The sequence below is a fragment of the Streptomyces sp. HB132 genome (genome assembly GCF_016909575.1).
In the GTDB taxonomy this organism is placed as follows: Bacteria; Actinomycetota; Actinomycetes; order Streptomycetales; family Streptomycetaceae; genus Streptomyces.
In genome coordinates, this window is sequence record NZ_JAFBGA010000002.1 from 455,893 (window position 1) to 513,563 (window position 57,671).

The 57,671-nt window shown below is 67.5% G+C and carries 49 protein-coding genes and 1 tRNA gene (1 of these 50 running past the window's edge); 23 read left to right on the forward strand and 27 right to left on the reverse strand.

Annotated features, from left to right (window positions below):
- The first annotated feature begins 59 nt into the window (after positions 1–59).
- Positions 60–608 (forward strand): helix-turn-helix domain-containing protein, encoded by a 549-nt coding sequence (locus JOC24_RS06350; protein WP_205019114.1) that lies wholly within the window; start codon positions 60–62, stop codon positions 606–608.
- Positions 609–711: 103 nt separating this feature from the next.
- A complete protein-coding gene (locus tag JOC24_RS06355) occupies positions 712–2,088 on the forward strand; it encodes a serine/threonine protein kinase (protein WP_205019115.1) in 1,377 nt (458 codons plus the stop codon).
- 8 nt (positions 2,089–2,096) lie between these two features.
- Here the strand turns inward: JOC24_RS06355 and JOC24_RS06360 are convergent, their stop codons facing one another.
- The 3 genes from JOC24_RS06360 to JOC24_RS33080 all read right to left on the reverse strand — a co-directional run bounded on the left by JOC24_RS06360 (position 2,097) and on the right by JOC24_RS33080 (position 5,682).
- Complete coding sequence (locus JOC24_RS06360; protein ID WP_205019116.1) at positions 2,097–3,434, reverse strand: hypothetical protein; 1,338 nt, start codon at positions 3,432–3,434, stop codon at positions 2,097–2,099.
- Positions 3,431–5,308: a vWA domain-containing protein gene (locus JOC24_RS06365; protein WP_205019339.1), complete on the reverse strand. Its 1,878-nt coding sequence runs from the start codon at positions 5,306–5,308 to the stop codon at positions 3,431–3,433. Before JOC24_RS06365 ends, JOC24_RS06360 begins: the two co-directional genes overlap by 4 nt.
- Positions 5,309–5,547: 239 nt before the next feature.
- Positions 5,548–5,682, reverse strand: coding sequence for a DLW-39 family protein (locus tag JOC24_RS33080; RefSeq protein WP_003958712.1), 135 nt, complete (start codon positions 5,680–5,682; stop codon positions 5,548–5,550).
- Between the two features lie 281 nt (positions 5,683–5,963).
- On the opposite strand from JOC24_RS33080, the gene JOC24_RS06375 reads away from it, so the two are divergent.
- The gene (locus tag JOC24_RS06375; protein WP_205019117.1) at positions 5,964–6,323 is read left to right on the forward strand and encodes a DUF6344 domain-containing protein; all 360 of its coding nucleotides are present in this window, start codon (positions 5,964–5,966) and stop codon (positions 6,321–6,323) included.
- Between the two features lie 517 nt (positions 6,324–6,840).
- Here the strand turns inward: JOC24_RS06375 and JOC24_RS06380 are convergent.
- The 9 genes from JOC24_RS06380 to dnaA all read right to left on the reverse strand — a co-directional run bounded on the left by JOC24_RS06380 (position 6,841) and on the right by dnaA (position 19,505).
- Positions 6,841–6,917, reverse strand: a tRNA-Ile gene (locus JOC24_RS06380).
- Between the two features lie 71 nt (positions 6,918–6,988).
- Positions 6,989–7,585, reverse strand: a complete 597-nt coding sequence (locus JOC24_RS06385; RefSeq protein WP_205019118.1) for a DUF3566 domain-containing protein — start codon at positions 7,583–7,585, stop codon at positions 6,989–6,991.
- Positions 7,586–7,678: 93 nt separating this feature from the next.
- A complete protein-coding gene (gene gyrA, locus JOC24_RS06390; protein ID WP_205019119.1) occupies positions 7,679–10,306 on the reverse strand; it encodes a DNA gyrase subunit A in 2,628 nt (875 codons plus the stop codon).
- A gap of 46 nt (positions 10,307–10,352) precedes the next feature.
- A complete protein-coding gene (gyrB, locus tag JOC24_RS06395) occupies positions 10,353–12,422 on the reverse strand; it encodes a DNA topoisomerase (ATP-hydrolyzing) subunit B (protein ID WP_307792644.1) in 2,070 nt (689 codons plus the stop codon).
- Positions 12,423–12,823: 401 nt separating this feature from the next.
- Positions 12,824–13,384, reverse strand: a complete 561-nt coding sequence (locus JOC24_RS06400; protein ID WP_307792645.1) for a DciA family protein — start codon at positions 13,382–13,384, stop codon at positions 12,824–12,826.
- The gene (gene recF, locus JOC24_RS06405) at positions 13,381–14,511 is read right to left on the reverse strand and encodes a DNA replication/repair protein RecF (RefSeq protein WP_205019121.1); all 1,131 of its coding nucleotides are present in this window, start codon (positions 14,509–14,511) and stop codon (positions 13,381–13,383) included. The genes JOC24_RS06400 and recF overlap by 4 nt, the downstream gene beginning before the upstream one ends.
- Before the next feature lie 58 nt (positions 14,512–14,569).
- A complete protein-coding gene (gene gnd / locus JOC24_RS06410; protein ID WP_031090401.1) occupies positions 14,570–15,448 on the reverse strand; it encodes a phosphogluconate dehydrogenase (NAD(+)-dependent, decarboxylating) in 879 nt (292 codons plus the stop codon).
- A 144-nt stretch (positions 15,449–15,592) separates the two neighbouring features.
- Complete coding sequence (gene dnaN, locus JOC24_RS06415; protein WP_031090399.1) at positions 15,593–16,723, reverse strand: DNA polymerase III subunit beta; 1,131 nt, start codon at positions 16,721–16,723, stop codon at positions 15,593–15,595.
- A 1,006-nt stretch (positions 16,724–17,729) separates the two neighbouring features.
- Positions 17,730–19,505 carry a chromosomal replication initiator protein DnaA gene (gene dnaA, locus JOC24_RS06420; RefSeq protein WP_205019122.1) on the reverse strand — a complete coding sequence of 592 codons (1,776 nt, stop codon included), beginning with the start codon at positions 19,503–19,505 and terminating at the stop codon, positions 17,730–17,732.
- 381 nt (positions 19,506–19,886) lie between these two features.
- On the opposite strand from dnaA, the gene rpmH reads away from it, so the two are divergent.
- From rpmH to JOC24_RS06465, 9 genes are all read left to right on the forward strand, one after another.
- Positions 19,887–20,024: a 50S ribosomal protein L34 gene (rpmH, locus tag JOC24_RS06425; protein ID WP_014047156.1), complete on the forward strand. Its 138-nt coding sequence runs from the start codon at positions 19,887–19,889 to the stop codon at positions 20,022–20,024.
- An 18-nt stretch (positions 20,025–20,042) separates the two neighbouring features.
- Positions 20,043–20,414: a ribonuclease P protein component gene (gene rnpA, locus JOC24_RS06430; protein ID WP_205019123.1), complete on the forward strand. Its 372-nt coding sequence runs from the start codon at positions 20,043–20,045 to the stop codon at positions 20,412–20,414.
- Positions 20,411–20,770, forward strand: coding sequence for a membrane protein insertion efficiency factor YidD (yidD, locus tag JOC24_RS06435; RefSeq protein ID WP_099173275.1), 360 nt, complete (start codon positions 20,411–20,413; stop codon positions 20,768–20,770). Before rnpA ends, yidD begins: the two co-directional genes overlap by 4 nt.
- A gap of 3 nt (positions 20,771–20,773) precedes the next feature.
- Positions 20,774–22,030, forward strand: a complete 1,257-nt coding sequence (yidC, locus tag JOC24_RS06440) for a membrane protein insertase YidC (protein ID WP_205019124.1) — start codon at positions 20,774–20,776, stop codon at positions 22,028–22,030.
- A gap of 14 nt (positions 22,031–22,044) precedes the next feature.
- Positions 22,045–22,554: a Jag family protein gene (locus JOC24_RS06445; protein WP_205019125.1), complete on the forward strand. Its 510-nt coding sequence runs from the start codon at positions 22,045–22,047 to the stop codon at positions 22,552–22,554.
- Positions 22,555–22,653: 99 nt separating this feature from the next.
- Positions 22,654–23,370 (forward strand): 16S rRNA (guanine(527)-N(7))-methyltransferase RsmG, encoded by a 717-nt coding sequence (rsmG, locus tag JOC24_RS06450; protein WP_205019126.1) that lies wholly within the window; start codon positions 22,654–22,656, stop codon positions 23,368–23,370.
- Between the two features lie 303 nt (positions 23,371–23,673).
- The gene (locus JOC24_RS06455; protein ID WP_205019341.1) at positions 23,674–24,768 is read left to right on the forward strand and encodes a ParA family protein; all 1,095 of its coding nucleotides are present in this window, start codon (positions 23,674–23,676) and stop codon (positions 24,766–24,768) included.
- Entirely contained in the window at positions 24,765–25,865 is a 1,101-nt protein-coding gene (locus tag JOC24_RS06460; protein WP_205019127.1) for a ParB/RepB/Spo0J family partition protein, read from the forward strand. Before JOC24_RS06455 ends, JOC24_RS06460 begins: the two co-directional genes overlap by 4 nt.
- A gap of 306 nt (positions 25,866–26,171) precedes the next feature.
- Positions 26,172–26,789, forward strand: coding sequence for a GNAT family N-acetyltransferase (locus JOC24_RS06465; protein ID WP_205019128.1), 618 nt, complete (start codon positions 26,172–26,174; stop codon positions 26,787–26,789).
- Between the two features lie 94 nt (positions 26,790–26,883).
- On the opposite strand, the gene trxA is transcribed toward JOC24_RS06465, so the two are convergent.
- From trxA to JOC24_RS06500, 7 genes are all read right to left on the reverse strand, one after another.
- A complete protein-coding gene (gene trxA, locus JOC24_RS06470) occupies positions 26,884–27,219 on the reverse strand; it encodes a thioredoxin (protein ID WP_031090385.1) in 336 nt (111 codons plus the stop codon).
- A gap of 43 nt (positions 27,220–27,262) precedes the next feature.
- Entirely contained in the window at positions 27,263–28,234 is a 972-nt protein-coding gene (trxB, locus tag JOC24_RS06475) for a thioredoxin-disulfide reductase (protein ID WP_205019129.1), read from the reverse strand.
- A 126-nt stretch (positions 28,235–28,360) separates the two neighbouring features.
- Complete coding sequence (locus tag JOC24_RS06480; protein ID WP_205019130.1) at positions 28,361–29,287, reverse strand: anti-sigma factor family protein; 927 nt, start codon at positions 29,285–29,287, stop codon at positions 28,361–28,363.
- Positions 29,284–29,988 carry an RNA polymerase sigma factor SigM gene (sigM, locus tag JOC24_RS06485; RefSeq protein WP_239579800.1) on the reverse strand — a complete coding sequence of 235 codons (705 nt, stop codon included), beginning with the start codon at positions 29,986–29,988 and terminating at the stop codon, positions 29,284–29,286. The genes JOC24_RS06480 and sigM overlap by 4 nt, the downstream gene beginning before the upstream one ends.
- A 25-nt stretch (positions 29,989–30,013) precedes the next feature.
- Positions 30,014–31,711 carry a protein kinase family protein gene (locus JOC24_RS06490; RefSeq protein WP_205019132.1) on the reverse strand — a complete coding sequence of 566 codons (1,698 nt, stop codon included), beginning with the start codon at positions 31,709–31,711 and terminating at the stop codon, positions 30,014–30,016.
- A 130-nt stretch (positions 31,712–31,841) separates the two neighbouring features.
- Positions 31,842–34,001 (reverse strand): murein biosynthesis integral membrane protein MurJ, encoded by a 2,160-nt coding sequence (gene murJ, locus JOC24_RS06495; protein ID WP_205019133.1) that lies wholly within the window; start codon positions 33,999–34,001, stop codon positions 31,842–31,844.
- 49 nt (positions 34,002–34,050) lie between these two features.
- Positions 34,051–36,351, reverse strand: a complete 2,301-nt coding sequence (locus JOC24_RS06500; protein ID WP_205019342.1) for a DUF6049 family protein — start codon at positions 36,349–36,351, stop codon at positions 34,051–34,053.
- Between the two features lie 181 nt (positions 36,352–36,532).
- Between JOC24_RS06500 and JOC24_RS06505 the strand changes: the two genes are divergently transcribed.
- Entirely contained in the window at positions 36,533–38,038 is a 1,506-nt protein-coding gene (locus JOC24_RS06505; RefSeq protein ID WP_307792646.1) for a CCA tRNA nucleotidyltransferase, read from the forward strand.
- A 68-nt stretch (positions 38,039–38,106) separates the two neighbouring features.
- Here JOC24_RS06505 and JOC24_RS06510 read toward each other — a convergent pair whose 3' ends face one another.
- From JOC24_RS06510 to JOC24_RS06520, 3 genes are all read right to left on the reverse strand, one after another.
- The gene (locus JOC24_RS06510) at positions 38,107–39,396 is read right to left on the reverse strand and encodes an MFS transporter (protein WP_205019134.1); all 1,290 of its coding nucleotides are present in this window, start codon (positions 39,394–39,396) and stop codon (positions 38,107–38,109) included.
- 93 nt (positions 39,397–39,489) lie between these two features.
- Complete coding sequence (locus JOC24_RS06515; RefSeq protein ID WP_205019135.1) at positions 39,490–40,572, reverse strand: inositol-3-phosphate synthase; 1,083 nt, start codon at positions 40,570–40,572, stop codon at positions 39,490–39,492.
- 62 nt (positions 40,573–40,634) lie between these two features.
- Positions 40,635–41,342 carry a PadR family transcriptional regulator gene (locus tag JOC24_RS06520; protein ID WP_205019136.1) on the reverse strand — a complete coding sequence of 236 codons (708 nt, stop codon included), beginning with the start codon at positions 41,340–41,342 and terminating at the stop codon, positions 40,635–40,637.
- A gap of 389 nt (positions 41,343–41,731) precedes the next feature.
- Between JOC24_RS06520 and JOC24_RS06525 the strand changes: the two genes are divergently transcribed.
- Entirely contained in the window at positions 41,732–44,404 is a 2,673-nt protein-coding gene (locus JOC24_RS06525) for a transglycosylase domain-containing protein (protein WP_205019137.1), read from the forward strand.
- Positions 44,405–44,573: 169 nt separating this feature from the next.
- Positions 44,574–46,082: a glycosyltransferase family 87 protein gene (locus JOC24_RS06530; protein WP_205019138.1), complete on the forward strand. Its 1,509-nt coding sequence runs from the start codon at positions 44,574–44,576 to the stop codon at positions 46,080–46,082.
- Between the two features lie 13 nt (positions 46,083–46,095).
- Here the strand turns inward: JOC24_RS06530 and JOC24_RS06535 are convergent, their stop codons facing one another.
- The 3 genes from JOC24_RS06535 to JOC24_RS06545 all read right to left on the reverse strand — a co-directional run bounded on the left by JOC24_RS06535 (position 46,096) and on the right by JOC24_RS06545 (position 48,864).
- On the reverse strand, positions 46,096–47,127 hold the full coding sequence (locus JOC24_RS06535; RefSeq protein WP_205019139.1) for an alanine racemase: 1,032 nt from the start codon (positions 47,125–47,127) through the stop codon (positions 46,096–46,098).
- Positions 47,128–47,205: 78 nt separating this feature from the next.
- Entirely contained in the window at positions 47,206–48,324 is a 1,119-nt protein-coding gene (locus JOC24_RS06540; RefSeq protein ID WP_205019140.1) for a lipid II:glycine glycyltransferase FemX, read from the reverse strand.
- A 183-nt stretch (positions 48,325–48,507) separates the two neighbouring features.
- On the reverse strand, positions 48,508–48,864 hold the full coding sequence (locus JOC24_RS06545) for a hypothetical protein (protein WP_205019141.1): 357 nt from the start codon (positions 48,862–48,864) through the stop codon (positions 48,508–48,510).
- A gap of 291 nt (positions 48,865–49,155) precedes the next feature.
- Here JOC24_RS06545 and rpsF point away from each other — a divergent pair, with 291 nt between their 5' ends.
- From rpsF to rplI, 4 genes are all read left to right on the forward strand, one after another.
- A complete protein-coding gene (gene rpsF, locus JOC24_RS06550; protein WP_031090355.1) occupies positions 49,156–49,446 on the forward strand; it encodes a 30S ribosomal protein S6 in 291 nt (96 codons plus the stop codon).
- Between the two features lie 71 nt (positions 49,447–49,517).
- The gene (locus JOC24_RS06555; RefSeq protein ID WP_205019142.1) at positions 49,518–50,144 is read left to right on the forward strand and encodes a single-stranded DNA-binding protein; all 627 of its coding nucleotides are present in this window, start codon (positions 49,518–49,520) and stop codon (positions 50,142–50,144) included.
- Between the two features lie 42 nt (positions 50,145–50,186).
- On the forward strand, positions 50,187–50,423 hold the full coding sequence (gene rpsR / locus JOC24_RS06560; protein WP_003967857.1) for a 30S ribosomal protein S18: 237 nt from the start codon (positions 50,187–50,189) through the stop codon (positions 50,421–50,423).
- An 18-nt stretch (positions 50,424–50,441) separates the two neighbouring features.
- Positions 50,442–50,888 carry a 50S ribosomal protein L9 gene (gene rplI, locus JOC24_RS06565; RefSeq protein ID WP_205019143.1) on the forward strand — a complete coding sequence of 149 codons (447 nt, stop codon included), beginning with the start codon at positions 50,442–50,444 and terminating at the stop codon, positions 50,886–50,888.
- Between the two features lie 138 nt (positions 50,889–51,026).
- Here rplI and JOC24_RS06570 read toward each other — a convergent pair whose 3' ends face one another.
- Positions 51,027–52,364 carry an MATE family efflux transporter gene (locus tag JOC24_RS06570; protein WP_205019144.1) on the reverse strand — a complete coding sequence of 446 codons (1,338 nt, stop codon included), beginning with the start codon at positions 52,362–52,364 and terminating at the stop codon, positions 51,027–51,029.
- A 476-nt stretch (positions 52,365–52,840) separates the two neighbouring features.
- Between JOC24_RS06570 and dnaB the strand changes: the two genes are divergently transcribed.
- The gene (gene dnaB / locus JOC24_RS06575) at positions 52,841–54,298 is read left to right on the forward strand and encodes a replicative DNA helicase (protein ID WP_205019343.1); all 1,458 of its coding nucleotides are present in this window, start codon (positions 52,841–52,843) and stop codon (positions 54,296–54,298) included.
- 101 nt (positions 54,299–54,399) lie between these two features.
- Here the strand turns inward: dnaB and def are convergent, their stop codons facing one another.
- The gene (gene def / locus JOC24_RS06580) at positions 54,400–55,071 is read right to left on the reverse strand and encodes a peptide deformylase (protein ID WP_205019145.1); all 672 of its coding nucleotides are present in this window, start codon (positions 55,069–55,071) and stop codon (positions 54,400–54,402) included.
- A gap of 109 nt (positions 55,072–55,180) precedes the next feature.
- On the opposite strand from def, the gene JOC24_RS06585 reads away from it, so the two are divergent.
- The 3 genes from JOC24_RS06585 to JOC24_RS06595 all read left to right on the forward strand — a co-directional run.
- Positions 55,181–55,756 carry a winged helix-turn-helix domain-containing protein gene (locus JOC24_RS06585; protein ID WP_205019146.1) on the forward strand — a complete coding sequence of 192 codons (576 nt, stop codon included), beginning with the start codon at positions 55,181–55,183 and terminating at the stop codon, positions 55,754–55,756.
- Between the two features lie 545 nt (positions 55,757–56,301).
- Complete coding sequence (locus JOC24_RS06590) at positions 56,302–56,532, forward strand: hypothetical protein (RefSeq protein ID WP_205019147.1); 231 nt, start codon at positions 56,302–56,304, stop codon at positions 56,530–56,532.
- A 169-nt stretch (positions 56,533–56,701) separates the two neighbouring features.
- Positions 56,702–57,671: the 5' portion of a serine hydrolase domain-containing protein gene (locus tag JOC24_RS06595; RefSeq protein ID WP_205019148.1), read on the forward strand. Its footprint extends 410 nt past the window's final position; only the first 970 of its 1,380 coding nucleotides appear in the window; the start codon lies at positions 56,702–56,704; its stop codon lies beyond the right edge, outside the window.

Here is a 57,671-nt window from a genome sequence, read left to right on the forward strand (position 1 = left end):
CTCCGTAAGATGCACGACAAGGTTCGCAGCAGCGAAGCCGCAGCGAAGGGGAGACGCAAATGGACGCAGCGCAGCAAGAGGCGACGGCTAGAGCCCGGGAGCTCCAGCGCAGCTGGTACGGAGAGCCGCTGGGGGCGCTCTTCCGCAGGCTGATAGATGACCTCGGCCTCAATCAGGCACGTCTCGCGGCGGTGCTCGGGCTGTCCGCCCCCATGCTCTCCCAGCTGATGAGCGGCCAGCGGGCCAAGATCGGTAATCCGGCGGTCGTCCAGCGGGTCCAGGCACTCCAGGAGCTCGCCGGCCAGGTGGCGGACGGCAGTGCCAGCGCGGGAGAGGCCACGGACCGGATGGAGGAGATCAAGAAGTCGCAGGGCGGCTCGGTGCTGACGAACAGCGGTCAGACCTCCACCACCGGTGGCGCCCCCACCGTGCGGCGTGTGGTCCGCGAGATCCAGTCGCTGTTGCGGTCGGTCTCGGCGGCCGGCGAGATCATTGAAGCGGCTGACTCCCTCGCCCCCGCCCACCCCGAGCTGGCAGAGTTCCTCCGGGTGTACGGAGCGGGACGCACCGCGGACGCGGTCGCGCACTACGAAGGTCACCAGAGCTAGGGCGAAACCCAGGCCCCGGGGCCGCCCCGGGGCGGCGGAGCCGTGGCAGTAGCCGGGCGGCCGGGGGCACGAACCGAAACGGGAACGGGAGCGGCGCAGCGCAATGGGTGAGGTCTTCGCTGGTCGGTACGAGCTGGTCGATCCGATCGGACGCGGTGGGGTCGGGGCCGTCTGGCGCGCGTGGGACCACCGGCGCCGCCGGTATGTGGCGGCGAAGGTCCTGCAGCAGAGCGATGCGCACACGCTGCTGCGCTTCGTCCGCGAACAGGCATTGCGGATCGAGCATCCGCACGTGCTCGCCCCGGCCAGCTGGGCCGCCGACGACGACAAGGTCCTGTTCACCATGGACCTGGTCAGCGGCGGTTCGCTGGCGCACGTCATCGGCGACTACGGCCCGCTGCCCCCGCGGTTCGTCTGCCTCCTGCTCGATCAGCTGCTGTCCGGACTTTCCACGGTGCACGCCGAGGGGGTCGTTCACCGTGACATCAAACCGGCCAACATCCTGATGGAGGCCACCGGCGCGGGCCGGCCGCACCTGCGGCTCTCCGACTTCGGCATCTCGATGCGTAAGGGCGAGCCACGGCTCACGGAGACCAACTACGTGGTGGGCACGCCCGGTTACTTCGCGCCCGAGCAGATGATGGGAGCCGAACCCGACTTCCCGGCGGACCTGTTCGCCGTCGGTCTCGTCGCGCTCTATCTGCTCCAGGGGCGGAAGCCGGACTCCAAGGCCTTGATCGAGCACTTCGCCGCGCACGGGATCCCGGGCGCCCCCCAGGGCGTTCCGGAGCCCTTGTGGCAGGTCCTCGCTGGCCTGTTGCAGCCGGATCCGCACGCACGTTTCCGTACGGCCACGGGTGCGCGCAAGGCGCTGACGGCGGCAGTCGAGATGCTGCCGGAAGCCGGCCCGGACGACGAGCCGGTGGAGGTGTTCGACCAGATCGGCCCTCTGCCCACGGGATACGGCCCCGAGGGCCCCGAGGGCTCCCGCCCCGCGACACCCGGCAACGGGCCTCAGACACCCGCACAGCCCGTCGGCGGCGCACCGCCCACTCCGCAGCCACCGCAGCAGCCGTACGGACCGCAGGGCGCGGCCCAGCAGCCGTACCTGCAGCAGCGGAGCGCGCCGGTACAACAGCCTCACGCGGCACCTCCGTCGATGTCGGAAACGGGCAGCTTCCACCTTGCTCCGCCCCCACAGCGCCCGGCGCCCGTGCCGAACCCCGCGCAGGCGCAGCCGGTTCCGTCCCCCTACACCGCCGACGCCGCCCGGGCCGCCACGGGCCCCGTGTCGTACGGGGCGGCACCCACACGCCCGTACACCGCCCCGAACGGGCAGGCTCCCCAGGACATCGCGCCACCCGCCCGGCAGGCGTCCACCGTGAAGAGGCCGGGACCGCCCCCGAAGGTGGCGGTCCCGGTACTGGTCTTGGCGCTGATCTGCTTCGCGGTGGGGATCTGGGCACTCACCCGGTCCTGAGGAGCGTCCTACCAGGCCTGCGGCGGGCCACCGGGGGGCGGCTGTCCGCCCGCGCCCGACGACACGGTGACGGGGGCGGCCCGACGCCTGGCCAGCAGGGTCCACGCCCCCAGCCCCAGAACCAGGACGGACCCCGCACCGATGCCCGCCGCGGCCACCGTCCTCATCGTGTCGCTCGCACCGGCATCAGGAGCGCTCAGTCCGCTCCTGGCCATGTCCCTGTCGTCGTCCGTGACTCCGAAGACCCCGGCGTCCCCCCGGTAGGGCGAGGCCTTGCTGTCGTTGGTGACCTTGATCTTGAGGGTCAGCCCGAGTGCCTTGTCGCCGTAATGCTCGGCGACCTCCGGCGAAAGCGTCACCGACAGGTAGTACCAGCCCGCGAAGCGCATGGCGCTGATGTCCGCCGCCGAGTCGTAGCGGTTCTCGTACGCCACCGGGGGCAGTGGGTCCAGGGCCACCGAGCTGGGTGCCCCGGAGTACGACAGCGTCGCGTCGTCCACATGACCGTGTGCCGGGTTGTCCAGTGCCAGCGCCAGGGCGTTGCCGAGGTACTCCGTCGACTTGCCGCTGTTGCTCAGCGCGGCCGTGGCGAAGATCTGCTGGCCCCAGTCCACGGGCACCCGGTAGAAGCGGGTCTGTCCCGGCGCGATGGCGTCCACCCACTCACCGGACTCCAGGCCGGTGGCGTCGTGGAAACCGCTGCCACCGGACCGCTCCTGCTTCCCGGTGGGCGGCGCGGGGGAGGCGGAGGGCCAGTTCTCCGGTGCCTCGGTCGGCAGCGTCTCCTTGTCCTCGAGCACCGGCTCGGTCTCGTAGCGCAGCTCCAGGTCCCAGGCGTCGGGGGACGAAGTCGCCTTGCTCTCACGCTCGATCAGGACGTTGTAGGTGTCGCCCGCCGAACACGTGGTGCTGCCCTTCTCCACGATCCGCTGGGCGTACGCGGCGATCGGGCGCGGGAACTCGGCCGACCCGAAGTCCGCGTCCCCAAAGCCGCACCGGGTGTCGTCGAGATCCCTGATGCTGATCGTGATGCCGTCCCCGTAGGCGACCTTTCCACCCTTCTTCGGCACGGCAACGGCCGAGACGTACGCATCGGTCGTGTCGTCGAGCTCCAGACGGTAATAGAGCTTCTGTCCGTTCCTGATGGAACTCCTGTAGACCGAACCTGCCTTCAGCTCCTCGGCGTCGGCGTTCGTCTCCGCGCCCTGGACCGATGTCGCGGCAGGGTCGAAGGTGTACGCCGCGGAGCCGTCGGCCGCGTGCGCCTGGCCCGGCAGCGTCGCCACCGCGCACCCCGCCGCGATCGCCGCCAGCGCCACGCGGACCCTGTTGCGCTGCCTGTTCACGCGCTTCCCCTCGTCGTCTGCGTACCCGTCCTGCGCCGACTGCGTACGAGCAGGACGCCGACGGTCGGAACGGCAACGGCGCCCACTCCTGCGGCGGCCGCGATGCCGGTCCATCCTGCCCCGCCCGGACCACCGCTGTCTGCGGCCCCCTCCGTATCGCCGTCCTCGCCCACCTCGGTACCGCCGGGCTTCTCCGCCAGTACGGAGGCCCCGTGCTCGGGGCCCGCCAGTTCCTCACCCAGGACCGCCACCCTCAGCACCACGCCGATGCGCGGGTTCTCGGCGATCTCGGCCGCCTTGGCCCCCAGGGTCACCGCGATGTAGAAGTCGCCGCCCGCATGCACGGGCCGGACAGCGGGACGGGACTCGTAGCGGTTGGTCCACGCGACCGGGACGGAGCCCATCCGCAGCGCCGCGGGCCGCCCGCCGTACATCGTGGTCGAGCGGAACTCGCTCCCGCTGCCGACCGGGCAGCGCGCCGGAGTGAACAACTGCGTCCCGCCGTACGAGTAGGCGGCGAAGCCGTCCACCGTGGGCTCGTTGGCGAACTCGACGTCGTACCGCACCTGCTGGCCCCACCCGGCCGGCACCTTGTACCAGAGGGTCTGCGACGGCAGGATCCTGTCCCGCCACACGCCCCCGGCGAGTTCCGTGGCGTCGTTGAAGCCGGTGCCGCCCCTCACATCACGTGGATCCCCGGTCGGCAGCGCTGCGTCCTTTCCGCCCTTCCCGTACTCGGGCCGGGACTGCGCGGGGGTGACTCCGTCGGACAGCGGCGTCTCCACGCCGTACAGCAGCTCCAGGGGCCAGCGGGCGCTGTCGGAGCCCGCCTTGCTCTGCCGCTCGACCACCAGCCGGTAGCGGCCCGCCTCGTCGCAGCTGCGGTTCCCGTCCTCCGAACGGATACGGGACACGGCCGAGGTCAGCGGAGTCGCACCCTCCTGCTGGAGGAAACGCGCGGTGGCCGACTCGCAGGTGGTCCCGCCGTCGCCGTACGCCAGACCGGTACTCAGGGCGTCGAGGCTGTCCACTGCCGCACCGGGCTGCGGGACCGCCGTGGCCGCGAAGTCCGCCGTGGAGGCCGCGTCGAGATCCACGGCGTAGTACCGCTTCTCGCCGGGCCCGATGGTGTCCAGGTACTGCCCGGGAGCCATGGTGGGAGCCTTGGCCGCAGTGGCAGCTCCCTCGATCCTTTCGCCCTGCAACCGGTATCCGTCGACGGAGAGTTGCGCGGACCTCTGCAGCTGGCGGGCGAGCGCGTCCGCGTCCGGTGCGTCGTAGTAACGCCCGTTGCCCGCCGCCGCGACGCACTCGAGCTGCTTCCGGGCCGCACCCTCGACCTGGAAGCCCACGGTGTCGATCCGCAGCCCGGCACCCTGCCCGCCGAGCCGCTCCGCGACCTCACAGGGGCTCGGCGTACCGCAGTTGTCCTCACCGTCGGAGATCAGAAGGATCGTCCGCGTCCCGACGGCGCCGTCCGAGGGCGCGGGAAGGTCCTCGGCGGCCTTCCGCAGGGACAGTCCGATCGGGGTGTCGCCCCGCGGCTGCACGCCCGCGACCGCCTTCTTCACGGCAGCCCGGTCCAGCAAGCCCACCGGACGCACGAGACGGGTGTCCGTGCAGCCCCGCGCCCGGTCGGCCCCGTACACCCGCAGACCCGTCGGATGCCCTTCGGGCAGCGCGTCGACCACGGTCCCCACGGCCGTACGTGCGGTCTCCATCCGGGTTCTGCCCGTGCCGTCGTCGTCGCTCATGGAACCCGAGGAGTCGAGCACCATGACGAGGCTGCCTCCGCCCGGGGCGTCCGTACCGGCGCCGGACGCCGCCGGTACGGACGCCGCCGCGGGCAACACCCCCGCCAGCAGCGCCACCAGCGCTCCACCGGCAACGATCCCAGCCCTCGCCCTACTGCTGCTGCGTGTCCCCGCCCTCGACCCTGCGCTCACGAATCCCCCTCGGCCACCCGCAGATCACGAATACTTTGCTCTTGCAAGCTAGTGATTTGCTTGAGTGAACTCAAGAGGGCGTCCGTCACGGTCCGGCAACAGCGGACCCCGGACAGCAGAAAGCCCCGACCGCTCGGCGGCCGGGGCTTCTAGCAGACTGTTCCGTCTCACACACCTGAACCTGCGGGCACGGAGTCGGTCGCCTCCGTCCACAGATCCTGCTCGGCGCGATCCGCCTGGATCTGGCGGTACACGAGGAGCCCGCCGATGGCGGCCAGTGCGACCAGGAGAAGCTTCTTCACCGCGCGACCTCGTCTTTCCTTGACGTAAGGGGACTTCTGGCGCCCGACTATACACACCGGCCGATACCGATCGGTGACCTGCCCGGAACCCTGCCGCCACCCGTTCCGCACCCCGCCGGGACCTCGCACAACCCCCGGAGCAGCTCCTGCGAGCCGGTTGAACCATAAGAGTGGTGTTCATCAGAAGATCGGCGCACCGGGGGCGTCGGTCCCGGTTTCCACGGGCCGGATCCACATCATCGGAAAGGTAAGCAAACCGGACCACCTGAAAGCGAGGGGCCATGAGCACCTTCAGGGTCAAGAGCATCTGGACCGCCTTCGTCACCGCCTTCTTCGCGCTTCTCGCGTCGCTGGGCCTCGCCACCGCCCAGGCCGCGGCCGCGGAGCCGACCGTCACGAGCCACGAGCACACGGGCGCCAATCCGGCAACCGCGCCCTCCCCGTCCGTCCGATGGACCCTTCCGCGTGACAGGGCACTGCCACCCACGATGAAGCAGCGCATCCGCGCCGAGGCGCACGGCTCCTCACCGGCCACCCGCCAACTGTCCGCGGACACCACCGACGCCGCTCAGGCCTCGAGCAGTTCCCGCACCGCCCACAGCGCCACACCTGCCGGGGACTCGGCCCCGCTGCCACCCTGAGGACGTCGCGAACACCACCCAGGCCCCTGGTCCGGTTCACACCGGCGGGGGCCTTTTCCATGCGCTCCATGCCCAGGCGGCCTCGCCGCTCCGTTCCGGTGGGGCCCTCGTACCGGCGGGCCGACATGCGTCGGACCCGTGGGGTCGGCACAGGGCCCGGCCCCACGCCCGTCCGCGCTCGCTCGCCTCGATCCGGCGGCATCTCCCGGCTCAAGCCGGAAGCCCCCGCCGAATGGTCCACGGAGCCGATACCGAAGTCGGCTTGACCCGAAGCCGGTCTCCTCGTGGGTGGCCGTCACATCCTGGGGAATGAACCCACGCAGCGCTTCGGCCCGGCCGGCCCCCGTCGGGGAGAACCGCTGTACGCACCGCGTGGGCGAAGGCAAGGCGTCGCACGTGAGGACGGGCCTGTCGTCGGTCGGGCCATCGGACCGCAGCCGGACGTAGTCGCTGACGTGTGTCGTCGAGCCGTACATGCCGAAGGCCCCCCACCGTTTCCGGTGAGGGGCCTTCGTGCTGGTGGGGCTAACAGGATTTGAACCTGTGGCCTCATCCTTATCAGGGATGCGCTCTAACCAACTGAGCTATAGCCCCGCCGCGCTGCTGCGCTGACTTCTGAAGATTAGCGCACGTCGGGGCCAGTCCCAAAATCGATACCCGGCGTCCTACTCGTCCTCGGCGAGCGTGAGCTCCACGCCACCCACGAAGCCGGCCGACAGGTTGTAGATGAACGCGCCCAGCGTCGCCAGCGCAGTGGCCAGCACCACATCGATCACCGCGATGACCGAGGTGAAGATGAGTACACGGGGCAGCGAGAGGAACGACTGCAGATCGAAGCCGTTGCTCTCGTTGGAACCGGTGGCCTCACTGATCGTGCCGCCCACGGTGGAGAAGACCCCCATCGCGTCCATCACCATCCACAGGACGGCGGCCGCGACCACCGTGCAGATGCCGAGGGCGATGGAGAGCAGGAAGCTGACCTTCATCACCGACCACGGGTCGGCCTTCGCCACCCGCAGACGCGCCTTGCGGGTACGCGGAGTGGTCCGCGCCCCTGTACGGGGCAGCCGGGTCGCCTGCGCGCCGTCGGCGCCCTGTACGCCGCCCTTCATGCCTCCGCCCTGCGTACCGCCCGCAGGCGACTGGTACGCCTGGGGCGGGTGGTAGGGCCCCGCCTGGCCCGTTGCGGGCTCCCGCTCGCCGGGCAACGGCCCGGTCGCGTACCCCTCGTACTGCGGCTGAGGTCCCCGAGTGTCCGTCACAGTGCCCCCTTGGGAGTCCGTGGCAGGGCCACGGACGCCGTTCGCGCCTGCTCCGGAAGCGGCCGAACCGGCGCCCGTGGCTCCACTCACGCTCTACTCCTCATGCTCCCCGGCCGAGGGCGCCGTGCCCTCGGCTGTGCCCTCGACCACGTTCTCGGCATGGGCCTCGACCGTGGCGCCTTCGGCCTCATCTGTCCCGTCGACCTCTTCGGCCTCGCGACCGGCCTCGGCGTTGCGCGCGATACCGACGACGGCATCGCGCTTGCCCAGATTGATCAGTTGGACGCCCATGGTGTCACGGCCCGTCTCCCTGACTTCATTGACTCGCGTACGGATCACGCCGCCGCCGAGCGTGATGGCGAGGATCTCGTCCGCCTCCTCCACCACCAGCGCGCCGACGAGGGACCCGCGGTCCTCGACGATCTTGGCGGCCTTGATGCCCAGACCACCACGACCCTGGACGCGGTACTCGTCGACGGCGGTCCGCTTCGCGTACCCGCCGTCGGTGGCAGTGAACACGAACGTACCGGGCCGGACAACATTCATCGAGAGCAGTTCGTCGCCCGCCCGGAAACTCATGCCCTTCACGCCGGAGGTGGCACGGCCCATGGGGCGCAGCGCGTCGTCCGTCGCGGTGAACCTGATCGACTGGGCCTTCCTGCTGATGAGCAGCAGATCGTCCTCGGCCGACACCAGCTCCGCACCGATCAGCTCGTCGTCCGCGCCGCTCTCCGTCTCCCGGAGGTTGATCGCGATGACGCCGCCGGAGCGAGGTGAGTCGTAGTCCTTGAGCGAGGTCTTCTTCACCAGACCGCCCTTGGTCGCCAGGACCAGGTAGGGCGCGGCCTCGTAGTCACGGATCGCCAGGATCTGCGCGATCTGCTCGTCCGGCTGGAACGCCAGGAGGTTCGCGACGTGCTGGCCACGCGCGTCCCGGCCGGCGTCCGGCAGCTCGTACGCCTTGGCCCGGTAGACCCGGCCCTTGTTGGTGAAGAACAGCAGCCAGTGGTGCGTCGTCGACACGAAGAAGTGGTCGACGATGTCGTCTTCCCTGAGCTTCGTGCCACGCACGCCCTTGCCGCCGCGCTTCTGCGAACGGTAGTCGTCCGTCTTGGTGCGCTTGACGTAGCCGCCACGGGAGATCGTGACGACGATGTCCTCCTCGGCGATGAGGTCCTCGATGGACATGTCACCGTCGAAGGGCACCAGCTTGGAGCGCCGGTCGTCGCCGAACTTGTCGACGATCGCGGCCAGTTCCTCGCTGACGATCTCCCGCTGCTTCGCGGGGGAGGCCAGGATCTCGTTGTATTCGTTGATCTTCGCCTGGAGCTCGTCGTGCTCAGCAGTAATCTTCTGGTGCTCCAGCGCGGCCAGGCGGCGCAGCTGCATCTCCAGGATCGCGTTCGCCTGGATCTCGTCGATCTCCAGCAGGCCCATCAGGCCCTCGCGCGCGATCTCGACCGTGTTGCTGCGGCGGATGAGCGCGATGACCTCTTCGATCGCGTTCAGCGCCTTGAGCAGGCCTCGCAGGATGTGCGCCCGCTCCTCGGCCTTGCGCAGCCGGAACTTCGTGCGCCGGACGATGACCTCGATCTGGTGCGTCACCCAGTGGCGGATGAACGCGTCGATCGACAGCGTGCGCGGAACCCCGTCGACGAGCGCCAGCATGTTCGCGCCGAAGTTCGACTGCAGATCGGTGTGCTTGTAGAGGTTGTTCAGCACGACCTTGGCGACCGCGTCACGCTTCAGCACGACGACCAGTCGCTGGCCCGTGCGCGAGGAGGTCTCGTCACGGACGTCCGCGATGCCGCCGACCTTGCCGTCCTTCACCAGGTCGGCGATCTTCTGAGCCAGGTTGTCGGGGTTCGTCTGGTACGGAAGCTCCGTGACGACCAGGCACTGCCGGCCCTGGATCTCCTCGACCGCCACCACCGCGCGCATCGTGATGGAGCCGCGTCCGGTGCGGTACGCCTCCTCGATGCCCTTGCGGCCGACGACGAGCGCGCCCGTCGGGAAGTCCGGGCCCTTGATCCGCTCCAGCAGCGCGTCCAGGAGCTCCTCGGGCGAGGCCTGCGGGTTCTCCAGGTACCACTGCGCACCGGCTGCGACCTCGCGCAGGTTGTGCGGCGGAATGTTGGTGGCCATGCCCACCGCGATGCCCGCCGAGCCGTTGATCAGCAGGTTCGGGAACCGGGCCGGCAGGACGACCGGCTCCTGGTTGCGGCCGTCGTAGTTGTCCTTGAAGTCGACGGTCTCCTCGTCGATGTCCCGGACCATCTCCATGGACAGCGGCATCATCTTGCACTCGGTGTACCGCATGGCGGCGGCCGGGTCGTTGCCCGGGGAACCGAAGTTGCCGTTGGAGTCCACGAGCGGCATGCGCATCGACCAGTGCTGCGCCAGTCGCACGAGCGCGTCGTAGATCGAGGAGTCGCCGTGCGGGTGGTACGTGCCCATGACGTCACCGACGACGCGGGCGCACTTGTAGAAGCCCTTCTCGGGCCGGTAGCCACCGTCGTACATCGCGTACAGCACCCGGCGGTGGACGGGCTTCAGACCGTCCCGCACGTCGGGCAGTGCTCGCGACACGATGACGGACATCGCGTAGTCGAGGTAGGAGCGCTGCATCTCCGTCTCGAGCCCCACGGGCTCGACACGCATGCCCACGCCCGGGACGGCGGGCTCCTCTTGGGGCATCACAGGGGTGTTCTCGTCGGCCATTGCTGGTCAAAGTCCTTTCGCGCTGCGGCTTGCTTGTACGGCCGACTCAGATGTCGAGGAAGCGGACGTCCTTGGCGTTGCGCTGGATGAACGAGCGCCGCGCCTCGACGTCCTCGCCCATCAGCACGGAGAACAGGTCGTCGGCCTGCGCCGCGTCGTCCAGCGTGACCTGGCCCAGCACACGGTGGTCGATGTCCATCGTGGTGACGCGCAGCTCCTCGGCGTTCATCTCGCCGAGACCCTTGAACCGCTGGATCGAGTCTTCCTTGATCCGCTTGCCGTTCTGCTTGCCGAGCGCCACCAGAGCGTCGCGCTCACGGTCCGAGTACGCGTACTCGAAGTCGTCCCGGCCCCACTTGATCTTGTAGAGCGGCGGACGCGAGAGGTAGACGTGCCCGGACTCGACCAGCGGACGCATGAAGCGGAACAGGAAGGTCAGCAGCAGGGTGTTGATGTGCTGGCCGTCGACGTCGGCGTCCGCCATCAGAATGATCTTGTGATAGCGGAGCTTCTCGATGTCGAAGTCCTCGTGGACCCCGGTGCCGAAGGCCGAGATCAGCGCCTGGACCTCGGTGTTCTGCAGGATCTTGTCGATGCGGGCCTTCTCGACGTTCAGGATCTTGCCCCGGATCGGCAGGATGGCCTGGTACATCGGGTTACGGCCGGACTTCGCCGAACCACCGGCGGAGTCACCCTCGACGATGAAGATCTCGCACTTCGTCGGGTCGTTCGACTGGCAGTCACTGAGCTTGCCGGGCAGCGAGGCGCTCTCCAGGAGCCCCTTGCGCCGGGTCAGGTCACGGGCCTTGCGCGCCGCGACCCGGGCCGTGGACGCCGCGATGCCCTTGCGGATGATGTCGGCGGCCTCGTTGGGGTTCCGGTCGAACCAGTCCGTCAACTGCTCGTGGACGACCTTCTGGACGAAGGTCTTCGCCTCGGTGTTGCCCAGCTTGGTCTTCGTCTGCCCCTCGAACTGCGGCTCGCCCAGCTTGACCGAGATGATCGCCGTGAGGCCCTCGCGGACGTCCTCACCCGTGAGGTTGTCGTCCTTCTCGCGCAGCAGCTTCTTGTCGCGCGCGTAACGGTTGACCAGCGAGGTCAGCGCCGCGCGGAAACCCTCCTCGTGCGTACCGCCCTCATGCGTGTGGATCGCGTTGGCGAAGGAGTAGACGCCCTCGGTGTACTGCGTGTTCCACTGCATGGCGATCTCGGCCGAGAGGAGTCGCTCCTTGTCCTCGGCCTCGATGTCGATCACTGACTGGTGGATCAGGTCGCCCTTGCGGGAGTTGAGGTACTTGACGAAGTCGACGATGCCGTCCTCGTAGTGGTACGTGACCGTCCGGGTCGCCTCTTCCTCAGGGACGTCGACGGCCTCGGCGCTGTCCGCGCCGGCCGTGGCCTTCGCCGCCTCACGCTCGTCGGTCAGCTTGAGGGTGAGTCCCTTGTTGAGGAACGCCATCTCCTGGAAGCGCCGCGAGAGCGTCTCGAAGGAGTATTCGGTGGTCTCGAAGACATCTCCGTCGGCCCAGAAGGTGACGGTCGTCCCTGTCTCCTCCGTGGCCTCGTGACGGGCCAGTGGAGCGGTCGGAACACCGAGCTTGTAGTCCTGGGTCCAGCGGTAGCCGTCCGTCTTGACCTCCACGGCGACCCGCGTGGACAGGGCGTTGACGACGGACACGCCGACGCCGTGCAGACCACCGGAGACGGCGTAGCCGCCGCCGCCGAACTTGCCGCCGGCGTGCAGCACGGTGAGGACGACCTCGACGGCCGGTTTGCCCTCGGACGGCACGATGCCGACCGGGATACCGCGGCCGTTGTCCACCACGCGCACCCCGCCGTCCGCGAGGATCGTGACGTCGATGGTGTCCGCGTGCCCGGCCATGGCCTCGTCGACCGAGTTGTCGACAACCTCTTGCACGAGGTGGTGGAGACCGCGCTCACCGGTCGACCCGATGTACATACCGGGTCGCTTGCGGACCGCGTCCAGGCCTTCGAGCACGGTGATCGCGCTGGCGTCGTACGACGCGGTGACCTCGCCGGGCTCACCGGCTGTGGACGGGATGTTCTCGTTGGGGTTGCCGGAATCGGCCACGAAGCGCCCTTTCTGGCACAGCACAGGCCGTTCTCCGGCAGGCGGGAGCGGCTGCGTCGTTCGGCTTGTATCGACGACTCCCGCGAGGAAGCGGGATTGTCCATCAGTCTACCGGTAGCGCTGACATGAATGGGGGTTTGCCGGTGCCTGAGTACGCATGTGCCGCCCTGAATGAGCGGCTGACGACTCCCCATATTCAGGAAGGGGCCCCGGGAGGCTCACGAGGGCATTGCGCGCTTCGGGCTGTCAACCTTCCACTACGGTGAGGGACGCCCCCCGCTCCTCGGACGACTTGAATCACCACATAGCCGCACAGACCGGAAACACCGGGCTGTGGGCGAACCGTCACAGAAGCGGATCATCCGCCCGTCGGGCAGTCTCGTCGCAGGCCGGGAACCAAAGGCTCCGGAAACGGAGATCCCAGCTCAGCCGTAGGTGTCGCCGGGACCCTTGCTCCCCGGAGCACGAAGTGGGCCGAATCTGCGCTGCGGACCCCCCGGGCCCAGCACTCTGATCATCCGCACGGTGCCCTGGCCCAGGTCCGTGTTCAGCCGGGCCACCAGTTGCGGCGCCAGCAGCCGGAGCTGCGTCGCCCACGCCGTCGAATCACACTGCACGGTCAGAACCCGCTCGGCCGGATCCTCGTCGTAGCGCACCGGCACACAGTGATTGGCCAGATCGCCCCCGACGATCTGCGGCCAGCGGCCCATGACGCCGCCGACCGCCGCCGGAGTCTCCCAGCCCCGCTCCATGATGAGCCGGTTGATCGCCGATCCCAGTGCCAGCGGATCACGGCCGTCGGACCGGGCGCCGGACCGCAGACCGCCGCCCCGCCTCGCCTGGCTCTTCTGCTGCGCCGCCGCGCCCCGGGCACGGGCCTGCTCCTTCGCCGCGCGGAGGGCCACGCGCGCCAGATCGACGCCCGACACCTCGGGCTGCTTCGCCGGGCCCCGCGGGGGTTCGCTCTGCTCGTCCGGACCGCTCACAGCCGCTCCACCGCCCCCGCGGACACCGCGTACCGCGCCCCGGCCAGCACTCCCGGGACGTCGTCGTCCACAGCCGCAGTCACCAGCACCTGTTCGCCGGGGGCCACGAGCTCCGCCAGCCGCTCACGACGGCGCGCGTCCAGCTCGGCGAACACGTCGTCGAGCACCAGCACCGGCTCGTTGCCCTCGGTGCGCAGCAGGTCGTACGAGGCCAGCCGCAGCGCCAGCGCGTACGACCAGGACTCGCCGTGGCTCGCGTACCCCTTCGCCGGCATTCCGCGCAGTCCCAGCACCAGGTCGTCGCGGTGCGGGCCGACCAGGGTCACACCGCGCTCGATCTCCTGCTTGCGTGCCTCGGCCAGGGCCGCCATCACCTGCTCGTACAACTCCTCGCGCGTTCGCGCGGGCTCCACGTCGGCGCCGACCGAGCTGCGGTACTCCAGCGTCACGGGTCCACCGCCAGGGGCGACGTCACCGTACGCCTTGTCCGCCAGCGGCTGCAGGGTCGCGATCAGGTCCAGCCGCTGGGCCAGCAGCTCCGCCCCCACTCGGCCCAGGTGCTGGTCCCAGACGTCGAGCGTGGACAGGTCCATCGACCTGCCTCCGTGCCTGCGGGCCATGGCCGCGGACTTCAGCAGGGTGTTGCGCTGCTTCAGCACCCGTTCGTAGTCGGAGCGGACTCCGGCCATCCGGGGGGAGCGGGCCGTGATCAGCTCGTCCAGAAAGCGCCGACGCTCGCCGGGGTCACCCTTCACCAGGGCAAGGTCCTCGGGAGCGAAAAGCACCGTCCGTACTATCCCCAGGACGTCACGTGGTCTGACCTGCGAGGACCTGTTGATGCGTGCTCGATTGGCACGGCCCGGATTGAGCTCGAGCTCGATCAGCTGGGAACGCTCGCCCTGGGTGACCGCGGCACGCACGACGGCGCGCTCCGCGCCCATCCGGACCAGGGGAGCATCAGAGGACACCCGGTGGCTGCCGAGCGTGGCGAGATAGCCGACCGCCTCCACCAGATTGGTCTTGCCCTGGCCGTTGGGCCCCACGAACGCGGTGACGCCCGGATCGAGAGGCACCTCGACCCGGGCGTACGAGCGGAAGTCGGCCAGCGAGAGATGCGTGACGTGCATGGTCGCCGACCTTTCCGACTGCTCCGCTGTGTGCTGCTGTACCGCCTGCTGGCGACGGCTACTTCTTGTTCTCCACCGCGTGGCCGCCGAACTGGTTGCGCAGCGCGGCGATCATCTTCATCTGCGGGGAGTCGTCCTGCCGTGAGGCGAAGCGCGCGAACAGGGACGCGGTGATCGCGGGCAGCGGCACCGCGTTGTCGATGGCGGCCTCGACCGTCCACCGGCCCTCACCCGAGTCCGCCGCGAAGCCGCGGAGCTGATCGAGGTGCTCGTCGTCGTCCAGCGCGTTGACCGCCAGGTCGAGCAGCCAGGAACGGATGACCGTGCCCTCCTGCCAGGAACGGAAGACCTCGCGCACGTCCGTGACCGAGTCGACCTTCTCCAGGAGCTCCCAGCCCTCGGCGTAGGCCTGCATCATGGCGTACTCGATGCCGTTGTGGACCATCTTGGCGAAGTGGCCGGCGCCGACCTTGCCCGCGTGGACGGAACCGAACTCGCCCTCGGGCTTGAGCGCGTCGAAGATCGGCTGGACCTTCTCCACATCGGCCGTGTCGCCGCCGTACATCAGGGCGTAGCCGTTCTCCAGGCCCCAGACACCGCCGGACACGCCGCAGTCGACGAAGCCGATTCCCTTGATCCCCAGCTCGACCGCGTGCTTCTCGTCATCGGTCCAGCGCGAGTTCCCGCCGTCCACGACCACATCGCCCGGGGAGAGCAGCTCGGCCAGCTCGTCGACGGTGGACTGGGTCGCGGCACCCGCCGGGACCATCACCCACACGACGCGCGGACCCTTGAGCTTGCCCACGAGCTCTTCGAGGCTGTGGACGTCGGCGACGTCCGGGTTGCGGTCGTAACCGATGACGGTGTGGCCTGCGCGGCGGATGCGCTCGCGCATGTTGCCGCCCATCTTGCCGAGGCCGACGAGACCGAGCTCCATCAGAGATTCCTTAAGCGTTGTGCCGATTCGTACCCGGGACCGAGCCTACGCCCGGCCGGGACGGCACGGCGGGGTGCAGCCCGGTGGGCACGCTCTGCGCTGAGCCTGCCCACCCGAAGCTGCGATGACGGGAGCGACCCCGGATCAGCCGGAGAGGCGGACCGGCATGATCAGGTACTTGTACGCGTCGTCCGCCTCGGCGTCGACGGCCGGTCGGCCACTGAGCAGCGCGGGCTTGGTCGAGGTCGTGAAGGAGAGCTGGGCGACCGGGGAGTCGATCGCGCTGAGCCCGTCCAGCAGGAAGGTCGGGTTGAAGGCGATGGAGATGTCATCGCCCTCGAGCACGGCGTCGACCCGCTCCACAGCCTGTGCGTCGTCGCTGGAGCCGGCCTCCAGGATCAGCACGCCCTGCTCGAAGCTGAGCCGCACCGGGGTGTTGCGCTCGGCGACGAGGGCCACACGCTTGACGGCCTCGACGAACGGGGCGGTCTCGATGACCGCCACCGAGTTGAACTCGGTGGGGAAGAGCGTCCGGTACTTCGGCAGATCACCCTCGAGCAGCCGCGTCGTCGTACGCCGGCCCGCGCCCTCGAATCCGATCAGTCCTTCGCCGGCCCCCGACCCGGACAGCGCCAGCGTCACCGTGTCACCGCTGGTCAGTGCCTTGGCGGTGTCCAGGAGCGTCTTGGCGGGCACCAGGGCCACGGCCGAGGCGTCGGGGTTCTCCGGCTTCCAGAGGAACTCACGGACCGCGAAGCGGTAGCGGTCGGTCGAGGCGAGGGTGACGGTGTCGCCCTCGATCTCGATCCGGACGCCGGTCAGGACGGGCAGGGTGTCGTCGCGGCCAGCCGCGATGGCGACCTGGGCCGCCGCGGAGGCGAAGACCTCACCGGGGACGGTGCCCGTGGCCGTCGGCATCTGCGGAAGTGCCGGGTACTCCTCCACAGGCAGGGTGTGGAGTGTGAACCGCGAGGAGCCGCAGACCACCGTGGCCCGCACACCGTCTGTGGAGATCTCCACCGGACGGTTCGGCAGGGCACGGCAGATGTCGGCGAGCAGCCGGCCGGAGACGAGCACCGTGCCGTCCTCCTCGATCTCCGCGTCCACCGAGACCTTGGCCGAGACCTCGTAGTCGAAGCTCGAGAAGCTGAGGGCCCCGTCCTCAGCCTTCAGCAGAAGGCCCGCGAGAACGGGCGCCGGCGGACGGGCCGGGAGGCTGCGGGCCACCCAGGCCACCGCCTCCGCGAGTACATCGCGCTCCACCCGGATCTTCACCGGAACCGCCTCCTGCTTTTGCTCGCTCGCCCTACTGGCCTTCGTCGGTTGACCGGGGCTCCCTGCCGAGGGGCTGGGGAACCACCGGGGTCCAGTCTGACGTACGGCACCGACACTCGTTGCTGCTCGGGGTCAAGTCGCACCGAGAGGTTCGCCGAGGTCGCCGCTCGAGTTGTGCACAGGCCCCACTTCGAAGCGGATTCCTGGCTAACTCTGAGTGGTAGTAGTAGTAGGCCCTGTGGAAACCGTGGATAACGCCGTTTTCGCAGCTCAGCGGCTGTTTTTTGTCCACCGACCCTGTGGGTGGCACCGGTGGACAACCAGGCGTTTCTGTGGACACACGAAAGTTCTGCACACCCGATGCACAGGGCGGAGCGACTTCTCCCCAGGCCTGTCCCCAGCTTTACCCACGTTCCCCACAGCCCAACCCGGCATCCTCGTGTGACGCCTTTCACTCTCGGCGGTGAAAGCGGGTGTTGGGTTGCCGAACAGTGGACAGGGGTGTGGAGAAGCTGGGGACAACAGGGGCTCGCCTGTGGGCCGCCGGTGGACAACATCATCGAGGCCCTGTGGACGAAATTTCTGTCCACAGGCTGTGGATCACGGTTGACCACAAATCCCCAGGCTCCTGACCTGGCCTGATGGAGTATCGGCTGCAGGCCCTGTGGACGCAATATGGACAACTTCCCAGTCCCCAGGCTGTGGACGCCGGTTTTCCCGCTCTTCTGTGGAGAAGAGCCCCTCTGCGGACCGTATTCGAACACTTCGTAGGCGCGCAGCTGGCACTCAGGCCATCGGCCCGGGCAGGAACGGGCCCTCGGAGCGGCCATGGATGCCTCCCGGGACCACCCGTAGCCGCGGCAGGAGGCCGCTCTCGGAGGCCTCACGGACGCCTTCCGACGACAGCCGCGGGCCCCCTTGACACCAAAAGGCGCCCCGGGGAGGACGTCGTGCGGTCCTCCCCAGGGCGCCCCTGGGTTCGCGGTAGGCCGGGCCTTCCGGCCTGTCAGCCGTTCTTGATGCGGTTGGTGAGCTCGGTGACCTGGTTGTAGATCGAGCGCCGCTCCGCCATCAGGGCACGGATCTTCCGGTCGGCGTGCATCACGGTGGTGTGGTCGCGCCCGCCGAACTGGGCACCGATCTTGGGCAGGGACAGATCCGTCAGCTCGCGGCACAGATACATCGCGATCTGGCGAGCGGTCACGAGGACTCGGCTGCGGGAGGACCCGCAGAGATCCTCCACGGTGAGACCGAAGTAGTCCGCGGTCGCCGCCATGATGGCCGGCGCGGTGATCTCCGGAGCCGAGTCCTCGCCGCCGGGGATCAGGTCCTTGAGCACGATCTCGGTCAGACCCAGATCCACCGGCTGGCGGTTCAGGCTCGCGAAGGCGGTCACGCGGATGAGAGCGCCCTCCAGCTCACGGATGTTGCGCGAGATGCGGGAGGCGATGAACTCCAGTACCTCCGGAGGGGCGTTGAGCTGCTCCTGCACGGCCTTCTTGCGCAGGATCGCGATACGCGTCTCCAGCTCCGGCGGCTGCACGTCTGTGGTGAGCCCCCACTCGAACCGGTTGCGCAGCCGGTCCTCGAGGGTCACCAGCTGCTTGGGAGGACGGTCCGAGGACAGCACGATCTGCTTGTTGGCGTTGTGGAGCGTGTTGAAGGTGTGGAAGAACTCCTCCTGCGTCGACTCCTTGCTCGCCAGGAACTGGATGTCGTCGACCAGCAGGATGTCCACGTCCCGGTAGCGCTTGCGGAAGGTGTCGCCCTTGCCGTCGCGGATCGAGTTGATGAACTCGTTGGTGAACTCCTCGGAGCTCACGTACCGCACCCGGGTGCCCGGATAGAGGCTTCGAGCGTAATGCCCGATGGCGTGCAGGAGATGGGTCTTGCCGAGCCCTGACTCCCCATAGATGAAGAGAGGGTTGTACGCCTTCGCGGGGGCCTCGGCGACCGCTACGGCCGCCGCGTGTGCGAAGCGGTTGGACGCCCCGATGACGAAGGTGTCGAAGAGGTACTTCGGGTTCAGCCGGGCGTGGGGCTCACCGGTCCCCGGCGGGGGCGCTGACTGCGTGCCCATGGGGCCGCCGCCGGCCCTGCCGGTCCCGTGGCCACCTTGGCGGTGCTGGGGCGGCTGGTCCTGCAGATCGTGACGGTCCCGCTGCTGCTCGTAACCCTGGTGCTCGGGCGGCTGCGCGCGGTAGTCGTGCTGCGGCTGCTGGGGGCGTGGGCTCGCGTACGGGTCGCGGTCCTGGTACCCGCCGTGGCGGGGCTGCCAGGAGAGGTCCTCCTGGGTGCGGGGCCAGGCGCCGGGCTCGGGGCGGTGCTGCTGGTAGCCCGGGTAAGCCGGGCGGGCGGTGGGCATGCCGTCGTCGGAGGGCCTGGAGCCGTAGCTGTCGTACCCGTCGCCGCGCGAGGGTTCGTCGTGCTGCGGACCCTGGTAGCGATGGGACTGCTGCCCTTGGTGGGGCTGGTGCATCGGGGGCGCGGGAGGAGCGGGTGGCTCCCCCGCGGAGTCGTCGACGGTGATCGCGATCCGGATCGGACGACCGCACTCACGGGTGAGCGTCTCGCTGATCAGCGGTGCGAGGCGACCCTCGAGGACACGCTTGCCCCACTCGTTGGGTACGGCCAGCAGCGCTGTGTCAGCGACGAGCGCGAGGGGCTGGCAGCGCTCGATCCACTGCTTGTCCTTCGGCTCGATGCCCTGCTGGCCCTCCCCGAGGAGTTGTTCCAGCACTCGTGGCCACACTGCGGCAAGATCGGCAGGTACGTCAGCCACAAGGCACGCTCTCTCGCATGTCCCACGAATGTGTGCTTCTCGGGACGGGATGGGTCGGGTCGGGTGAGGCCCGGCAGGTGGGAAGGAAAAGAACCGGAGTTCAGCCACGGTAGTCAGGCCGACCCGCACGGTTCAAGTCGTTGTCCACAGGCTGTGTACAGAAGCGGGTCATGCGAAGCTGGTTTGACCGGATGGCGCAGCCGCGCGTACCGTGACCAGGTCGAGTTGTCGATGGCTGCTGCCGCCTGCCTCCGATGGGCAAAGATCACGATCAGTGATTGTGAAGCGGTGCACTAAGGCGTTTACGCGAGTTCCTCGTGGGCGCACGGTGACAGCCAGGCGATGTCCCGCCAACACACGAATCATTTCTGGAGCCCCCGAGTGAGCAAGCGCACCTTCCAGCCGAACAATCGTCGTCGCGCCAAGACCCATGGCTTCCGACTGCGCATGCGTACCCGTGCCGGCCGCGCGATTCTCGCGAACCGCCGTGGCAAGGGTCGCGCCAACCTGTCCGCCTGATCGCGGTCAGGTCATGACGTGCTGCCTACCGAGAATCGGCTGAGGCGGCGCGAGGACTTCGCGGCCGCTGTACGCCGGGGACGCCGGGCCGGACGCCCGCTACTCGTCGTACATCTACGCAGCGGTGTTACGGACCCGCACGTGACAGGGGAGAGCACTCCCCCGCCACGTGCGGGTTTCGTTGTCAGCAAAGCAGTGGGTGGAGCGGTCGTTCGCACCTCGGTGAAGCGGAAGCTTCGCCATCTGGTCCGCGATCGGCTTGCTCAGCTGCCCCCCGGTAGCCTTGTTGTCGTACGAGCGCTGCCCGGATCGGGTGACGCCGACCATGCACAGCTGGCCCGAGACCTGGACGCCGCTCTTCAGCGGCTGCTGGGAGGGGGCGCGCGATGAAGTACCCGCTGCTGGCTCTCATCAAGCTGTATCAGTGGACGATCAGCCCGCTTCTCGGGCCTGTCTGCCGTTACTACCCGTCGTGTTCCCACTATGGATATACGGCGATCGACCGGCACGGTGCGATCAAGGGAACAGCGCTGACCGCATGGCGCATCCTGCGTTGCAATCCGTGGTCACCCGGCGGCGTGGACTACGTACCGCCACGCAAACGTCCGCGTTGGCACGAAATGCTGCGCAACTGTGTGCGTGGCGGCAAGGGCGGGGACTCCGCCGCCGATGTGCCTTCCGGGGGGTCGGTCTCCGAACCCCTGAGCCCGGCCACAGAGACCTCGCCCAAAGCTCAAGGAGCCTGATTAGTGGACACGATTGCCAGTCTGTTCAGCTTTATCACCACACCCGTTTCGTGGGTCATCGTCCAGTTCCACAAGCTGTACGGAGCGCTCTTCGGCGATGACACGGGGTGGGCCTGGGGCCTGTCCATCGTGTCCCTGGTGGTCCTGATCCGGATCTGCCTGATCCCGCTTTTCGTGAAGCAGATCAAGTCCACCCGGAACATGCAGGTGCTCCAGCCGAAGATGAAGGCGATCCAGGAGCGTTACAAGAACGACAAACAGCGTCAGTCCGAAGAGATGATGAAGCTGTACAAGGAGACGGGCACCAACCCGCTCTCCTCGTGCCTTCCCATCCTGGCGCAGTCCCCGTTCTTCTTTGCCCTGTACCACGTGCTCTCGGCCATCGCCTCGGGCAAGACGATCGGTGTCATCGACCAGCCTCTGCTGGACAGCGCCCGTCAGGCACACATCTTCGGTGCCCCGCTGGCCGCGAAGTTCATGGACAGCGAAGAGAAGGTCCAGGCGCTCGGCGCCTCGCTGACCGACGTCCGTGTCGTGACCGCGATCATGATCGTGATGATGTCCGCGTCGCAGTTCTTCACGCAGCGCCAGCTGATGACGAAGAACGTCGACCTGACGGTCAAGACCCCGTACATGCAGCAGCAGAAGATGCTGATGTACATCTTCCCGGTCATCTTCGCCGTCATGGGTATCAACTTCCCCGTCGGTGTCCTCGTGTACTGGCTGACCACGAACGTCTGGACCATGGGTCAGCAGATGTATGTGATCAACCAGAACCCGACGCCCGGCAGCAAGGCGCAGGACCAGTACCTCGGCCGTGTCCTGAAGAGCGTCACCTCGCACGGCGAGGTTCGTGGCAGGACGCGGCGCAACACCGTCAAGCGAATCGTTGCGAAGGGAACCGACCGCAACGACATCGAGCGCAAGTTCATCACCGGTCTGAGCAAGCTGGGTCTCGCCGCTCAGGAGGACGGGACCGTCGCGAAGAGCGAAGCCGCCGTCCTGGAGGCCGAGGGCGGTGCCGCGGCCAAGCGGCAGCAGCCCAAGCGCCAGACCAAGTCGAAGCGCCACACCGCTGCCACGCATCCCGGGACGTCGAAGGGTTCCGGCTCCACCGGCTCGGAATCCAAGACCTCGCTGGAGAAGCGGGACGATACGCCGAAGCCGGCGGACAAGCCCGCCGCATCCGGCTCCTCACGCCAAGCCAAGTCCGGACAGCGCAAGGGCCCGCAGCGGCCCAAGCACCCGTCCAAGAAGTAAGAAGGAGTCCATCCGTGACGGAAGGCACCACCACCACGGCCGCTGAGGGCAGCGACACTCTGACCCGCCTCGAGCAGGAGGGGGAGATCGCGGCTGACTACCTCGAAGGCCTGCTCGACATCGCCGACCTCGACGGCGACATCGACATGGACGTGGAGGCGGACCGGGCAGCGGTCTCGATCATCAGTGAGTCGGCGCGTGACCTGCAGAAGCTCGTGGGACGCGACGGTGAGGTGTTGGAGGCGCTCCAGGAACTGACGCGTCTGGCCGTCAACCGTGAGACCGGTGACCGCAGCCGTCTGATGCTGGACATCGGCGGTTTCCGAGCCAAGAAGCGTGAGGTTCTCGCGGCTCTCGGGGCCAAGGCCGCCGACGAGGTCAAGAGCTCCGGCGAACCGGTGAAGCTGGAGCCGATGACGCCGTTCGAGCGCAAGGTCGTGCATGACGCGATCGCGGCAGCGGGTCTGCGCAGTGAGTCCGAGGGCGAGGAGCCGCAGCGCTTCGTCGTCGTACTCCCGGCCTGACCGGATCCTTGTACTGTCGGCCCCGTCTGTTCGCAGGCGGGGCCGATCTTTGTCAGCCTGATAGTCAGCGTGCTAATGCGGTACGGAAGGACGGTCCCCGTGACGGAGGAAGCAGAGCTCCCTCAGGCGCCCCAGGAGGCCCAGGCGGTATTCGGTGAGTTCTTTCCGGAGGCTGTCAGGTATGCGGAGCTGCTTGCGGACGCGGGCGTCAAGCGTGGACTGATCGGTCCTCGCGAGGTGCCCCGCCTGTGGGAACGGCACCTGCTGAACTGTGCGGTGCTCTCCGAAGTGGTTCCCGAAGGCGTGACCGTGTGCGATGTGGGGTCGGGGGCGGGGCTTCCCGGTATTCCACTGGCGTTGGTACGGCCCGACCTGAAGATCACGTTGCTCGAGCCGCTGCTGCGGCGCACGAACTTTCTCCAGGAGGTCGTGGAACTGCTGGGACTGGATCATGTGACCGTCGTCCGCGGCCGGGCCGAAGAGGTGCTCGGGACACTTCAGCCCGTTCATGTGGTGACAGCCCGAGCAGTTGCCCCGCTGGACCGGCTCGCCGGATGGGGGGTCCCTCTGCTCCGTCCTTACGGCGAGATGCTCGCACTCAAGGGTGGCACCGCTGAGGAAGAGATCCAGGGAGCTCGTGCCGCCTTGAGCAAGCTCGGTGTGGTCGAAACCGAGGTGTTGCACGTCGGTGAGGGACTGGTCGATCCTGCGTCCACGGTGGTGCGTGTGGTGGTCGGGGAGAGTCCGGGCGGTGTGAGGTTCGCCGCAAAGCGGGCCAAGGCCGCCAGGGTCGGCCGGACGCGCAGGCGACGGTAGTCGTCAGCTGGGCGACAGCTCTGCCAGCCCTTCTGTCACACAAGGGCGCATTTGTGAGTTTCTATTCTGATGCTCCATGCATGCAGCCATATGCGCCGCCTGCGGAGTGTCGGGAGCACCCTGCTGGGCTGCGGAGGCATCGTGTTTCACGTGAAACGTCGCTCTCTGCTGCAGGGAATCATCGGCCGCGGTCGTGCGGCTGCCACGCCGCGCGACCGCAAGCCCGTGCGGGCTACGAAGTTGCCCACAGAACCGGATTCATCCACAGAACAGTCGGCCTCGCTGGTTCGCGACCCCGAAAGCATGGCAGGCTCTGTTCATTGCGAGCCTGAAGTCGAGGAGAGTGAATCCTTGCGGTCCGACGCCAACATCGCGGGACCGATGACCGATCCGGTCCCCGGTCCCCGTACCGAGTCCATGGGGGATGGTGTTTCACGTGAAACACCACCACCGATGGACGACACACCTATCGGTCGTGCCGCTCAGCTGGCGGTTGAAGCCCTCGGCCGCGCCGGCGAGGGGTTGCCGCGACCAGACCGGACACGCGTCATGGTCGTAGCCAACCAGAAGGGCGGCGTGGGCAAGACGACGTCGACGGTCAATCTCGCCGCGTCGCTCGCGCTGCATGGTGCACGCGTGCTGGTGGTGGACCTCGACCCGCAGGGGAACGCCTCCACTGCTCTGGGGATCGACCATCACGCAGAGGTCCCCTCGATCTACGACGTTCTGGTGGAGGGCATGCCGCTCTCCGAGGTAGTTCAGCCCGTCCCGGACGTCGAAGGTCTCTTCTGCGCGCCGGCGACCATCGATCTCGCCGGTGCGGAGATCGAGCTGGTTTCGCTGGTCGCGCGGGAGAGTCGGTTGCAGCGAGCCATCCAGGCGTATGACCAGCCGCTGGACTACATCCTCATCGACTGCCCGCCTTCGCTCGGCCTGCTGACGGTCAACGCGCTTGTGGCCGGGGCGGAGGTGCTCATCCCGATTCAGTGTGAGTACTACGCGCTGGAAGGCCTCGGTCAGCTGCTTCGCAACGTCGACCTGGTCCGGGGGCATCTGAACCCGGACCTTCACGTGTCGACGATCCTGCTCACCATGTACGACGGCAGGACCAGGCTCGCCTCGCAGGTCGCTGAGGAAGTGCGCACTCACTTCGGCAAGGAAGTGTTGCGGACCAGCATTCCGCGGTCTGTGCGCATCTCGGAGGCGCCGAGCTACGGGCAGACCGTCCTGACGTACGATCCGGGCTCCAGCGGTTCCCTTTCCTACCTCGAGGCTGCGCGTGAGATCGCGCTGAGAGGCGTAGGAGTGCACTACGAGGCCCAGCACGCTCCCTCGGGCGAGGTTGGCCGTCCGGGCGTTCAGAACAGCCAGCAGAGTCATTCGGAGGGCATGCAGTGAGCGAGCGTCGTAGAGGGCTGGGGCGTGGACTCGGAGCACTGATCCCCCCAGCTCCGCAGGAGAAGCAGGTCCCGAGCCCCGCGTCCGGGGCGGGTGCGGCGGGCACATCACCCGTAATGACCGCTGAGCGTGGGGTGGCCGCAGCGAAGTTGGCAGCGCTCCCCTCCGGCGCATTGGTCCCGGAGCCGAGTTCTCCGATGAGAGAACGGGAGCACATCGCCGAGGAGACCGATTCCGTAGGGGCGTACTTCGCTGAGATCCCCCTCGCGTCGATCACGCCCAACCCCCGGCAGCCTCGTGAGGTCTTCGATGAGGATGCTCTGGCAGAGCTGGTCACCTCCATCAAGGAGGTCGGTCTCCTCCAGCCCGTCGTCGTGCGCAAGGTCGCCGAGGACCGTTACGAGCTCATCATGGGTGAGCGCCGCTGGAGGGCATGCGGCGAAGCCGGTCTGGAGCGCATCCCGGCCATCGTCCGTGCGACGGATGACGAGAAGCTCCTTCTCGACGCGCTTCTGGAGAACCTTCACAGGGCGCAGCTGAATCCCTTGGAGGAGGCGGCGGCGTACGACCAGTTGCTGAAGGACTTCAAGTGCACCCACGATCAGCTCGCGGACCGGATCGGCCGGTCCCGCCCGCAGGTGTCGAACACCCTCCGTCTGCTGCGGCTCTCTCCGCCGGTCCAGCGACGGGTTGCGGCAGGAGTTCTCTCGGCCGGTCATGCGAGGGCCTTGTTGTCGGTGGACGACTCCGATGAACAGGACCGGCTGGCTCACCGCATCGTGGCCGAAGGGCTGTCGGTGCGTGCGGTCGAGGAGATCGTGAATCTGCTCGGATCCGAGCCCACGAGTTCCGCGAAGCCCAGGGGTCCCAGGGCCGGCGGCCGCGTCGCACCGGCTCTGACCGATCTCGCTTCGCGCCTTTCCGATCGATTCGAGACGCGGGTGAAGGTCGATCTCGGGCAGAAGAAGGGAAAGATCGTCGTCGAGTTCGCCTCGATGGAGGATCTGGACCGCATTCTCGGAAGCCTTGCTCCAGGTGAGGGACGCGTCCTGGAACGCAGTAGCGAAGAGGACCAGGCTGAGGGCGACGAAGCCTGAGCCGGCTGGACGACACAGGGCGGGACGAGTTACGGAGAACTTTCCGGAACTCGTCCCGCCCTTTGCTGTCTCTCGGTGTCCCCACCACCTCTGGGTGGATACGATGCGTTCTGGTATGGCGTATCCACCACCGTGATCCACCCCAGAGGAGGCGGCGGCCGTGCGATCAGTGAATCGCAGCCACCTGGTGTCAGTCGGGTTGGGGCTTGGTGCTGTCGGCGGGTTCGTCGGCAGCCTGTTCCGAGAACGGAGTGCGCTGGCAGCCGCGCGTGATGCGGCGGGCGAAGGAAGTGAGGAACCGCCTACATGGGGCGAAGGCTCGTACCGCTCACACTGGACAACCTTCCGGATCTCCCCAGGCGCTGCCGATCGTGTGTCTTCTGGGAACTTGATCCGGTCAGCGGGCAAGCTGCAGTAAAGGCCGGTCGGCCCGAACTCGAGAAAGAGTCCTGGATTTCCGCGGTGCTGTTGGAGTGGGGCTCCTGCGGTCGGGTCGTCTATGTGGATGATGTCGCGGTCGGTTTCGTTCTCTACGCGCCGCCTGCGTACGTGCCCCGTTCCACGGCGTTTCCGACCAGTCCCATATCCCCTGATGCCGTGCAGCTGATGACCGCGCTGATCGTGCCGGGGTTTCAAGGACAAGGGCTGGGCCGCGTGATGGTGCAGACAGTGGCCAAGGACTTGCTGCGACGCGGCTTCAAAGCGATCGAGGCCTTCGGCGATGCGCGATGGAAGGAGCCGGCCTGTGTGCTGCCGGCCGACCATCTCCTCGCAGTCGGCTTCAAGACGGTGCGTCCACATCCCGCGCATCCACGGCTGAGGCTCGAGCTGCGTACGACGCTCTCCTGGAAGGAGGACGTCGAACTGGCACTGGACAGGCTGCTGGGCGCCGTGCAGAAGGAACCGGTGCTGCGGCCTCTCTGACTGACCACGGCGCCCTGCTTCGTGGGAGCACGAAGAGAAACGGGCCTACCCCGTGGGGTAGGCCCGTTTCCGTTTCACGTGAAACACTCAGCGGCTACTTCTGGACGATGAAGCCCTCGAGGTCGCGGAGGATCGCGGCCTTCGGCTTGGCACCGACGATGGTCTTGGCGACCTCGCCACCCTGGTAGACGTTGAGCGTGGGGATCGACATCACGCCGTACTTTGCCGCAGTGGCCGGGTTCTCGTCGATGTTGAGCTTGACGATCTCGATGTCGTCGCCGTACTCGGCCGCGATGGCCTCCAGCGAAGGCGCGATCTGGCGGCAAGGACCGCACCAGGCAGCCCAGAAGTCCACCAGTACGGGCTTCGTGTTCTTCAGGACGTCCTCATCGAAGGAGTCGTCGGTCACGTTCTTCAGGGCGCCGGCCACGGCGGCCTCCTTAACTTCGCGGGGGTGTGGGTTGGGGAAGTAGTCAGACTGCCGGGGTCTTCTCCGGCTCGGGGAGCTGCTCGTCGGAGAGCGCTGCCAGGAATCGCTCTGCGTCGAGAGCTGCTGAGCAACCGGTCCCGGCGGCTGTGATGGCCTGACGATAGGTGTGGTCGACGACGTCGCCTGCGCCGAAGACACCCTTCAGGTTGGTGCGCGTCGAGGGCGCTTCGACCTTGAGGTAGCCCTCGTCGTCCAGGTCGAGCTGGCCCTTGAAGAGCTCTGTACGGGGGTCGTGGCCGACAGCGATGAAGAGGCCCGTGACGGCGAGCTCCGAGGTCTCGCCCGTCTTGGTGTTGCGCAGGGTGAGGCTGGAGAGCTTCTGATCCCCGTGGACTGTGGCCACCTCGCTGTCCCACGCGAACTTGATCTTCGGGTCGGCGAAGGCGCGATCCTGCATGGCCTTCGAGGCCCGGAGGGAGTCGCGGCGGTGGACGATGGTGACGGACTTGGCGAACCGGGAGAGGAAGGTCGCCTCTTCCATGGCTGTGTCGCCACCGCCGATCACGGCGATGTCCTGGTCCTTGAAGAAGAAGCCGTCGCAGGTGGCACACCAGGAGACACCCCGCCCTGAGAGGGCGTCCTCGTTCGGCAGGCCGAGCTTGCGGTGCTGGGATCCTGTGGTGACGATGACGGACTTGGCACGGTGTACCGTCCCTGCGGTGTCCGTCACGGTCTTGACGTCTCCGGAGAGGTCCACCGACACCACGTCGTCCGGGATGAGCTCCGCGCCGAAGCGCTCCGCCTGGGCGCGCATGTTGTCCATGAGCTCCGGGCCCATGATTCCGTCCTGGAAGCCCGGGAAGTTCTCCACGTCGGTGGTGTTCATCAGCGCACCCCCAGCGGTGACCGCTCCCTCGAACACCAGCGGCTTCAGCGACGCGCGAGCGGTGTACAGGGCGGCGGTGTAACCAGCCGGCCCGGAGCCGATGATGATCACATTACGGACGTCGCTCACGGGTTCTTCCTCGTCTCTGCGGACTGCCTACTGCCTACTGGGGTCGGTTCCACGACTCTCACCCCACCCAACGGATCCTACGGGGCATGCATTCCCGCGATGCCGGGCCGGCTTCCGTCGGGGTGCTCAGGAGCGTGTGTAGGAGTGTGAGCGCAGCAACTGCCCTTTTGTCTTCGGCGTGGAATCGACACATGAGGCGTCGACAACATAGGCCTGGACGAGGCTGGAGTCGGTTGCATGGGGCAGGACGACGAGGAAAGCGGCTACCCCTTCGTAATTGCCCTTTTCCATGGCCAGGGCAGGTACGTTCCGGCCGATGCCCTGCTCGATGCACGGCGGAACTTCCACGGCCTGTGCACGCAGAGGGGTGTGGGGGGACGCGTCCCTGGGGGACACGTCTCCCGGGGACGACTTGGTGTTCATGGACGGCTTGTCCGGTTCATAGTCCGGAGTGGCGGAAGCCGACGTCTCGCTGAGAAGCGAATGGACACGGCCTTCGAGCGTGCCTTCCGAAAAGTTCCCTCCGCTCTTCTCCGCGGCGCTGACCCCCCGGTCTGCCGTCGAGCCGGCCGAGTCCTGGGACGGTTGAAGAGACTGGAGCAGGAAGACGCTCATGCCCACGGCCGCGGCCCCGAATGCGGTGCCAAGGATCACTGTGCGCCGCCGACGCCGTGAGGTACTCCGGCCGGGGCCGGTGGCGCCGCGAGGACGACCGGCGGGCCGGGGCACGGGCGTGCCCTCGGACTGCGGGTCATGTGTTTCACGTGAAACACGGATGTCGGCGTCCGGCTTCCTGGCTGCAGACGCTGCCTCCGAAGCCAGCGCCGCGTCGATCCGGGCGCTGACGTCCTCAGGCATGTGCTCACTGCGGGGAAGGACCGTCCCCAGAAGCGAGCGGATCTCTTCGAGGGAGGCATGGATGGCACCGCAGTCCGCACAGGTGTCGATGTGCTGGCGGAGTGCCGCCTCGCGGGACGGCGGAAGGAGACCTTCGGTGAGGTCGGAGATCTCCGACACGTCCGGGTGCTGAGCTGCGTCAGCTGTGGATGTCATGCCAACCCACCTCCACCCTTCACAGCAGCAGGGTCGGCGTCGCCTGCGTTTCTTGGTCCTGACGCAGGTGGGACGGATGGCCCCTGTGTCCGGTTCCCTTGCATGGAGTCGTCCTTACCGGCCCCCCTGTTGCTGCGCAGATGGCTCACCAAGGGGAGGAGCCTGGCTCTTCCCCTCGCACAACGGCTCTTCACGGTCCCGGTCGGAACATCGAGGATGCGCGCGGCCTCCGCGACGGGAAAAGCCTGCATATCCACGAGGACGAGGGCGGCGCGTTGTTCGGCGGGCAGGGTGGCCAGTGCCGCCAGGAGCTCGCGTTGCAGGTCCTGCCGCACAGCGGGCGCCTCGGCGGATTCATGAGGCTCCATGAGCTGATCGAGCCGCTCGGTGTCGTCGACCGGCGTGGCCTTACGCGAAGCCGCCTTGCGAGCACGGTCCAGGCAGGCGTTCACCGTGATCCTGTGCAGCCACGTGGTGACGGCGGACTGGCCACGGAAGGTGTGGGCAGCGCGGAACGCGGATACCAGGGCGTCCTGCACCGCGTCGGCGGCCTCCTCGCGGTCACCCAGCGTGCGAAGAGCCACCGCCCAGAGGCGGCCACGGTGCCGCCGTACGAGCTCACCGAAGGCATCCGGGACGCCGGCGACGTGTTGTGCCAGGAGATCCTGATCGCTTGTGTCGGCGAAACTGGCGTCGTCCAACAGTGAGCCCCCTCCCCTGATGCCGTCAGCTGGTGACCTTGATGTCCGAGATCTTTCCTCGGTAGTTCCCGCCATCACTCAACGGCAACTTGGTCAGCCAGACCAGAAGGTATCGCGCCTTCACCTGCTTGTCGGGTTTGAGGGACACGTTTGTTCCGGATCCTTGCGCAACCTTGGTGAAGCCGTCGGGCATCTGGGGAACGGACGAGTCTTTGGTGGTCCTCAGCTCGACGGAGGTGCTACCGCCCAGGAAGGACACATCGACCGTGCCCACCTGCTGAACCTCGCCGAGGTCGAGAACGACCCCGACACCCTTCTTGAGCCCGCCGAATTCGGCGCTGTAGTAGCCGTCGGTGCTCCAGTAGGAGTTCTTGTCCCCGTCGTAGACGTTCTTTATCGTGGCAGGCTTCTCGGACCCGTCAGCCAATGGATCGTAGTCCTGGGCTCCCACGACAGTCAGGGGCTTGCTGGGTGCGACGGCATTCTTGTCGTCGCCGTCGTCGTCGGTGGTCTGCATGGGGGTCGGCTCTCCGGAGTCGCTGCTCCGGTCGAGCACCGTTTCCGCCAGTTGCCAGCTGCCGAGGCCCAGAGCCGCGATGAGCAGCGCGGAGACGGCCCACTTGAGTGCCTTGCCGGTACGGCTCTGCAAAGGAGGCGGAGGAACCGCGATGACAGGTTGAGCGGCGGACGACGGACGCGCCGACGGGCGTCCGTAGGTGCCCTGCTGGTAGGTCGTGCGCTGATACTCGGGCGGTGCCGTGAAGGTCGGCTCCGGGGGCAGGATGCGCGGCATGGCCGCCACGGCCTTCGCAAGCTCATCAGGGGTGGTGCACGGCTGTTCCTGTCGCGAGGCGGTGGCGCCGTCGTTGGCGAGCGCACGCATGGCGAGTTCGGACAGGCCCCGGTGGACGCCGGCCCTCACCTGGTCCGGAGGGATCAGACCGAGGTCCTTGGGGAGCCCTGAAAGCCCGTACGCGTCGCTCTCGTAGGGCCAGCGCCGGGTCAGTGCTGCATAGAGGAGCGCGCCGATGGCCTCGGTGTCCGTACGCAGCGGCTGGTCGGCGGTGATGCCGCGCAGCGCGGCGTTCACCGCGAGCCCGCGAATCCGGTACTGCCCCGTTGAGCTGCGCAGTACGGCGCCGGGGGTGAGACGCAGGTGCGCGAGCCCTTCGCGATGGGCAGCGGCCATGGCCTGGGAGATCTGGCTCACGAGCTGGTACGCGTCGTGGGCGTCCATGGGACCGGCTGCCAGCAGCGCCGTGAGTTCGGTGGCGTCGGGGAGCCATTCATGGACGACGTAGACGAGGTTGCCCTCCTCCACAGCGTCCAGGACCTGAACGAAACGGGGGTCACCGAGGAGCGCGGAGGAGCGGGCCGCGGCCAGCACCGAGCGAGCGCGCGGATGGTCGGCGGGCAGAAGATGAACCCCCACCGCGCGGCGCAGCTTCTCGTCCACGGCACGCCAGCTGCTGAATCCGTCCAGCCGAGTGACGCACTCCTCGAGGCGGTAGCGTCTGGCCAGCTTGTGGCCGCTGTGCAGATCGGGCGACGCCGGCGCGGCGGCCGAGCCGTCCCGCCCGCTCGCCGTGTCCGTCGAGTTCGCGCCCTCTGCGTCCTGGGTTTCTGCCGTCCCGTCGGTCGAGGCCGCGTCCGCCTTGGCGGTCAGCGGCTCGTCGCCGCTGTTGTCGGCCACGTCGACAGCAGCCGTGCTACGTTCCGCCACCGTCGTTCCTGCCTCCCCATCCGTTGCGCGATGCCAGCCAGCTCTGCACAGTCATGCCAATTGTGCCCACACTCCGACGCTATGCACGACACGCGGTGTCCAGCGATGGTTGTGCGGCACGGAGCGTGTCTCAGCGTCCGAGCCGTCCCCGGACCATGCCGACCATGCCGTTGAGCTCTTCGATGCGCATTTTCTTCGCCGCGACGAAGAAGATGCCGATCAGGACGACGCTGCCACAGACCAGTGCGACAACGGAGCCGCCGGCGCCGTCACCGAGGGCCTCGAGGAGGGCGAAGCCCACGCCGCCGCCGACCACGGCCGCCGGGACAGCGGCCAGACAGAGACGGGCGTAGGTGCGCACCACGCGGGCGCCGTCGAGGTCCCCGCCGAGCCGGTTGCTCAGTCGTCGCCAGGCGATCCCGACGCCGACCGCGTACGCCAGCCCGTAGGAGGCCGCCATCCCCACGACTGCCCACTGGGCCGGAAGAATCACGTAGCAGAAAGCGGAGGCCGCGGCGTTGACGGCCGCGACGATGACCGTGTTGTAGAAGGGGGTGCGGGTGTCCTCGTACGCGTAGAAGCCACGCAGCACGACGTACTGCACGGAGTACGGGATGAGGCCGAGGCCGAACGCCATGAGGATGAAGCCCATGGATCGTGCCGCCTCGGTGCCGCTGGAGGCGTAGAGCAGAGTGCACATCGGCAGGCCGAGCGCGAGGAAGGTGAACGCGACCGGCACGATGGCCACGGCCGAGTTGCGCAGACCTTGCGAGATGTCGTCGCGGACGGCCCCGGGGTCGTTGTCATGCGCGGCGCGAGAGATGCGAGGCAGCAGGGCTGCCATGACGGAGACGGTGATGATGGCCTGGGGCATGCCCCAGATCAGCTGGGCGTTGGAGTAGGCGAGGAAGCCCGAGCCGTTCTTGTCCGCCAGCTTGCCCGCGGAGGTCGCCAGCTGGGTCACCACCAGCACGCCCGCCTGGTTGGCCAGGACGAACAGGACCGTCCACTTGGCGAGCTTTATGGTCTTCCCGAGCCCGTGGCCCTTCCAGTCGAAGCGTGGACGGAAGCGGAATCCTGCCTCGCGGAGGTAGGGGATCATGGCCAGGGCCTGGACCACCAGACCGAGCAGCGTGCCGATGCCCAGGAGCCGCACCCCTTCCGCCGGGATCGTCTCGACACCCATCCGGGATTCGGCCGAGGTGCCGTAGACCCAGATGAACAGTCCGAAGGTGAAGATCATGACGATGTTGTTGAGGACCGGGGTCCACATCATCGCGCCGAACTTCTCGCGGGCGTTGAGGATCTGGCCCATCACCACGTGGACGCCCATGAAGAAGATGGTCGGCAGGCAGTAGCGGGCGAAGGTGACAGCGACGCTGTTGGCTGCCGGTTCGTTCGCGATGGGCAGGGACATCATGCGGATGAGTAGCGGTGCGGCGAAGACGGCCACAGCGACGATCAGACCGAGTACGACCATGACGAGCGTCAGCAGACGGTTGGCGTACGCCTCCCCGCCGTCCTCGTCGTCCTTCATGGACCGGACGAGCTGCGGAACGAAGACCGAGTTCAGCCCGCCGCCCACGGTGAGGATGTAGATCATCGTCGGCAGGGTGTACGCGATGGTGAAGCTGTCACCCAGCATCGCCGCACCCAGTGCCGCGGTGATCACGAGGCTGCGGACGAATCCGGTGAGCCTCGACACCAGGGTGCCCGCCGCCATCAGTGCGCTGGACTTCAGTATCCCGGAGGCACGGCCGCCGGACTTCGGTGGCACGGGTGCCGGAGCCGCTTCGGGCTCGGCCGGAGGCCCGGGAGGCCGACCCGAGCCTTCCTGGTCGCGGAAGAGGTGAGCGAAGGCGTCCTGTTCCCCACGGTCGCCGGAGGCCTGCGTGACCAGGTCGTCCACTCCCACGTACTGAGTGGTCGCGGCGTTGTCGCCGTATGGAAGGTGCCGGGAGGGGCCTGAGGGCTCTGGTGGCGGTGTCTGGGCCCACAAGCGGGGGTCCGGGGCGTGCTGGGCCGCGGGAGGCTGCTGGTAGAGGGCCTGCGGCTCCTGATAGGTGCCGGGAGGAGGCGGCGGATGTGAGGCGCGGTCGTACAGCGCCTCGGCCACCGGATCCTGCGCGGCCAGGTCCTGGGCGCGGTACGGATCGTGGTCGTACGCGTGCTGCAGGTAGGGGTCGGGTGCCTCCCCGTCCTGGCCGGCGCCTGGTGGCTCAGGCTGACCACCGGACGATCCAGCTCCGCCCGCGCCTTGGCCGCGGTCACCGTCGTACGGCGCGTTCATCGAAACCCCACCTCATTGTCCCCGGCCGACAGGCCCCGACAGACATCGCTCAACGGTCCACTTTCTCACCCGGGCCCGATGGGTCCCCGCTTTCCGGACCGGTGTCCGGCGTCGGGTCACTCGGCTGCTCGGGTTCACCGCCGTCGCTTCCCGCCGCGCCTCCCGCAACCGCGCGCTTGCGGTGGGTGTACATCCTGATGCCCGCGAGGACGAGCAGCAGCAGTCCGCCGGCGATCACCAGGAGCACCGTCGGTGTGACTTCCGAGACCTTCACGGTGAAGGTCATCTCTTCGCCGTACGGCGCGCCGTCCGCGGTGAACAGCCGCGCCTTGACCTGGGCCTGTCCGTTGGCGTTGGCCGAGGCGTCGAATTTCACCGACTGGCTGTGCCCGCCGGCGATCTCGACAGGCAGTTCGGCCACCGATCCGCCGTCGTTGAGTTTGAGCCGCGTGGCATTGCCCGACGTCAGGCGGAGGACGAGGTGATCCACACCCTGGACCAGCTTGTTCTGCACGGTCACGGGGATCGTGGCGCTGCGTCCGGAGAGGGTCAAGTCCGACTTCGCGATCAGCTGGACCTCGTTGGTGAGACCCCGTAGGTAGGTGCGGACAGCATCACGGTACCGCTGGGCCTCCAGCGGCTTGCCGCGCCATGACGTCGACACGGAGCGGTTGATCGCGTTCCCGAAGGGGGTCACCACCCGGTCGGGCTGCGTGAGGATGACCTGGAAGCTGTTGAGTGATTCCTGTGTCGTCCTGATGTCCTGGAACGCCTGTGTGGGCAGCTCCTGGCTCCGCAGCTTCTTCGGGTACCGGGAGGCCCCGGGCACCTCGGTGGTGGCCTGGGCGTCGGGCTTCTGCTCAGCTGCCGCGGTCAGGCCGAGGGGCTGCGTCCAGCGCTCCGCGTTGAGTGCCTGCAGAGCGCGCGCCATGGTCTGTGCCTGCGCGGCGGTGGGCATCCGCTGCGGGGCGACGACGATGCTGCGCTCGGTGTCGGGGGCCTGCTCCGTCACCGCCAGCGTCTGGGCCAGAAATCTCTGTACGGCGAGTGTCGACGCACCGGCCGAGGCCATGTCGCCGGTGAACGCGGTGGAGAGCCGGTAGTCGGAGACGACGGCGGTGGTGCCACCACCGATCGGCCGGGCCGAGGTCGGTGTGTAGGGCAGCCCGCCGGACTCCTCGAGGCTGTCGCTGCGGGCGATCACCTTGTGCGCGCCCGCTGAGGTGGCGACGTCGACGACCGAGGGATCGATCGCACCGTCCACCGGCCAGGCGAAGTCGGTGGACGGCTTCACGTGAAGGATGGTCTCCACGGTCAGGCCTGCGACCTCGGTCGCTGTCTGCAGATGGCTGAGGGCTCCCGAGACGTTCTTTCCGCGGTGGGCGATGGACGCCAGATCGGGGTCGGCGAACGGCAGTGCCACCACCTTCCCGTCCTCCGCGGCCGCTTGCAGGTCCGCGAGCCACTTCTTGGCGATGCTCTGATTCGTCCCCGCGACTGTGGTGTCACCGGATTTGACGCGGTAGTTCTTCGTCATCGCATCGACGGAGGCCAGCAGATCGGGGTCGACCACCCACGTCACGGGTAGCTGGCGCCCCAGTGAGACCAGCTGTTCCAGACGGCCGCCCGGCGCGAGTTCGAGGGCAAGATCGTCATTGGCGAACACGGGGGTCTGTTGTTCGTCGGAGCCCGTCTCTGCGGTGATGTGAGCCGACGCGATCAGCGGCCAGAGGAACGTGAGCTTCGTCTTGCTCTCGGTGTCCTCCTGCTGCCACGGCAGGAAGGTCCGCTGGATGCCGAGCACCTGGTCGTAGGCGTAGTCGCTGGTCCGGCCCGTGAGGGACACTCCGAGCTGGTACACGCCCTCGGCGTCCAGGTCCAGCTTGTCCACCGGCACGGCGAGGGTGAAGTCCTGGCTGACTCCGGAGGCGAGCTTCGGGACCTTCAGGGCGTACTCGCCGCCGAGCTTGAGGGGGTCGCTGCCGGGCAGGTACCCGGTGCGCTTGGCGGCCTCGTCGACGGCTCCCCTGCCGGACAGCCTCGGTCCGACGCGCAGGTCGACCTCGGCGTCCGTGACCGTCTGCTTCCCCTTGTTGGTCAAGGTGCCCGAGACCGTGAGTGTGTCGCCTTCCACAGGCGCGCTGGGAGCCAGGGTGTCCAGGGACACGTCGACGGTGCGCGAGCCGGTCGGAGCCTTCGTCGCGGCCTCTGCGGCCCCGGCAGAGGCCGCCACGGGCCCGGCCAGGAGGCCGGCGATCAGCGGTGCCCCGACGATCAAGGAGGCTGTGCGCCGGAGCCACCGGCGGGCAGGGGAGGGATTCATCCCCTGAAAGTCTGCCGCCTCGGCCACGCGTATCCGTCCCTCGTCGTCGTCAGGCTGGTGCCGGCCCTGCCGGTCTCTGCTTCCCCGCATGGTAACGATGTGCCCGACACCTGAGTGCCGGGGACCTTGCCACATGATCGGGAGAGTCTCGCAGGGCCGCAGGAAGCGATGACGCCCGGGCCGGTCCAGGCACGTACCCTTTTCTGTTGTGCCGAACGCCAACGAAGACAGCCCCCGTGCACTGAGCCAGGTGCAGCACCGCGCAGTCAGCGAACTGCTGCGGGTGTCCCCCGTCGCCGATGACCTCGCCGTCCGATTCCAGGAAGCCGGATTCGGCCTCGCTCTCGTCGGCGGATCGGTCCGCGATGCGTTGCTCGGCAGGCTCGGGAACGACCTCGACTTCACGACCGACGCCCGCCCGGAGGACGTACTCAAGATCGTCCGCCCATGGGCCGACTCGGTCTGGGAGGTCGGAATCGCGTTCGGCACCGTGGGCTCGCAGAAGGACGGATACCAGATCGAGGTCACGACGTACCGGTCGGAGGCGTACGACAGGACCTCACGCAAACCCGAGGTCTCCTACGGAGACTCGATCGAGGAAGACCTCGTACGCCGAGACTTCACTGTGAACGCCATGGCCGTCGCTCTGCCGCAGAAAGAGTTCATCGACCCGCACGGCGGCCTCGATGACCTTGCCCAGCGTGTGCTGCGCACTCCGGGCACGCCCGAGGCGTCGTTCTCCGACGATCCGCTGCGCATGCTGCGCGCGGCCCGCTTCGCCGCGCAGTTGGACTTCGAGGTGGCCCCGGATGTCGTGAAGGCAATGACGGACATGGCAGGGCGTATCGAGATCGTCTCGGCCGAGCGGGTCAGGGAAGAACTCAACAAGCTGCTGCTCTCCGGTCACCCCCGTAAGGGGCTGGGGCTGCTCGTGGACACGGGCCTCGCCGACCAGGTGCTCCCCGAGCTCCCTGCACTACGCCTGGAAAGTGACGAGCATCACCGTCACAAGGACGTCTATGAGCACTCTCTGACCGTCCTCGAGCAGGCCATCGACCTGGAGGAGGGCGGGCCGGACCTCGTGCTGCGTCTCGCGGCCCTGCTCCACGACATCGGGAAGCCGAGGACGCGGCGCTTCGAGAAGGACGGCCGGGTCTCGTTCCACCACCACGAGGTGGTGGGAGCCAAGATGGTCAAGAAGCGGATGGTCGAGCTCAAGTACTCCAATGACATGGTCAAGGACGTCTCGAAGCTGGTGGAGCTGCATCTGCGCTTCCACGGATACGGCGACGGGGAGTGGACGGACTCCGCGGTGCGCAGGTACGTACGGGACGCGGGGCCTCTGCTCGACCGCCTGCACAAGTTGACCCGCTCCGATTGCACGACGCGGAACAAGCGCAAGGCGAACGCCCTGTCCCGAACCTACGACGGTCTTGAAGAGCGCATCGGGCAACTGCAGGAGCAGGAGGAGCTGGAAGCGATCCGCCCCGACCTGGACGGCAACGAGATCATGCGGATCCTGGACGTAGGGCCCGGTCCTGTGATCGGCAAGGCCTACTCGTTCCTGCTGGAGCTGCGGCTGGAGAACGGCCCGCTGGAGCACGATGCCGCTGTCGCGGCCCTCAAGGAATGGTGGGTGGCACAGGGTGACGCCGACTGCGGCCGAACCGCTCTCGAAGCTTGCGGAACTCGTCATGTTTCACGTGAAACATGACGGACAAGCGGGTGCCGACCAGGAGTGGCACCGAGGGAGCGACGTTGTTTCACGTGAAACAACGTCGCTCATCCCTTGGTGCGGGCCTGTCGCGTGGCGATACTCGCGCGTCGCCGGTGAAGCATGAGAACCGAGACGGTGGCGTAGAGCACGGCGACGGTGAGCACCACGACGACAGACCGGCCGTCAGGGGGAAGCGCGAGGACGGACATTGCTGCGGCTGCGACGAAGGCGACGTTGAACAGCACGTCATAGATCGAGAAGACACGTCCGCGGTAGGCGTCGTCCACCGAAGTCTGCACCTCGGTATCCGTCGCGATCTTCGCCCCCTGGGTCACGAGACCGAGGATGAAGGCTGCGGCCAGCATCGGGGCAAGAGCGAACGGTAGTCCCAACGCCGGTTCCAGGAGGGCGGCTGCCCCGGCGCAGCCGGCCAGCCAGCCGTACCGCCCGTAGCGTCCGACGGCCCACGGGGACATCAGGGCCGCCACGAAGTAGCCGGCGGCGGATGCGCCCAGCGCGAGGCCGAGGAGGGTCAGACCGTCCGACTCGTCGTCGGACCAGGCGTAACGGCACAGCATCAGCACCATCACGGTCAGCGCTCCGTAGCAGAAGCGGAGGACCGTCATGGCGGCCAGCGCGTATGCGGCGTCTTTCCGTTCGGCCAGATGGCGCAAACCGGCGACGAGTCCTCGTGCGGTCGCGTTGAGCGCCTCCCGCAAGGGCACATGGTCCAGGTTCCTGTCCGGTCCGAGCAGCGTGCGGGGGAAGGCCAGGGAGACCACTGCCGAGAGGAGGTAGAGGGCCGCCCCCAGCAGGACCACGATGGCGTCGGATCCGTCCGTCAGGAGCCGGATGGCCAGCGCGAGGCCCCCGCCCGCGGTGGCGGCCAGGGTGCCGGCTGTCGGGGAGAGGGAGTTGGCAAGGACGAGCCGTTCGGTGTCGACGACGCGAGGCAGGGCTGCGGAAAGTCCAGCCAGTACGAAGCGGTTGACGGCGGTGACGCAGAGGGCGGAGGCATAGAACAGCCAGTCCGGAACGGGGCTCAGAAGCAGCAGAGCCGTGCAGCAGGCCAGCGTCGCACGCAACAGGTTGCCGTACAGGAAGACCTGGCGGCGGGGCCAGCGGTCGAGCAGAACTCCGGCGAACGGGCCGATCAGCGAGTACGGGAGCAGCAGCACGGCCATGGCGGAGGCGATGGCGGCCGGCGTTGCCTGGTTCTCCGGTGAGAAGACGACATAGGTGGCGAGCGCTACCTGGTAGACGCCGTCGGCCGACTGGGAGAGAAGCCGTACAGCGAGCAGGCGACGGAAGTTCCGAAGGCGCAGGAGTACGCCCAGATCACGCACGACAGGCATGTGTGCAAGGGTCACACAGGTGGGGGGTCCCCGGGCGCATTGCCCGGGGACCCCCCACATGAAGAAGCACCACTGAGTCAGTGAACGGCTGGGTCAGCGCTCGACGTCGCCGTTGATGAACTTCTCGACGTTCTCGCGGGCCTCGTCGTCGAAGTACTGGACCGGCGGGGACTTCATGAAGTACGAGGAGGCCGAGAGGATCGGGCCGCCGATACCGCGGTCCTTGGCGATCTTCGCGGCGCGCACGGCGTCGATGATGACCCCGGCGGAGTTGGGGGAGTCCCAGACCTCGAGCTTGTACTCCAGGTTCAGCGGAACGTCACCGAATGCGCGGCCCTCAAGGCGGACGTACGCCCACTTGCGGTCGTCCAGCCAGGCAACGTAGTCCGACGGGCCGATGTGGACGTTGTCCGCACCGAGCTCGCGGTCGCGGATCTGCGAGGTGACGGCCTGCGTCTTCGAGATCTTCTTGGACTCCAGGCGCTCACGCTCGAGCATGTTCTTGAAGTCCATGTTCCCGCCGACGTTCAGCTGCATCGTGCGGTCCAGGATGACACCCCGGTCCTCGAAGAGCTTCGCCATCACGCGGTGCGTGATGGTGGCGCCGACCTGGGACTTGATGTCGTCGCCGACGATCGGGACCCCGGCTTCGGTGAACTTGTCGGCCCACTCCTTGGTGCCGGCGATGAACACGGGAAGGGCGTTGACGAACGCGACCTTGGCGTCGATGGCGCACTGCGCGTAGAACTTCGCAGCCACCTCGGACCCGACGGGCAGGTAGCAGACCAGGACGTCGACCTGCTTGTCCTTGAGGGTCTGGACGATGTCGACGGGGGCGTCGACGGACTCCTCGATGGTCTCGCGGTAGTACTTGCCCAGGCCGTCGTGGGTGTGCCCGCGCTGAACGGTCACGCCGGTGTTCGGCACGTCGGCGAGCTTGATGGTGTTGTTCTCGCTGGCGCCGATGGCGTCCGCGAGGTCGAGGCCGACCTTCTTCGCGTCGACGTCGAAGGCGGCGACGAACTCGACGTCACTCACGTGGTAGTCGCCGAACTGGACGTGCATCAGACCGGGCACCTTGCCGGCCGGATCGGCGTCCTTGTAGTACTCGACGCCCTGCACCAGTGAGGCGGCGCAGTTGCCCACGCCGACGATGGCTACGCGAACCGAACCCATGCCGATTGCTCCCTGTGTGTTCTTGGTGTTCCCCGATGACGCCTTGCGGATCTGCGGGGATGTCACTTGGTGTCGTCGGACGGATCCGGCCGGGTGTCGTCCCGGTGCCGGGGCAGGCCGCCCGTCTCTCCTGATGTGTCCGTGTCGTACTGAGAGGAGCTCTCGGGTGAGGATCGTCGCCGATCCCGTCCCGACCGCTCGCTCTCGATGAGCTCGTTCAGCCACCGAACTTCGCGCTCCACGGACTCCATGCCGTGTCGCTGCAGCTCGAGCGTGTAGTCGTCGAGCCGTTCGCGCGTGCGGGCGAGGGAGGCGCGCATCTTCTCGAGGCGCTCCTCCAGCCTGCTGCGGCGTCCTTCGAGTACGCGCATCCGCACCTCGCGCTCGGTCTGCCCGAAGAAGGCGAAACGAGCCGCGAAGTGCTCGTCCTCCCAGGAGTCCGGACCGGTGTGCGAGAGCAGCTCCTCGAAGTGCTCCTTACCTTCTGCCGTCAACCGGTAGACGATCTTGGCGCGGCGTCCGGCCAGCGAGGAAGAGGCAGCGACCCCACGGCCCGTGGCCGGTGGTGCAACCGGAATGCTTCCCGGCTCCTCGATCAACCAGCCGTTGGCGACCAGCGTCTTGAGGCAGGGGTAGAGGGTTCCGTAGCTGAAGGCGCGGAAGATTCCCAGCGAGGTGTTGAGGCGCTTGCGCAGCTCGTACCCGTGCATGGGGGACTCGCGGAGCAAGCCGAGTACGGCGAATTCGAGGATGCCGGAGCGTCTGCTCACCTTCGCCTCCTCTTGAGCTCGATGCTGCCTCCGCGGGCCTTGAGACCCACCTTATGTCGTGCTGATGTATCGACTCGATACATCAGCACGATAGATCGACTCGCAATGTTCGACAAGGGGGTGTTTCGTGAGCGGCGTCACATCCCCGATTCATAGGGAGCGACTTGCGTAATTTGGGGTGAAGTTCGGTCCACAGAGGTTTTTGACCGTGCGTAGTCTGTGCGGCATGCAGACCACCGGGAACCGTGAGGCGCCACCGCGCGTCAGTTATCGCGGACTGCCGGATGCACTGTGGGTGAGCCTCCCGCAGGGCTCGGCCGTAATTCGGGGGGACCGGATCTCAACTGCCGCTTCCAGGCGCTCTCGCCTGCCCGAGGAGTAGTCGTTCGATGAGCGAGCACCGTCGCAAAGCGCCGCAACCTCAAGGTGGCGGGCGCGCAGCGGCCAGACGAGCCGCACAGCCTGCTGGACGCCGCACCGATGCGTCACGCAGAGCAACGTCAGATTCATCGTCAGTGATGCACGATGAGGAACCGTCGTACGGCGGCCGTGCCGAGGCCCGTCGTGCCGCCCAGCGCGGCGGCAGACGGCGGGGAGGTGGCGACAACAGTGGCCACGAGGGCCGGAGCCCCGAGGGCTCCGGCAAGAAGCGCTTCATCGACTACCCGCGGACCGGTAAGTACGGCTTCCGCCGGTGGGTTCCGTCGTGGAGGCTGGTCTCCGGTCTGTGCCTGGGATTCCTGGGGCTCATGATGGGGGCGGCCGGCATCGCGTACGCGTTGGTGGTGCCGCCCGAGGTCAACAAGCTGGCCAAGGCACAGAACAACGTCTACTACTGGGCCGACGATACGCAGATGGTCGCCACGGGTGGGTCCGTCAACCGCCAGGAGATCGAGTACGCCCAGATCCCCGAAGCGATGCGGAACGCCGTCATCTCGGCGGAGAACAAGTCGTTCGACACCGACAGGGGCATCGACCCCATGGGTATCGCCCGCGCCTTCTACAACATGGCCAAGGGCGGCGACACCCAGGGCGGTTCGACGATCACCCAGCAGTACGTCAAGAACTCCATGCTCTCTCAGGAGCAGACGCTGAGCCGCAAGGTCAAGGAACTCTTCATCACCCTCAAAGTCGGCGAGACGGTGAAGAAGAAGGACGTCATGGCGGGCTACCTCAACGTCTCCTACTACGGCCGGGGTGCCTCCGGACTCCAGGCGGCGGCACGTGCGTACTACGACAAGGACGCCACCGAACTGGACGAGAGCGAGTGCGCCTTCCTGGCGACCCTGCTCAAGGGCGCGAGCTACTACGACCCCGCGGGTGCCCCCGATGTGGATCAGGTGAAGGCCTCGGCCAAGGAGAACACCAGGCGGGCCAAGGCGCGCTGGAAGTGGATTCTCGACGAGGAGGTCAAGGACGGCCGGCTGAGCGCGGACAAGCGCGCGACGTTCGACGAGTTCCCCATGCCGATTCAGCCGAAGAAGGACGCCAAGCTGGGCGGTCAGACCGGATACCTGGTCGACCTCGCCACGAAGTACTTCCTCGCGCACAACGACCAGGGCGTCACCGAGAAGGAACTGGCCCGGGGCGGCTACGAGATCCACACGACCTTCAAGAAGAAGCAGGTCGACCAGCTCGAGAAGTCGATCAAGAAGGTGTACGCCGCCAAGATCGACCCCGACAAGCGTCCCGACAAGGACACGCACGTGGAGTTCGGCGGTGCGTCGGTGGACACCGCGACGGGTGCCATCGTCGCCACGTACGGCGGCCAGGACGCGACGGAGCACTACACCAACAACGCCGACGCGACCGGTGCGCAGGTCGGTTCGACGTTCAAGCCCTTCGTGCTGGCAGCTGCGATGCAGTACGGGAAACGGGATCCTGAGGGCGGCCCCGATCAGGGCGAGTCGGAGCGCAAACTCGTTTCGCCGAAGAGCATCTACAACGGTGACAACGAGCTGAGGATCAACCAGTACAACGGCAAGGTCTGGCTCAACGACGACGGCAACGAGTGGCTCCAGACCAACGACGGCGACAAGAGCTACGGAGACATCAACCTCCGGTACGCCATGCAGGAGTCCGCCAACTCCCCCTACGTCCAGCTCGGGATGGATGTCGGCACCGACAAGGTGAAGCAGGCAGCCGTCGACGCCGGGTTGCGCGACGACAGCTACATGGCGAACTCGAACGTCCCCTCGTTCTCCATCGGTACGTCCTCGCCGAGCGCCATCCGGATGGCCGGTTCCTACGCCACCTTCGCCACCAGTGGAAAGCAGCGGGAGCCCTTCTCGGTCACCGAGGTCAAGCACCAGGGCAGTGTCATCTATCAGCACGATACGGTGACCAAACCGGCGTTTCCGAGCATCATCGCGGACAACGTGACCGACGTGCTGAAGAACGTCGTCGAGAACGGAACGGGCACGCCCGCCCAGCTCCCCGGACGCGATGTGGCCGGCAAGACGGGCACCACGGACGGCAACAAGTCGGCCTGGTTCGTCGGCTACACCCCGCAGCTGTCGACGGCCGTCAGCATGTTCCGGATGGACGACGACGAGACGAACAAGGACCGCGAGTTCCTCGAGATGTACGGCACGGGCGGCGAGAAATCCATCCACGGTGCCTCGTTCCCCGCGCAGATCTGGCACGACTACATGGCGGAAGCGGTCAAGGGCACGAAGGTCGTGAGGTTCCCGAAGGCGGAGCCGTACGGTGAAGCGCTCTTCGGCGGCGGCGCGGTCAGCCCCAGCCCGACGCCGAGCCCGACACCGTCGCCGTCCGAGAGCAGCGAGGAGCCCCCGACGCCGACTCCCACTCCGTCGTCCCCGTCTCCCACGCCGAGTGAGACCTGTGCGCCGCTCGACTGGGAGTGCAAGAACAACGGGAACGGTGGGACCACCAACGGCAACTCCAACGGTGGGACCACGGACGGGGCCACCGACGGGGGGACGGACGCGGGAACCACGGACGGCGGGACGGATACCGGAACGACCGACGGAACGACCGACGGGACGACCACCGGCGAGGAGAACGGCCGCGGCGGGATCTTCGGCGGCGGCGGATAGCACTCGTTCGGGGGCGCGGTGATACCGGCGCGCCCCCCCGGGGACCCCGTCAGGGGGACCGCCGGAGCGCGTATGAGGGCCGTCGACACCTTCCGGGTGTCGACGGCCCTTCGTGTGTCCCGGACACGGGCCACGCCCGCACACAGCGCCGTACGGCAGGATGTGCGGCATGCCAAGCGCAGAGGACACGAGCGTGCACCAGCAGCCCTCCGTCGTACCGCCCACACGACAGGACGAGATCGCCGCGGCGGGCAGCGAGCTGATCGGCGGCCCGGCGGGCCGCTGGGCACGGTTCGGATCGGGACCGCTGACACCGGTGCGCGTCATCGTGCTCGTGACGATCGGGATGTTCGCGCTCGGCATGGTGCAGAAGATCCCCTGTTACGACTGGGCATGGTTCCGCGGCACCAGCTCGCAGTACACGCACGCGTGCTACTCCGACATCCCGCACCTCTACGTCGGGCGGGGCTTCGCCGACGGCCTGGTGCCGTACGTCGACCGCCTCACCGGTGACATGGCGTACCTCGAGTACCCCGTCCTGACCGGCCTCTTCATGCAGGTCGCGTCCTGGCTGACGCTGACCCCCTCCTCGGACCCCGTGCAGCAGCGCGAGCAGATGTACTGGATGGTCAACGCGGGCATGCTCATGATCTGCGCCGTGATCCTCGCGGTGTGTGTCGCCCGTACGCACCGGCGCCGCCCTTGGGACGGCCTCCTGGTCGCGCTCGCCCCCGCGCTCGCGCTCACCGCGACGATCAACTGGGATCTGCTGGCCGTCGCGCTGACCGCCGGTGCGATGCTCATGTGGTCCCGCGGCAGAAACCTCTTCTTCGGCGTCCTCATCGGCCTCGCGACCGCCGCCAAGCTCTACCCCGTGCTGCTCCTCGGGCCTCTGCTGGTGCTGTGCTGGCGGGCCGGGAGGTGGCGCGAGTACGGCTCGGCGTTCCTCGGTGCGGCGGCGGCCTGGCTGCTGGTGAACCTTCCGGTGATGGCGTACGCCCCGGAGGGGTGGAAGAAGTTCTACACGTTCAGCCAGGAACGGCAGATCGACTACGGCTCGTTCTGGCTGATCATCACCCAGCGCACCGGCCGGCCCATCGACGTCGGCACGGTGAACACGGCCTCGGTACTGCTGATGATCGTGCTGTGCGCGGGGATCGCAGGGCTCGGGCTGACCGCCCGGCGCCGGCCGCGCTTCGCCCAGCTGGCCTTTCTCGTGGTGGCGGCCTTCATCCTGACGAACAAGGTCTACTCACCGCAGTACGTTCTCTGGCTGATCCCCCTGGCCGCGCTGGCCAGGCCCCGCTGGCGGGACTTCCTGATCTGGCAGGCCTGCGAGGTCATGTACTTCCTGGGGATCTGGTTCTACCTCGCGTACACGACGAGCGGCGACAAGCACCAAGGGCTTCCGCAGGAGGGCTATCAGGTCGCGATCGCCCTGCATCTGCTGGGGACGCTCTACCTGTGCGCCTTGATCGTCAGGGACATCCTGAGGCCGGATCGGGATCCCGTACGGCGCGACGGGTCCGACGATCCGTCGGGCGGGGTGCTCGACGGGGCGCCGGACCGTTCGGCGCCGCTCCTGCGGGTGCGTTCTCAGCCGGCCCGGCACGAGGCACCCGCGGTCGAAGGACCGCGGGTGGAGTGGGGCACCCCAGGCAGGGCGGTATCCGACTGAGGAGGGGCCGGGGCTACCGGTCCACGAGGCGGTCGAACTGCGTGGTGGTGTGGCGCAGATGTGCCACCAGTTCGTCGCCGACCTTCGGTTCCTGCGCGTCGGAAGGGACGAACAGGATCGATACCTGCATGTGCGGCGGTTCGGCGAACCAGCGCTGTTTTCCCGACCAGACGAACGGCGACAGGTTGCGGTTGACCGTGGCCAGCCCGGCGCGGGCGACACCCTTGGCGCGCGGCATCACACCGTGCAGCGCCTTGGGCGCCTCAAGGCCGACTCCGTGGGAGGTCCCTCCCGCGACGACCACCAGCCACCCGTCGGACGCGACTTTCTGCTGGCGGTAGCCGAAACGGTCGCCCTTCACGACGCGCGTGACGTCGAGTACCGCACCGCGGTACTCCGTCGCCTCGTGGTCGCCGAGCCAGAGCCGCGTGCCGATGCGCGCGCGGAAGAGGGTCTGCGGGAACTGCTGCCGTAGCCGCGCCAGTTCCTCGGCCCGCAGATGGCTGACGAACATCGTGTGCAGCGGCAGTCGGGCGGCGCGCAGACGGTCCATCCAGCCGATGACCTCCTCGACCGCGTCGGAACCGTCCGTACGGTCGAGCGGCAGGTGCAGTGCGAAACCTTCGAGGCGCACGTCCTCGATGGCCGCGTGCAGCTGCCCGAGCTCCTCCTCCTTCACCCCGTGGCGCTTCATCGAGCTCATGCACTCGATGACCACGCGCGCGCCCACCAGGGCGTGCACACCGTCCACGGAGGACACGGAACGGATAACACGGTCGGGCAGTGGTACCGGCTCCTCACCCCGGCGGAAGGGCGTGAGCACCAGCAGGTCGCCGCTGAACCAGTCCTTGATGCGGGCGGCCTCGTAGGTGGTCCCGACGGCCAGTGTGTCGGAGCCGAAGCGGATCGCCTCGTCGGCCAGCCGCTCGTGGCCGAAGCCGTATCCGTTGCCCTTGCACACGGGGACGAGACCGGGGAACTGGTCCAGGACGGACTTCTGGTGCGCCCGCCAGCGCGCGGTGTCGACGTAGAGGGAGAGCGCCATGGCCGGCCCGGAACCTTTCTGGTGGCTGCGGTGTAAGTGAGAGAGAAGAGGAACTGGTAGACGGGGGCAGGGATGCGGTCAGCGGCGGGACATGTACATATCGAGTGCCTTGTGCAGCAGCTTGTTGAGGGGGAAGTCCCATTCCCCGACGTACTCGACGGCCTCGCCGCCGGTGCCGACCTTGAACTGGATCAGCCCGAAGAGGTGGTCGGTCTCGTCCAGCGAGTCGCTGATGCCTCGCAGGTCGTAAACGGTCGCACCCATCGCATACGAGTCGCGGAGCATCCGCCACTGCATGGCGTTGGAGGGCCGGACCTCGCGTCCGATGTTGTCCGAGGCGCCGTAGGAGTACCAGACGTGCCCGCCTACGACGAGCATCGTCGCCGCGGACAGGTTCACACCGTTGTGCCGGGCGAAGTACAGCCGCATGCGGTTGGGGTCCTCGGAGTTGAGCACCGACCACATGCGCTGGAAGTACGAGAGCGGACGCGGCCGGAAATGGTCGCGCACGGCGGTGATCTCGTAGAGCCGCTGCCATTCGGCGAGGTCCTCGTAGCCGCCCTGGACCACCTCGACACCGGCCTTGTCGGCCTTCTTGATGTTGCGCCGCCAGAGCTGGTTGAAGCCCTTGAGCACGTCCTCGAGGGAGCGGTTGGCCAGCGGCACCTGGAAGACGTAGCGGGGCTGGACGTCTCCGAAGCCGGCGCCGCCGTCCTCGCCCTGCTGCCAGCCCATCTTCCGCAGCCGGTCCGAGACCTCGAAGGCGCGCGGTTCGATCTGGCTGGCCTCGACGTCACGCAGCCGCTTCACATCGGGATCCTGGATCCCCGACTTGATGGCGGCCGAGTCCCAGCGCCGGATGACCACCGGGGGGCCCATCTTCACCGAGAAGGCACCCTGCTGCTTCAGGTGGGCGAGCATCGGCTGGAGCCAGTCGTCCAGATTCGGCGCGTACCAGTTGATGACCGGCCCCTCGGGGAGGTAGGCCAGATACCGCTTGATCTTGGGCAGCTGGCGGTACAGCACCAGACCGGCGCCGACCATCTCGCCGCTCTTGTCGAACCATCCCAGGTTCTCCGAGCGCCATTCGGTTTTCACATCAGCCCACGCCGGGACCTGGCAGTGACTGGCCGACGGCAGATTCTGGATGTACGCCAGATGCTGCTCTCGGCTGATGGTCCTCAGGGTCAGGCTCATGCGGGGCGCTCCTCGGCAGGTGTGTCCCCATCGGTCAGGGGCTCCGGCTCTCGCGCCGAAGCCTACTGTGACCGAGAGGCGCCCGGTCTGGCCCGTCTGGACCGGACCGGTCGCCACCTGAGTGGGACCGCCTGGCTGGGCGCCGCTGGATCCGGCCTGCCGGGCCGGACACGGATCTGCCGGTCAGGTGACGACGCCGCCGAACAGGCCGCCGTTTGCCATGCCGAGGAAAAAGCCGACGGCGGACGCGCCCAGTCCCATGATCAGACCGAACCGCTGCCAGGTGGTCCTGGAGATGTACTGCCCGTAGGCCCCGGTCAGAATGCCGATCAGCCCGGCCCACGAGCTGATCAGGTGCAGGCTGTGGAACATCGCCGTCACGAACGCGAGGACGCCGAGGACCCCGGTCACCGCCATCAGGGCTTCCTGGAATGGATGCGGCCGGCCGTCCGTAGCGAAGAGGGATCCGGTGGCCGGGCGGGTGTCGGGTGTCCGGCGGTGAGCGGGCCGGCTGCCGGCAGGTCGGACTGTCTGTGCCATGGAGCACCTCCTGGCGGGGAAGGGCGGCGCAATGTAGCGCCTCTCACACCGCATCTGTCTTGATTGTGCGCCCTGAACACCGGATTTCAACCGGAAGCCGGTCTGCGGGTACTCTGTACGGTCTGCACCGGTGTCTGCCTCGAGCCAGCACTTGCGGCCCCCCTCCTCGACTCTCGAAGACGGGCGTTGTCAGTGGCGGCTGTTTTACTCGGAGACACTGTTGCTTACGCATCACGACCCTCCTGCCACGGAACGACCGTGGCCGCTGAGTCCAAAGGAGGTGGGTTCCACATGCGTCACTACGAGGTGATGGTCATCCTCGACCCCGATCTCGAGGAGCGAGCAGTCTCCCCGCTGATCGAGAACTTCCTCTCCGTCGTCCGTGAGGGCAACGGAAAGGTTGAGAAGGTCGACACCTGGGGCCGTCGTCGTCTCTCTTACGAGATCAAGAAGAAGCCTGAGGGCATCTACTCGGTCATCGACCTGCAGGCCGAGCCTGCGGTCGTCAAGGAGCTCGACCGACAGATGAACCTGAACGAGTCGGTCCTCCGGACCAAGGTCCTCCGTCCCGAGATCCACTGAGCATCTAGCTCAGCGGTAATCGGGTTCGAGTAGCAAGCAGCCAGAAGCAATCCCCGCCGAGAGGTTCACCCATGGCAGGCGAGACCGTCATCACGGTCGTCGGCAATCTCGTCGACGACCCCGAGCTGCGCTTCACCCCGTCCGGTGCGGCGGTCGCGAAGTTCCGTGTCGCGTCCACTCCCCGCATCTTCGACCGGCAGACCAATGAGTGGAAGGACGGCGAAGGCCTGTTCCTCACCTGCTCGGTCTGGCGTCAGGCGGCGGAGAACGTCGCGGAGTCGCTCCAGCGAGGCATGCGCGTCGTCGTGCAGGGCCGGCTGAAGCAGCGGTCCTACGAGGACCGTGAGGGCGTCAAGCGCACGGTCTACGAGCTGGACGTCGAGGAAGTCGGCCCCAGCCTGAAGAACGCCACGGCCAAGGTCACCAAGACCACAGGTCGGGGTGGCCAGGGCGGCGGCCAGGGTGGATACGGCGGTGGCCAGCAGGGCGGCGGCAACTGGGGCGGCGGTCCCGGTGGCGGTGGCCAGCAGGGCGGCGGCGGTGCTCCCGCCGACGACCCGTGGGCCACCAACGCTCCGGCCGGTGGCCAGCAGGGCGGGGGCCAGCAGGGCGGCGGGGGTGGCTGGGGCGGAAACTCCGGCGGCTCCGGCGGCTCCGGCAACTCTGGCGGCGGCTACTCGGACGAGCCTCCCTTCTAGGGCGGCTCGTACCCCACTTCTTGATCACACAGGAGAAACACCATGGCGAAGCCGCCTGTGCGCAAGCCTAAGAAGAAGGTCTGCGCATTCTGCAAGGACAAGACCCAGTACGTGGACTACAAGGACACGAACATGCTGCGGAAGTTCATTTCCGACCGTGGCAAGATCCGTGCCCGCCGCGTCACCGGCAACTGCACGCAGCACCAGCGTGACGTCGCCACGGCAGTCAAGAACAGCCGTGAGATGGCGCTGCTGCCCTACACGTCCACCGCGCGATAAGGGAAGGGTGACCGAATCATGAAGATCATCCTCACCCACGAGGTCACTGGCCTCGGTGCCGCCGGCGACGTCGTGGACGTCAAGGACGGGTACGCCCGTAACTACCTGGTTCCGCGTGGCTTCGCCATTCGCTGGACCAAGGGTGGCGAGAAGGACGTGGCGCAGATCCGCCGCGCCCGCAAGATCCACGAGATCGCGACGATCGAGCAGGCCAACGAGATCAAGACCAAGCTCGAGGCCGTGAAGGTCCGTCTGGCTGTTCGCTCCGGCGACGCCGGTCGTCTCTTCGGTTCCGTCACCCCGGCTGACATCGCCTCGGCGATCAAGTCTGCCGGTGGTCCGGACGTCGACAAGCGTCGCGTCGAGCTCGGTTCGCCGATCAAGACGCTGGGCGGACACCAGGTGTCTGTCCGTCTGCACCCCGAGGTTGCCGCGAAGCTCGGTATCGAGGTCGTTGCTGCCTAAGGGCACAGCTCAGCAGAGCTAGGTGAAGGGTCGCACCTCCGGGTGCGGCCCTTCGTCGTTTCACGTGAAACGCTTCCCTGCTTCCCTGCCTGCCGGTCTGTCCGTCGACGACCCGGTGATGCCAGGTCGGGCGGAGCCTCAGCGCACGGCTCCGGTCACGATCCAGCGGCCCGACCTCATGCGTATCCAGAGCGTCACCAGGCGGACGGTCATCATCAGCGTCATCGCCCCCCAGAGAGCGGTGAGGCCCCCTCCGAAAGTGGGGACGAGGACGGCAGCCGGGGCGAAGACGGCCAGCGTCACCACCATGGCCCAGGCCAGGTAGCGCCCGTCGCCTGCCCCCATCAGCACCCCGTCGAGAACGAAGACCACACCGGAGATCGGCTGGGAGAGTGCGACGACGAGGAGCGCGGGCAGCAGAGTGTCCTGCACGGATGAGTCGCCCGTGAACAGCGGGACGAACAGCGGCCTGGCAAGCACGATCACTGCTCCGAGCACCACCCCGGAGACGATCCCCCACTGAACCATTCGGCGACATGCCTCGCGGGCGCCCTTGGCGTCGTCCGCGCCCAGATAGCGGCCGATGATGGCCTGACCCGCGATGGCGATCGCGTCGAGCGCGAATGCCGTAAGGCTCCAGAGGGACAGGATGATCTGGTGGGCGGCGAGATCCGTGTCGCCGAGCCGGGCGGCGACGGCGGTGGCGATCATGAGGACTGCTCTCAGCGAGAGCGTGCGAACCAGCAAGGGCGCGCCTGCCTGGGCGCTGGCCCGGATGCCCGCGGTGTCGGGACGCAGCGATGCTCCATGTCGACGCGCCCCGCGGACCACGACGATCAGATACGCGAGCGCCATCCCCCACTGCGCGATGACGGTGCCCCATGCAGATCCGGCGACCCCCAGCCCGGCTCCGTAGACGAGCCCGGCATTGAGGGCTCCGTTGGCCGCGAATCCACCGATGGCGACGTAGAGCGGTGTCCGGGTGTCCTGAAGGCCGCGTAGCACTCCCGTCGCCGCGAGCACCACGAGCATCGCGGGAATGCCGAAGCTGGAGATCCGCAGGTAGGTCGTGGCGTACGGGGTCGCGGTGTCGGATGTCCCGAGAAGTTCGACCAGCAGGGGTGTCAGAGGGAGCGTCACAGCGACGACGGCGGCACCGATCAGCAGGGCGAGCCATATGCCGTCCATGCCCTGGCGGATGGCGGACGACAGATCACCTGCGCCGACCTGGCGGGCCACCGCGGCGGTGGTGGCGTAGGCCAGGAAGACGAAGACGCTCACCGCGGTTGTCAGCAGGGCCGCGGCGACCGCCAGGCCGGCCAGTTGCGGAGTGCCGAGGTGGCCGACGATGGCACTGTCGACCATGACGAAAAGAGGCTCGGCAACGAGCGCGCCGAACGCCGGAACGGCGAGTGCGATGATCTCGCGGTCGTGCCGGCGGCGGGAGGACGGCTGAGCCGTGGGCGCCTGGGTCATGGAGGCCAATCTAATCTTCCACAGGTAACGGATGCAATGTGCTTCTGGTCCTTACTTTGTTCGCGTTGTGGAGTCCGGTGCGGGGCTGTTCCCCTTGATCTTGAGATGAGGGCAAAAGTTTTTCTCTCCCACAGCCCGTGGATCGAGAAATGCCAGCTCAGAGGGGTCTTTTGTGTCTGGGTATGAGTTTGTCCACAGTGCTGTCCCCCGGTCCGTGCACAGGATCCGGCGGGTTCTCCACAGCATCTGGTCCGTCATCCACAAGCCCTGTGGATAACCAGATTGGCTGACGGTGCGGACCGGCCTACCGTGGTGCGGCGCCCGCACTCCGTTCCGGCTTGGAAGTCTCCAGAACTTGACGCGCCGGAACCGGAGTCGGGCGTCTTGTTTGTCGGTGCCGTGCCGTAAGAAAGAGTGGCACGGCTAGGTCCGCTAAGCGGACGGGAGGAGGTGGCCCGGTGAGCATTCCCGAGCCTTTGGACGATCCCTGGGCCGATGTCGGTCCCGGTGACCGTCTGCCCGTTTCCCGTCAGCGACGCGGAGAGGGCAAGGGCCGCGACGAACAGCACGAACGGGGCCGGGAGAGCGGCTGGGACGGTGGGGCGGCCGGCTTCGAGCGGGTGCCTCCGCAGGATCTCGACGCCGAGCAGTCAGTCCTCGGCGGCATGTTGCTCTCGAAGGACGCCATCGCGGACGTCGTGGAGATCATCAAGGGCCATGACTTCTACCGCCCCGCGCACGAGACCGTCTACACGGCGATTCTCGACCTCTACGCCAAGGGCGAGCCGGCCGACCCGATCACGGTGGCGGCCGAGCTGGTCAAGCGCGGCGAGATCACCAAGGTCGGCGGGGCTCCGTATCTGCACACGCTGGTGCAGTCCGTGCCGACGGCGGCCAACGCCTCGTACTACGCGGAGATCGTTCATGAGCGGGCCGTGCTCAGGCGTCTTGTCGAGGCGGGCACGAAGATCACGCAGATGGGATACGCCGCCGACGGCGACGTCGACGAGATCGTCAACTCGGCGCAGGCCGAGATCTACGCCGTCACGGAGCAGCGCACCAGCGAGGACTACCTGCCGCTCGGCGACATCATGGAAGGTGCCCTCGACGAGATCGAGGCCATCGGTTCCCGCAGCGGCGAGATGACCGGTGTACCGACCGGATTCACGGACCTCGACGCCCTCACCAACGGCCTGCACCCGGGTCAGATGATTGTCATCGCGGCCCGTCCGGCCATGGGTAAGTCCACTCTCGCGCTGGACTTCGCCCGTGCCTGTTCGATCAAGGGCAATCTGCCGAGTGTGATCTTCTCGCTCGAAATGGGGCGCAACGAGATCGCGATGCGCCTGCTGTCCGCCGAGGCCCGGGTGGCACTCCACCACATGCGCTCCGGCACCATGACCGACGAGGACTGGACACGACTCGCCCGTCGCATGCCGGATGTCTCCGCTGCTCCGCTCTACATCGACGACTCCCCGAACCTCTCGATGATGGAGATCCGTGCGAAGTGCCGTCGCCTCAAGCAGCGCAACGACCTGAAGCTCGTGGTGATCGACTATCTGCAGCTGATGCAGTCCGGAGGGGCCAAACGGGCGGAGAGCCGTCAGCAGGAGGTTTCGGACATGTCCCGAAACCTCAAGCTCCTCGCCAAGGAGCTGGAGCTTCCCGTCATCGCCCTGTCCCAGCTGAACCGCGGACCTGAACAGCGCACGGACAAGAAGCCGATGGTCTCCGACCTGCGTGAGTCCGGCTCCATCGAGCAGGACGCCGACATGGTGATCCTGCTGCACCGCGAGGACGCGTACGAGAAGGAGTCCCCGCGCGCCGGCGAGGCGGACCTGATCGTGGCCAAGCACCGAAACGGTCCGACGGCGACGATTACCGTGGCGTTCCAGGGCCACTACTCACGCTTCGTGGACATGGCGCAGACCTGACCCACGCGTGTGTAGGGTCTCAAATCTCGTGTCGGAATCTCACGGTCGGTGTCGACCGAAGTCGGATCCAATACCGAGCTGAGATTCGCAGGTCGCTGCCGTCAAGCGTCTTTTCGGCCCAGACTGGCGGCCTTGATCGCGCGTTGGGTGAAGACCTCCTCTCTGCGGTCTTCCATCTGCCGCAACGCGTCCTTGCGGTCCCGCTTGGAGAGTCGATCAAGATACGTGTGGCCCGTGAGGTGATCGGTCTCGTGCTGCAGACATCGGGCGAAGTACCCCAGCCCCTCGACGACGAGAGGGTTGCCGTCCTTGTCAACCCCACGGGCGACAGCACGATCGGTGCGGGGAACCGTCAAGGTGGCACCGGGCACGGACAGGCAGCCCTCGGATTCGTCAACCAGCCGCCGACTCCCGGGATCGAGCAGGTCCAGGACGGGGTTGATGATGTGACCGACATGTCGGATTCCATAGTCGTCCGGGCAGTCATACACGAACAGCCGCAGGTCAACGCCAACCTGGTTGGCAGCAAGGCCGGCGCCGTCGGCCACATACATGGTCAGGAACATGTCGTCGATTAACGCCGACAACTCCGGAGTCCCAAACTCGGTCACCTCCCGGCACGGACGGCTCAACACCTCTTCACCGACCACCGTGACTCTGCGAACCGAGCCCCGTCCCGCCTCCGGTGGCAGAGCCGGATAGGTGTCCACCGGGTGGCCTTGCACGCGGACTCGTCGATCGGCGGAACGGGATCGCTCGTCACCAACAGACATGACTGTCTCCTTTTGCTCATGCCACAGATGCCACGGAGATCACCGCAGCTGATGCCCTCAGCAGAGCTACTGCTTGCCAATAGCTTTGCAAAGTAGCAGACTTTGCAAAGTGACTGAAGATGATGTCAACACCCCAGACGACCAGGCAGCCGGCACCGGCGAAGAATTGCGTGAGCACGACGTCCGCACAGCCCTGCTGAACCTGCTCGCCCAAGTCGGCACCGTCACAGCCACCGAAGCCGCCTCCCGGCTGGACTACAGCTCAGGCCTCTGCTCGTTCCACCTACGCCAGCTCGCACGCCACGGATATATCGAAGAAGCCCCTCACCAAGGCGGCCGCGCACGTCCATGGCGGCTGAGGACCCCCGCTGCCGACGGTCCCATGGCGGAGGAGCAGTTCGGCGACTTGACCCGTGGGCTGGAGGACGAGAGCTGGCAGCGATGGCTGACTCAGCGGGATGAAGCGCCGTCCGAATGGCGCCACGACGAAGCCTTCAGCGCCGTCGCCTACCTGACACCCGAAGAGATGAGCCGAGTCGCGAACGTGATCCGACGGGCGCTCGCGCCCTACCAGGACCGCGAACAACGTCCCCTGGCCCGACCCGACGGCGCTCGACCGGTGGCCCTCATCACCCGACTGTTCCCCCTGCTTCCTCACACAGCAGACGACGCGGACCAGGACTGAGGAGCCGTTCGGCCTTCTGCACCCGCTTGAGGAAATGACACGAAACTGAGACCGCAGGCAGGCGACATGACGTGAGACAGCCTGAAAACGTCCAGGTCGTCGCGCTGCCGCATGACACAGCAGCTGAGAACCTACAACGCGGCTGGGGGTTTCCAGCGCCCATGGGGCCGGTCTGCGCCGGTGACGGCCCACCGGCTCCACACGCCAGGCACCGCTCGGGAAGCGGTGGGATGTGCGAGATCGAGTCACGCGGGCTGCCGGCGGCTCAGCTCCGAGTGCCCGGTGGGCAACCGAGTACCAGCCGCAGAAGATCCCTCGGCGGCAGCCCGAAGGACGCAGGTGAACGCCTGCTCGCACGGACGGTCCAGACGAATCTGGAACCCCATGATCTCTCGCGAAATCCGCCTCCGGCGCAGTTCGGCCGGCTGCCAACATGCTGGGATGGCCACGACATAGTGTTCTTCCTCGCCTCCGACGACGAGAGTGCCGCTGCGACGCGCGGCCGGGGCCTGGTCGAGTCTTGACCGGAGTGGGTCGTTGCCCCCTTGAACGATGGCGTAGAGGGGTTCGTTCTTCCGCCGCGGTTGACCCTGGCGTCGGCCGACGCCGGCTTCACCGAACTGGAGGAGCCGGCAGATCGCTGGACCGCGAGGCTCAGGGCTGCCGACGGGGACGAGATGACCGACGATGATCTACTGGCGGTCCTGCAGGGGGTGTCCCGGCTTGCGACGTGCGCGGTGAGCACGGGTGGTGGCTTCTACAGCTGGAGCTTCTGACTGTCCGGTGAGCCCGCGGCGGGCACCGGGCGGTTGGCTGTGCTGGGCTCCGGTCTGCATCTGCCCGCTCGCGCGGGCATTTCCCGTCCAGGTGGGACCAATGCGCCGGCGGGGCCGAGCGATGCGCAATGGGTTCGTCAGGCCGACAACGCACGGGTCATCCTTGGGCATGACCTCTTCCGAAGCCCTGCTTCCCAGCACCCGGCGTGCTTTGCTGCACCGCGTCGCCACCGCGCAGTCCCAAGGCCGTTCCCCTTCCCTCGTAGCCGCGGTGCAGCGGGACGGCGGGATCGCCTGGAGCGGTGCACGCGGTTGCGTGGACGGCCATGAGCCCGATGGCGATACGCAGTACAGGGTCGGCTCCATCACCAAGACGTTCACCGCCGTGCTGGTACTGCGCCTTCGTGACGAGGGGCTCCTGGATCTGAGTGATCCTCTGGGAAAGCACCTTCCAGGCACGGACGTGGGGGGCGTGACCATTTTTCAGCTGCTGGGCCACAGCGGGGGACTGAAGGCCGAGACGCCCGCGCCCTGGTGGGAGAGGACGCCGGGTGCCACCCGCGTGGGGCTGGCGGACGTACTCGGCGAGCGGCCGGTGATCCACCCGGCCGGCCACGGGCACCACTACTCGAACCCTGGTTACACGCTGCTCGGCTCGCTCGTGGAGAGGCTGCGTGGTGACTCCTGGGCCGAGGTGCTGCGTCGCGAGATTCTGGAGCCCCTGGGGATGGACCGTACGACTCCCGAGGCGGATGCCCCGCATGCGGGCGGCTGGGCGGTACACCCGTGGGCCGACGTCATGCTGCCCGAGCCGGCTGAGGACCTCGGGGTGATGGCGCCGGCCGGTCAGCTCTGGTCGACCACCACCGATCTTCTCCGCTTCGCGGCCTTCCTGGCACACGGGGACGAACGGGTCCTGCGTGCGTCCTCGGTGGCGGAGATGCGTGCTCCCGCTGCCCCGCCCGAGGCGGGTGACTGGGCCGGCACGTACGGCCTCGGTCTTCAGGCCGTACGGCGTGGGAATCGCACGTTGCTCGGTCACTCGGGGTCGTTGCCGGGCTTCCTGGCCACACTGTTGTTCAGCATCGAAGACGATGTGGCGGCCGTGGTGCTCACGAATGCCACCTCCGGTCCGCTGA

What these genes read in the sequence shown, in the direction of transcription:
- murJ (WP_205019133.1), bottom strand. Translation starts at nt 34,001, where the DNA reads ATGAACGCGCCGTACGACGGTGACCGCGGCCAAGGCGCGGGCGGAGCT.
- JOC24_RS06355 (WP_205019115.1), top strand. Translation starts at nt 712, where the DNA reads ATGGGTGAGGTCTTCGCTGGTCGGTACGAGCTGGTCGATCCGATCGGA.
- gnd (WP_031090401.1), bottom strand. Translation starts at nt 15,448, where the DNA reads ATGGAGCTCGGTCTCGTCGGCCTCGGCAAGATGGGCGGCAACATGCGC.
- JOC24_RS06535 (WP_205019139.1), bottom strand. Translation starts at nt 47,127, where the DNA reads ATGGCGCTCTCCCTCTACGTCGACACCGCGCGCTGGCGGGCGCACCAG.
- JOC24_RS06530 (WP_205019138.1), top strand. Translation starts at nt 44,574, where the DNA reads ATGCCAAGCGCAGAGGACACGAGCGTGCACCAGCAGCCCTCCGTCGTA.
- rpsR (WP_003967857.1), top strand. Translation starts at nt 50,187, where the DNA reads ATGGCGAAGCCGCCTGTGCGCAAGCCTAAGAAGAAGGTCTGCGCATTC.
- rplI (WP_205019143.1), top strand. Translation starts at nt 50,442, where the DNA reads ATGAAGATCATCCTCACCCACGAGGTCACTGGCCTCGGTGCCGCCGGC.
- yidD (WP_099173275.1), top strand. Translation starts at nt 20,411, where the DNA reads ATGAAGTACCCGCTGCTGGCTCTCATCAAGCTGTATCAGTGGACGATC.
- JOC24_RS06350 (WP_205019114.1), top strand. Translation starts at nt 60, where the DNA reads ATGGACGCAGCGCAGCAAGAGGCGACGGCTAGAGCCCGGGAGCTCCAG.
- recF (WP_205019121.1), bottom strand. Translation starts at nt 14,511, where the DNA reads ATGCACGTCACGCATCTCTCGCTGGCCGACTTCCGCTCGTACGCCCGG.
- gyrA (WP_205019119.1), bottom strand. Translation starts at nt 10,306, where the DNA reads ATGGCCGACGAGAACACCCCTGTGATGCCCCAAGAGGAGCCCGCCGTC.
- JOC24_RS06465 (WP_205019128.1), top strand. Translation starts at nt 26,172, where the DNA reads ATGGGGCGAAGGCTCGTACCGCTCACACTGGACAACCTTCCGGATCTC.
- JOC24_RS06555 (WP_205019142.1), top strand. Translation starts at nt 49,518, where the DNA reads ATGGCAGGCGAGACCGTCATCACGGTCGTCGGCAATCTCGTCGACGAC.
- JOC24_RS06540 (WP_205019140.1), bottom strand. Translation starts at nt 48,324, where the DNA reads ATGAGCCTGACCCTGAGGACCATCAGCCGAGAGCAGCATCTGGCGTAC.
- def (WP_205019145.1), bottom strand. Translation starts at nt 55,071, where the DNA reads ATGTCTGTTGGTGACGAGCGATCCCGTTCCGCCGATCGACGAGTCCGC.
- JOC24_RS06510 (WP_205019134.1), bottom strand. Translation starts at nt 39,396, where the DNA reads ATGCCTGTCGTGCGTGATCTGGGCGTACTCCTGCGCCTTCGGAACTTC.
- JOC24_RS06480 (WP_205019130.1), bottom strand. Translation starts at nt 29,287, where the DNA reads ATGACATCCACAGCTGACGCAGCTCAGCACCCGGACGTGTCGGAGATC.
- JOC24_RS06525 (WP_205019137.1), top strand. Translation starts at nt 41,732, where the DNA reads ATGAGCGAGCACCGTCGCAAAGCGCCGCAACCTCAAGGTGGCGGGCGC.
- JOC24_RS06570 (WP_205019144.1), bottom strand. Translation starts at nt 52,364, where the DNA reads ATGACCCAGGCGCCCACGGCTCAGCCGTCCTCCCGCCGCCGGCACGAC.
- JOC24_RS06375 (WP_205019117.1), top strand. Translation starts at nt 5,964, where the DNA reads ATGAGCACCTTCAGGGTCAAGAGCATCTGGACCGCCTTCGTCACCGCC.
- rpsF (WP_031090355.1), top strand. Translation starts at nt 49,156, where the DNA reads ATGCGTCACTACGAGGTGATGGTCATCCTCGACCCCGATCTCGAGGAG.
- JOC24_RS06455 (WP_205019341.1), top strand. Translation starts at nt 23,674, where the DNA reads ATGGCAGGCTCTGTTCATTGCGAGCCTGAAGTCGAGGAGAGTGAATCC.
- JOC24_RS06515 (WP_205019135.1), bottom strand. Translation starts at nt 40,572, where the DNA reads ATGGGTTCGGTTCGCGTAGCCATCGTCGGCGTGGGCAACTGCGCCGCC.
- JOC24_RS06545 (WP_205019141.1), bottom strand. Translation starts at nt 48,864, where the DNA reads ATGGCACAGACAGTCCGACCTGCCGGCAGCCGGCCCGCTCACCGCCGG.